Below are 55,452 nucleotides of genomic sequence, written 5' to 3'. Positions count from 1 at the left end.
CCGCTCGTCGACGGACGATATTCGAGTTTAGACTCGGTTTCTGCGCCCCGTAAACAGGGAGACGATAAACAAAATCAAGAAGATGAAGAACAATATTTTCGCGATTCCCGCGGCTGCGCTGACTATTCCTCCGAAACCGAAGATCGCCGCCACGATAGCAACTATAAAAAAGATCAAAGCCCAATGTAACATATGAATTCCTCCTTTTGTACGGATCGGTCTGTATAATTGGCAAGCGACCGTTTCCCGTGCTTGTCCTTAGTTACCCTGTGTTTGCGGGGATGAATCTCTCGTACCGCGTTGTTTCGGGAACCGCATGCCAGGGGTAATGTAAAGAAACAACGGTAAGGCAGAAACGGAGGGGCGCTGTTGGATAACAACGATATTATGACTTGGAGTATCGCGATCGCCGCGGTGGCGTTTGTCGTCTTGTGCGGTTTTCTCATCTCTCTATTAAGGACTGCGCAAAGTTCGCTCGTTACCGCGCAATCCGCCATGCAGGAAGTGAAGGAAACCGTCGAAGGTTTGCAAGGCGAGGTGAAGAAATTAGCGGAAAGCGTCAACGATGTTGCGGAAGATATTAGAGGGAAGCTTCAGTCTACGGATCCTTTGTTCGACGCCGTTCAGGATGTGGGAATGCTGCTAAGCGAAGTAACGGGAACGGCGCGAGAGGCAACGAAAGGTTTAGCGCATTCGATTCGCAAACAGGCGGCTTCCATTGAAGAAGGCGACGTTGTTACTCCGTCATGGCTACGGTGGGCAAAGTTAGGTTCGCGAATTGCATTGAGTATTCATAAAGGATGGAAACAGCAAAGGGAGCAATCCTATTCCCTCGGGAAGGAGGAAATCTAAATGTTGATTTCTTGGCTGATTTTGTTTTCTTCTATTACGAACGGGGGGGCTGCGCCTGCCGCGGCTGCTCCGGTAACTGCCGTATATCCGCAACCGGCGTCGCAGCAATTGATATTGGATGGAATCGAGTTGGGCGCCAAGGGCGCCGAAGTAAAAGAAGCATGGGGGAACCCTAGCAAGATCGTTTCCGACGAATGGAGCAGCGATTGCGAGATTTGGAGCTACAAAGGCGGGAAAAACGTCGGAATGTGCGACGATAACGTTTCCTACGTTCAAGTGATGGCCGACGCGAAGAAAGCCAATTTGAACGGAACCGATATCGCGATGGTAAACAAGGATTTACGCCAAGCGCTAGGCAAGCCCGAGTTTAAGGCCGAAGACGGCTGGGGGATCGTAAGAGGCTCGGATGCGATAAAAGTATTTGTCGACGAAAAAGGGAAACTCGTGTCGGTGGATCTTTTTCCCGAACCGTGTCCATTATAACCGCGTTAACAAACTCATGTTTCAATAGAGATAGACAGGTGTAATAGTGAGCATCCCCAAAGGATAGAGGAGGAGAAAACAATGAAAGCATACGCTAAGCTCGTAAACAATGGACTGGAAGCATTTGACGTCGTGAACGAACTTCATCGCCAAGGGTACATGGAGAAAGATATCTACGTATTGGCGCATGAAGCGGATCAAACGAACCGATTGGCGGATGCCACGGATTCGAATAAGGTCGGTTTAGCCGAAGAGGGCATGTTCGAGACGGTGGCGAATTTGTTCCGGAACCGCGGAGACGCGCTTCGCAATAAGATTGAATCGATGGGATTCGACTCCTACGAGGCAAGCGTGTACGAAGCGGAATTGGATAAGGGCAAAGTTCTGGTCATGGCCCGTCATTAAGCCGAACAATCAATCAAACATCATGCGGAATAAAAATATTTTATTAACCGGTAATTAGGTGTTTCAAAAAATGCAATAAAGGGTTATAACCAATTGAAGAGCAGTTTGAAATAGGAATGGAGGAATGAGGACGGAAAAACCGTCTCTCATTCCTTATTTCGCGTTTGCCGAGGAGACTATGTGATGACCGTATTGATCGTCGACGACAATGCCATGAACGTAATGGTAATACAGGAAATGCTGAAGAGGGCGGGATACGACGACTTTCGCGTCGCTTATTCCGCCGGAGAAATGTTCGAATTGCTGACCAACGTCAGCAATGGGAACGATGTAGAGACGCCGCGGGTCGATTTGATTTTGCTGGATTTAATGATGCCCGTTATGGATGGGATCGAAGCCTGCAGAATATTGCAGAGTAATCCTCTCTATAAAGACATTCCGGTCATTATCGTCACCGCTATCGGAGATTCAAGAAAGCTTGCGGAAGCTCTAGACGCGGGAGCAATCGATTTCGTCACGAAACCGATTAATAAAACCGAGCTGCTGGCGAGAATGCGTTCCGCGCTTAAGTTAAAGCGAGAGCTTGATTGGCATAAGGAACGGGATTCCAGAATGCGGCAGGAGCTATTGCTTGCCCGTCAGGTCCAAGAATCCGTGCTGCCGGATCAAGTGGATACTTCCGACGTACGGATCAAAGCTTATTTTCAAGCTTCGGAAGCTTTGGCGGGCGATCTGTACGCATGGCACAGAATTAGCGACAAACGTTGGGCAATCGCGGTGATCGATGCGATGGGGCATGGGATATCTTCCTCGCTCGTCAGCATGTTTATCGCGTCGATACTGAAAGAATCCATGCGGACGCATTATTCTCCGGAGAGGGTATTAACCGAGCTTAATCGGCGGTTAATGGGACTCCAGTGGGAAAACGAGCTCATTCATTATTTCTGCACCGGGATCTACGTAACGATTGATCTGGAACTAGGCGAACTCGAATATGCCAATGCAGGCCATCCGTCCGGTTTCGTTTACCGCGCGCACGATCGAAAGCCGGAGAAGTTATTCGTCAGCTCCGCTCCGATGGGTTTGTTCGAAAAGATAGATATCGTAACCCGCAAAGTCGCTCTATCGTCCGGGGATCGTCTCTATTTGTTTACGGACGGGATATTAGGTCCTTTTCACGGAGATGACGAGGCGCAGTTGGAACAATTGGCGACATTTCTCCATCAGAATGGCGAAAACGATTATAACTTGGAGCAGCTCATCTCCGCCAAGCCGTTTGACGGTCGATCGGATGATCGCTGTCTCGTTAAAGTAGAGGTAAGGACGGGGGGAGTGCGGCATGAAAATTAAGACGAAGCTAAGCATCGGATTCTCGCTGCTGCTGCTCCTCTTAGTCGGCGTCACCTCGTTCGGCTATATTCGGTTAAGCCAAATGAATCAATCCATTAACCATTTTTACGATTATCGTTTCGAGAAGGTTAAGATAGCGCTCGCCGTCCGAGGAGAAATCAATGCCACGGGTCGTATCATGAACGACATTACGATCGGCGATCAAGATACCGCGGAAGGTATCGATGCGATATCGGCCGGGCTAACGAAGGCGGGAGATCACTTTAAGACATTAACCGATCTTGAACTTTCGCCTGACGAACAAGACGTGATGGACGGAGTCATGATACTGGCCGAGGAGTATACCCTCTCGCTCGGGAAATTCATCGATCTCTTAAAATCGGGCAAAGTGAATGAAGCCAAGAAGCTCTATACCGATAGTCTTCGCGACGAGCAAAGACAGATCATCGATTCGATGGACGGTTTAGTGAAAACGCAGGAAAACGCCTTAGTAGAGGAAATGGCGGACTCCCGGGAGTTGTACGACCGTTCGGTGCAGATGGTTGCCATTCTCACGATCGTTGGCTTGATGTTAGGCTTGGCAATCGTGATGTGGGTATTCCCGAGCATAACGAAAGGATTAAATTTACTTGAACGAATGGCCGACCGTTTCGGTAAAGGACGCCTTCGCGGATTTGCCCGCTTCGAAATTAAGTCGCAAGACGAGCTCGGTCAATTGGCTCAAGTATTCAAGATCATCGCGCTCGACCTTCAAGTAAAGAACGAACGGGAAGCGATGTTATCCGCCATTCAGCAAAGACAAGCAAGAATGAACGCCCAAATTGCCAAAGTGACGGAATTCATGCAGGAGGGAACGAATGCAAGACTTGTCGCCCAGTCTTTCATCTCGGAGTTCGCCCCCGTGTTGGGCGCTTCTTACGGGCTCGTCTATTTAACGGATCCTACCAACGGTATCGATCAATTGGAGCTCTCGGGTTCTTATGCGATCTTAATCGAAGGGACGGAAGAGGGGATTGTCGCCGCACCGTTAACCATTCGACCGGGAGAAGGCTTAACGGGTCAATGTTATCGGGATGCCCAACCGATCGTGTTGGAGGGAGTTCCGGAAGGTTACGTTAAAGTCGGTTCCGGTCTCGGTTCTACGGATCCTAAAGCGATCGCCATCCAACCTATCCTATACGAGAATAACGTGATAGGGGTTATCGAGCTGGCGTCGATCACGGGATTTAATTCGGAGCAGAAGGAACTGTTGAACTCGCTCAGCGACAAGCTGGGAACGATTCTTAACAACATCCATTCCCGTTCCAGGGTGGAGGAGTTGCTAAGGGAATCCCAGGCGATGACGGAGGAACTGCAAGTTCAGTCCGAAGAGCTGGTTTGTCAGCAGGAGGAACTGAGAGAAACGAACGACAAGTTGGAGCAACAGCAAAAAGATTTGAAGAAATCGGAGCAACGCCTTCAACAACAGCAGGAACAATTGGAGGAAGCGAATAAGGAACTTACGGTGAAGAAGCTAGCCTTGGAGCAACAGATCGATCGTGTCGAAATGCAGAACCGGCAAATCGCCGAAGTCAATTCCGAGCTTGAACGCCAAGCGCTTCAACTGGCTTTGACCAGCAAATATAAATCCGAATTTCTCGCGAATATGTCCCACGAGTTAAGAACGCCGCTTAACAGCTTGTTGATCTTGTCGGAATTTCTCGTGGAGAACAATGAGAAGAATTTAACCGAGCAGCAGAGGGAATATATGAAGACGATTCATCTTTCGGGCAATGATTTGCTGAAAATGATCGACGAGATACTGGACCTGTCCAAGGTCGATGCCGGGAAAATGGAAGTCCATGCGGAGTGGACGGTGCTTGGCGATCTCTCGCTATTCCTGAACGATCTATTTACGCCGCTCGCTTCATCGAAGATGTTATCGCTGACGCTGGATAACGCCGACGATATTCCGGGCGCGATCTGGACGGACGGCCATCGTTTGAAGCAGATTTTACGTAACCTATTGTCCAATGCGATTAAATTTACGGACTCGGGATCCGTTTCGTTTACGATAAGGAGGCCGAATGATCGGGAATTGAAACCGGACAGGATGGAAGCGGAGACGCGGTACATCGCCTTATCCGTTACCGATACCGGGATCGGGATTCCTCGGGACAAGCACGAGCTCGTATTCGAAGCTTTCCGTCAAGCGGACGGCACGACAAGCCGGAAATACGGGGGGACCGGACTGGGACTCACGATCAGCAAGGAACTGGCCCACTTGCTCGGAGGATGGATTTACATGGAGAGCGAGCCGGGCAAAGGCAGTACTTTCACTCTCGTAATACCGGAACAGCATTCCTTCGAGGATTATTTCGACGAGCCGCATTCTTCCGAGTTGACAGCCGCAACCTCGGAACTGATCTTCGACGCGGAAACGGAGCTTAGACCGGAAGATGAGCGATCCGGCTTGTCCGAGGCAATCCAAGATTCGTTTATTGCCGAGGAGTCCGAGTCGCCTGAAGACAATCGGAATCGTATAAACAAACTTCCCGATCGGGAATCGACATTCAAGAACAAGAAAATCCTGCTAGTAGACGATGACGTCCGTAACGTGTTCACGCTGTCCAGCGTGCTGGAACATCGGAACATGCGGGTCGTTACTGCCGAGAATGGCCGCGAAGCCCTGAACGTTCTGGAACGGGATTCCGATATCGATCTCGTTCTGATGGATATTATGATGCCGGTCATGGACGGTTATGAAACGATGAGAAGGATACGGGCAAGCGAGGCTTGGAACAAGCTCCCGATCATCGCCTTGACGGCCAAAGCTATGAAGGATGACCGCAATAAGTGCATTGAAGCCGGCGCGTCCGACTATATCACAAAACCGGTTAATACGGATCAACTTCTATCCCTGATGAGAGTGTGGTTGCATCGATGAGCCAGCATCGTTCCTCTGATGGCGAACTGGAGAAAATCGAGACGGTTTTGTTGTTGGAAGGGATATATCGCAGATACGGTTACGATTTCCGAAACTATTCGTATGCGTCCATTCATCGCCGAATCTGGCATCGTATTCACTTGGAGGGTCTATCGAATGTTTCATCTCTTCAAGAGCAGGTCATGCACGACTCGGATGCTTTCTTTCGGCTGTTGGGCGATTTCTTCATTCCCGTAACGGAAATGTTTCGCGATCCGGAGACGTTCCTCGTTTTCAGAAGAGACGTCGTTCCCTTATTGCGGGATCTCCCCTATATCCGTATATGGCATGCCGGCTGCTCTACGGGCGAAGAGGTTCACTCCATGGCGATATTGCTTCACGAGGAAGGGTTGCTTGACAAGACCCGCATCTATGCGACGGATATTAACGAGGACGCTTTGCAAAGAGCGAAGGACGGCATGATTTCGATCGATAGAATGAAGCAATATACGAAAAATTATCAAGCGGCGGGCGGCACGCGGTCTTTCTCGGACTATTACGATTCCGATCATGGCGTCGTCATGCTCAAGCCGCATCTACGCCGTAATACCGTAATCGCGCGCCACAATCTGGTGACGGATAGCTCGTTTAACGAATTCCATGTCATCCTGTGCCGCAATGTGATGATCTATTTTAATAACAAGCTAAGAGATCAGGTTCACAAGTTAATCTACGAGAGCTTGGCGTTGGAGGGATTTCTGATCGTCGGAGGGAAAGAATCCTTATCCTTCACCCCCCTGGCTGACCGTTACGAAACTCGCAATAGCCCGAATCGGATATTTCGCAAAATCCGCTAAGAAGGGTTACGCGAATCGCTAGTTGCTCATGTGTTGCCGTTGTTCAAGCCAGGCCGAGGGGGCGCTCCAAGGTTCAAAGCGCCTGCTTCGGGGTATACCTAGTATGTAGGCGAATATTAGACTATCCCGGATAGGAGGGGTCTTGCATGACTGTAACTATCGGTATTTTCGAACAAGAAGAAAAGGTATTGGAAGCCATTCGGTTTCTTCGAAATGCGGGAGTAGACGCTAACGGAATCAGGGTCATCGTTAGTAATCGGGAAGGCGCACCGTTATTGGCTTCTAATGGAGAAGTCAATCTGGAGGAGCTGTACGAAATCCAAGAGACCCGCGGAGACGAAGAGGAAGTCGGACTCCCCTTGGCGGCCGCGCCGCTCGCCGGAGGATTTCCGGTAGGGATGGGTACTTCGTTAGGCGCGAATCCGGCAGGCGTAATCATTGCCGGGTACGATTCCGAGACGGGATCGGGAAGCGAGAAGACGCTTCGCGAGATCGGAATTCCGGACGATGCGGCGGAAAGCTGCAGAAGAGCGGTGGAATCGGGAAGTTACGTCCTTATGGCGGAAGCTTCTTCGGAAATAAGCCTATCGGCATTGCTAAGCGATGCGGGAGCTCATGAAACGATGAGTTGATCTTGTTTTCATTAAAACGGCTATCGTCATCCGAAAGGGCGACGATAGCCGTTTACTCTTTGCTTGCTAACCGAATTAGGAAACTGTAACCGAGCGATCAGGCCGAACGATGGATGCGACGGGATGATCCAAGCCAAGTAACCGGTCGCGAATGATTTCCGCTCCTAACATGCTGTAGATCGTACCGTTTCCTCCATAACCTAGGCAATAATACTGTCCGGGGCGTTCGGGATCCTCTCCGAGATAAGGCAGCCCGTCCGCGGATTCTCCGAAAGTCGCGCACCATTCATATCGGATTCGCGGAGTCCATTCGGGAAACAGCTTATGCAGTTCCGAGAGCAATCTCATCGAGCGGCTTCGGAGCTCTTGATCGGATAAGACGGGTTGGCGGATGTTCTCGTCCAAGCCGCCGACTACGATTCGATTATCGACCGTCGTCCTGACGTACAAGTATGGTCTGGCGGTTTCCCATAACAGGAAACGTTCGTGCCAGTCGGCTAAGGAATCGATCGGATCGGTGACGATAGCGTAAGAACGATTTATCAATGCTCTTATCCAATGTCCGCCGGCGGATTCCGGAACGTATCCAACCGCGTAAATGACATGCTCGGCCTCGATTTTCCCGCCGTTCGTGTTCACGACATACCCGCCTGTCGTTGGTTCTACGGAGAGCATGGCTGTATTCTCGTGAATGATCAAGCCTTTAAGACGAGCCTCTTCGGCTAAGGAGTGGACGAACAAATATGGGTTTACTTCGCCATCGCCGCGAGTCACGATCGCCGCCGCCTTGCGAAAGGGGAAATGATTCGCAATCCGGCTTTCCTCCCACCATTCGGCATCGAAGCCGTTCCGGTGAAGTATTTCATATTCTCTTCGCAGCATAGGGACATCCTCGGCCTCGGAGGCGTAGTATAGACTATTGCGGCGTTTAAAATCGACCTTCCTGCGCAATCCGTCCGCGATATCGCTGAGACGTTCCGTCGCTTTCTTGCATGCTTGATAGAATTTAACGGCGGTTTGTTCGCCTAACCGGTCGGCAAACTCGCTTAATAGGGTGTCGTTCGAATATTGGAGAAGTCCCGTATTCGCGGACGTGCTCCCGGAGGCAATCGTCTTCTGTTCGACGAGAACGGTATCGATGCCGCTCGTGGCCAGTACGTATCCGCAAATGACGCCGGACATCCCTCCGCCGATGATGACGACGCGGGTCCGAATGGATTTATCAAGGGCTGGAAAGCGATCGGGCTCCGTATAAGTACCGGGCCAAAATAAATTGCCAAAATGTAGGTTCATGGGTTGCCTCCAATGATGCAGCATAACAACAAAACTTCCAAAAGAAGAAACTGGAAGCTCGGCTGCTAATCAGTAATTAAACCAGGGGCTATTTTCCTAAACGATACCTTATAGGATACCGAAAAAAGAATTAGGTATTCGGGAAAGCAATCCAATCTAAAGGTATTTTCCGAAATCGCCTGTTTCAAAGAGTGGATAAGTGGGTTATTACAATAAGAGTCGGTATTTAGAAACGCAAGAAAAAGCGTACGATCCAATAGGAAGGTGGAGGTTGGTCATGGAAACGAATAAATTCACGCTCCGCACCGAGAATCGGGAAGGACAGACGATCTTGTTCTTAGGAGGGGAGTTCGATTTGGAAGTGGCTACGCAAGTCAGAGCAGCTATGGAGCCGCTAATCGAGCTTACCGATCGCAGGTTAACGTTGAACCTTCGGGATCTAAAATACATTGACAGTACCGGAATCGGAATTCTTATTTCCATCGTTAAAGCCAGACATACGCGGAATGCGTCTTTTGACGTAGAACATGTCCCGGTACATATTCGCAAATTGTTCGACATGACGGGCATATCCCCATTTCTGGCGCAAGCGGGCTCCTATTAACCGAGAGAGGAATGAGATTAGACTCCCATGACAAAAGAAAATAGTGTAACGATAACCGTTCCGGCGTCGCCGGAATACGTGGACTTGGTGCGGCTTACTTTATTCGGAATAGCTAGCAAGTTGAAATTTACGTTCGAGGATATCGAGGATATGAAGGTTGCGGTATCCGAGGCATGCAATAACGCTGTGCTTCATGCATACGGAGAAGATGACGGCAACATCGAGGTGCAGTTTATTTCGAATGCCGAAGAACTGTCCATCATCGTACGCGATTTCGGCCGTAGCTTTAAGGTTGTCGAGAATAAAGAGACGCCTGCGCTACACGGGAAATCCATTAACGAAATCCAGTCGGGCGGATTGGGTCTATACTTGATGCAAGCTCTTATGGATCGGGTAGACGTGCAGAACGATGGCGGTACGACGATCACATTAACGAAGAAACGGTTGAAATCCGAAGAGACGGCATGAGCCTATCCTCTTCCGCGCGTCAGCCCGACGACGCGATGACCCTATTGCTCGAATATCAGAAAACGTTATGCAACGATTTAGCGGATCGGCTCATTCGAATTTACGAGCCGTTGGTTAAGATGGCATCCAACAAAATGTCGCGCAACCGACCGGATTTGATAGACGATCTGTTCCAGGTCGGACAGATGTCTTTATTCCGGTTGCTTAAGCAGTTCGATCCGACGCTTGGAATGCCGTTCGAGCCATATGCCATGAAGAGCATTATCGGTCACATGAAAAATTACTTAAGGGACAAATCCTGGTACATTCAAGTGCCTAGACGGATTAAAGAAAAAGGACTCGTCGTGCAGCAGGCCATAGACGAGCTTACGGGTAAACTGGAGCGTTCCCCTAACGTGGAGGAAATCGCAGCGCATCTGGGGCTCGAAACGGAGGAAACGCTCGAAATATTAGCCGGCCGGGATCTATACCATTTCGTGTCCTTAGACACTCCGATATCGGACGACGATAGTACGGCGGTGCTAGGCGAATTGATCGGATCGCCGGTAGACGATTTCTCGGCATTGGATCTGAAGCTCGACCTGCAAGAGGCGATGGCGCAGTTAAAGCCGGAAGAACGGCAGGTACTGCTCATGGTATTCGAAAGCGGTCTCTCGCAACGATCGATCGCCGATGAACTAGGCGTATCGCAGATGAGCATATCGCGGATTCAGAAGCGGGCGATCGATAAGCTCAAACTATTGATTCATGACGCGGAAACGCAATAAAAAGAGTTCAAACTTAACGTTTCAATCTCTGCGGAACGGTGTAATAATCCTTACCGGAAAGAGTAACTATTCCGCAAAGGAGTGGGAAAGATGACGGTTAAATATCGGATTCCGTGCTCGGAAACGGACATTTACGTGCTGGATAAGGGAGATTCTTTTCATCTCACGATCGGTTCGCGAGTAAATCCGCTCAGCTATGGCAATAAGATCTCAGACTACGTTTCGTTAGGCAAGGCGATCGACGCGGCGGATAAGTTTTGCGCCATGTTTAAGCTCTCCAAGGAATACGGATATCATTTGGAAGGCTCCGCGTTCGAGAAAGACGGAATGCCACCTATTCCCGTACCGGAGTGGTTGGAGGGAGAGGTTAGCGTCGAAGCAATGCGAGAGCAGCTTGACAGGAATGCCCGGCAATATGAAGCTTAACCGAATCAAGCGATAGTTACTGCCGATGCCCGGATTAACGGGCATCGGTTAATTGCGTCATCAAGGTTGTTGCACGCTAAGGCGGCTATCGATCGCGTAGCTGTCTACAGAAGGATGTAACTTTATGCTAAGTCGATCCGTTAATAAGGGCTGTGGGCTGCGTGTGGGGGAGAATACGGGTTGAGGTCAGCGCTAGAAGGGGACAAGCTTTCTTCAATGTTATAATGGTTAATCGACAGCCTCGTAGGTCCCGTTAGCGATCAGCACCTTAAGAAACGGACTTGACTTGCGCGCTCCGCGATTAGCTTCAGGCGTTCGTTGTCGTGCAGAACCGACGGGGGGAGTAACCGAAACGAAAATCATCCCTCGCCTACGAATAGGAAAGGGATGAATTGAAATCCGCTTTATTAGTTATTGTGCAGGATCGTTCACAAGTCCTTCTTCGTTGAGCTGTTGCTCGTTTTTCATTCTTTCCATATCTTTGCCGAGCCGCTTCATATCCGCGAAGTCTTGAACCATCGATCCGTTGAGGGCGGTTTCGATCGACTTGGTCGGAATCGGCGCGGAAGGCTTACGATCTTCCGAACCGTCGAAGACGGCGGGATCGCCGCCGCCTTTAAGCGCGTTCTTGCTTTTGGATTCCTCGGAGTTCATGTTTCCCTCTCCCTTCGCGCGGAATGCTAGTTCATCTTCTGATCAGGCTGCTGTTCATCCTTGAACTCTTTCTTGCTTTCGTCCTTCCAGGATTGAACCTCATCTTTGGCCGTGGATATTGCGGAACGCGTTTTATCCATGATATCGGTTGCGTGCTGACCTACTTGCTTGGCAAGTTCTTGGGTTTTGTTACCTGCTTCGGACAACGCCTGCTTGGTGCGATCCTGTACGGAATTGTAGCGGTCGCGAATATCGACGCGTAATTCCCGTCCCGATTTCGGAGCGAGCAGAAGAGCGGCTGTAGCTCCGATAACCCCGCCGATTAATGCGCCTTTTAATGTTCCGCGTGTGTCTGCCATTTGTAATTCCTCCTCTTCATTCGATACGTTCATGTAGAGAATTTACCCGATTACGGCAAATTGAAACGCGCACTTCCCAGAGGGCTGCGCTTTCGACTACAATAGGAACAGGTAAAAAAGCGGACAACTTGGCGAAAGCGAGGACGGACATGGATTACAAAGAGACAACCAGAACCGGTCCGGTGCAATGGGGAGCGATTTCCTTTCGTAACCGGGAGGATCGGCGATGGAGACCGTTAGATATCGGATTGGTGCTTTTACTGACGATCATATCGGCAATTATGACATTTACGGATTTGGGTAATCGTTCCGCTCCGCAAACGTTCTGGAAGCCGGACAAGATAGGCGACCACTTTACGGTCGATTTCGGAGAGCTGCGGACGGTCGACCGGATTAATCTGTACGAGGGACCGGGCGCGAAAGGAAATACCAAAATCGAATCGTCGAAAGATGGTCAAACTTGGGAACCCTATTTGGAAGTCGAGCACAAAACGAATCGGGTTTTCACGTGGAAACTGGAAGAGAAAAAGGTCGAAGCGCGCTACATGCGTTATACGACGGAGAAGACCGGGTACCGTCTCTATGAAGCGGCTTTTTTCACCGATGGCGTTAAAGCTCCGATTCCGGTAGAGAATATCCAATCCGGCAGCGACAATTCCTTGACCTCCGAAGGCAGCGGCTTCGAGGTGTTCGACGAACAGGAGCTCGCTCCCTACCGGCCGGATTACCGCAACGGAATGTACTTCGACGAGATTTACCACGGTCGCACCGCGTATGAATTCGTCGAGCTAATGGAGCCTTACGAGAACACGCACCCTCCTCTAGGTAAAGTGATTCTAGCCATCGGCGTGAAAATGTTCGATATGACGCCTTACGGCTGGAGATTCATGGCCGGTGTCGTCGGGACGTTGATGGTGCCGATCTTCTACGCGGCGGCAAAGGGAATGTTCCAAAGAACTAGATATGCGTTTCTTGCGGCGCTGCTGCTTGTTCTGGAGGGCTTCCATCTCGTTCATTCGCGCTCTTCCAACGTCGATATCATCGGGGTCACGTTTACGATCGTGATGTTCTACGCGATGTACAGGTTCGGCGAAACCGCTTGGCGAAACGGAGGGTTCCGACGAAGCCTCGGGTATCTCGCGCTTAGCGGGCTGTTCTTCGGAGCGGCTGCAGCGGTGAAGTGGAACTACTTGTACGGCGGTGCCGGCTTGGCGATCTTGCTCGCGTTCGCGCTTATCCGCCGCTGGCGGGAAGGTCGGATGGAGGGCGACTTCGACTACGCAAGGCGGATAATACTGACCCTTATGGCTTGCGTGATTTTGTTCGTGGCCGTGCCGGTCGGGGTATATACGGCTTCCTACGAACCGTATATTAAAGCGACTAAAGCGGATGATAGCTACAAAGACCTGTGGCAATATCAGAAAAACATGTACCATTACCATAAAGGCGTCAAAGAAGAACATCCTTATGCATCCAAGTGGTACACTTGGCCGTTGATGATACGTCCGGTCTGGTATTACGGAGGCAAGGATCTGGAGAAAGGCGATGCGCAGAGCATCGCGGCGATCGGAAATCCTTTGATCTGGTGGGGCGGATTGTTGGCCATGCTGGCTTCATGGTGGATAGGATGGCGACGAAAGGATCGGATCGTGCTCACGCTTGCCGTAGCCTACTTATCGTTCTATGTTCCATGGATGGTCGCTCCGCGAAGTATCACGTTCCTATATCATTATTTTCCTATGGTTCCGCTGCTGATCTTATCGATCGTCTGGATGCTTCGCTGGTTCGAGGAGCGCAATTATTACAACGGTCGACGGATAACGATCGCTACCGTAGTCGTAGCCGCAGGATTACTAATATGGTTCTATCCGATCTACACGGGGATGACTATAAGCCGCGAGTGGATGAACATCGCGATTCGATGGTTGCCTAGCTGGGGGTTCTAGAAGGGGGGTTCGTCAGTCGTGCAGAAAGCATGTTTTCTTTCCGTTGTCGTTCCGATGTACAACGAGGAAGAGGTTATCGAAGTGACCTACCGACGATTGAAGGCGGTTCTGGACAAGCTCGGGGAATCGTACGAAATCGTCTTCGTCAATGACGGTAGCCGGGATAAAACCTCGGATATCGTTCGAGGGTTCTGCGCCGGGGATTCGAATGTGAAGATGGTGGACTTTTCGCGGAATTTCGGTCATCAGATCGCGGTAACCGCGGGAATGGACCATTCCAGCGGCAGAACGGTCGTATTGATCGACGCGGACTTGCAAGATCCGCCGGAGTTGATCGTCGATATGGTCGCCAAGTGGCGCGAAGGCTATGATGTCGTTTACGGCAAACGGATCGAGCGTAAAGGCGAGTCGTGGTTTAAGAAAATGACGGCGGCGATATTCTATCGGCTCCTTCGTTCGATGACGTCCGTGAACATTCCGGTGGATACGGGAGATTTCCGGCTGATGGACCGCAAAGTATGCGATGCGCTAACCTCCATGCGGGAACGCAGCCGCTTCATCAGAGGAATGGTCAGTTGGGCGGGCTTTAAGCAAACTTCCGTCGATTACGTGCGGGATGAACGGTTCGCGGGGGAAACCAAATACCCGCTTCGCAAAATGATTCGATTGTCGCTGGACGCGATGACTTCCTTTTCCACAAAACCGCTTAAGATAGCCAGCGTGCTGGGATTCGTATTGTCGGCGATCGGATTCGTATACTTGTTCATCGTATTGTATCAGCGGCTCTTCACGGATACGACCACGCAAGGTTGGACATCCATGATCGCGATTAGCCTGTTGTTTCACGGCATAACCTTATCGCTTCTTGGCGTGCTGGGAGAGTATATTGGGCGCACGTACGAGGAATCGAAAGGACGACCGTTATATCTCGTCTCGGACGTGGTCGGTTTCTCCGCGGATGCCGAGAGCTCGCGCGATCGGAATCGGGAAGTAGAGAAGGTCGGCATCGGTCGCTAAACGCTAACTCCCCGGCTTCCGTTCGGGGAGTTTTTAATGGGTTGATGATAAGCGATAAGGGTAGGGTATACTGAATCGGTAAAGTGACTCAGAGAAGTTGGGTGCGTTGCATAAACCAGAACGAATAAAAGAATGCGAGACGCACCGAATTCGTGCGTAACGCATAGACGTGAATGAATCCAGACGGAAACGTCTGGTTTTTTGCACGAATCAAGATGATATACCATTCCCCCGCCATACCAGAGGGAGGACGACGGAAGCCACTTATGCTTAGCGATAGTGAGAGCGAACGTATATTAACACAGAGGGAGTTATTAACATATGGATACAATGAATGCTCCGGGTGATGTCCCTTTGGTTGTTATGAACAGAGGTGAGTTGACGGAAAACGTCCATCGAGGACGAATTAGCATCGTTTCGGCCGTAAACGGGAAGTCGATCGATTGTTGGGGCGACGTTCAAGCTCTGACCTACATTAGATCGACCGCGAAGCCGATTCAGGCGTTAGCTTCGCTATTGGACGGGGCCGCGGAAGCTTACGGCTTCGAAGATCGCCATCTGGCGTTGATGACCGCTTCGCATAGGGGAAGCCGACAGCAGCTTGCCGTGTTAGAAGAAATCCTTGCCCTAACAGGGTTGGAAGAGGATTTACTTGCGATCCATCCGGGAATGCCGATCGGGCGCAAGGACAGGGACGAATGGGTTGCTTCCGGAGGAAAACCCCGTAAGCTGTTCCATACTTGCGCAGGTAAACACTTAGGCGTGCTCGCTTGGTCCAAACTCAAAGGCTGGCCGTTGGAGGGATATATCCATCCGGAGCATCCTGCGCAGATGGAGATTATCCGTCGATTGAAGCTGTGGGCGGGGGGTACGGGAGCAGGAGTAGGTGAGGGATCTGGAGCAGGAGCAGGTGAGGTGTTTGGAGTAGGTACAGGAGCAGATGAGGGAGCTGGAGTAGGGGCAGGTAATGGTGAAGGGGCATGTGCAGGAGCGGATAATGTTACGGTTGGCAAAGATGGTTGCGGGTTTCCCGTTGCGGCGATACCTCTTGAGCAACTTGGTTTCGCATACGGCAGGCTTGCGTGCCCGGAACTCGGACACGATTCGGAGACGGCTAAAGTCGTAAGCCGTATTACCGGCGCTATGAACGCTTATCCGGAGCTAGTGGAAGGACGTAATCGCTTGGCAAGCATTCTTCTGACGGACGCTAACGTCGTTGCCAAGAGCGGAGCGCACGGGGTGTTCACGTTCGGGCTCCGGAATGAACAACTAGGCGTTGCCATCGCGGTAAGCAATGGAACGGAGATCGCTTGGCCTCACATCGTCAAGGCCGTTCTTCAGCGGATCGGCGGAATATCGGAAGAAACGAAGCGCAAGCTGGAGCAGACGTTTCCGACGGAATTCCTTAACGATGTCGGCGAGGTCGCCGGTAAGTGGCAAGCTGTGTTTTAGAGCGATGTCGATATGCTTACTCGCCAATGCTCCCTCTCATTGTCGCAAAATGCGACTATGGCTAGGCGAAGCAGTCAAAGCGCTCTCTCATTGTCGCAAAATGCGACTATGGTGAGGCAAAGCAGTCAAACCGTCCTCTCATTGTCGCAAAATACGACTATGGCGAGGCCAACCGGACAAACCGTCCTCTCATTGTCGCAAAATGCGACTATGGCGAGGCCAACCGGACAAACCGCCCTCTCATTGTCGCAAAATGCGACTATGGCGAGGCCAACCGGACGAACCGTCCTCTCATTGTCGCAAAATACGACTAAGGCGAGGCCAACCAGACGAACCGCCCGTTACGCAATGCTTAACGATTATGTCTGTAGCGCCCTCCCGACCGAAACCCGGTATTCGGTCGGAGATTGGCCGTGCAAGCGGCGGAATTGCTTAGAGAAATAGAGCGCGTCTTGGAATCCGGCGGATGAAGCGATTTGCTCGACGGTGAGTTCCGGACGTTCCCGCAGCAGGCGTTTGCCGTGGTCGACCCGCAGCTTCGTTAAGAAAGTAACCGGCGAGATGCCGACGCGCTGCTTGAACAAGCGGGACAGATATGCGCGGTTATAACCTAGCGTCTCCGCCATTCCTTCGATCGTTACGGGCTCGGCATATTGAGTGGACAGGTAACCGACGACTTGCCGGACTAATTCCTCGCTGTGCGAATCCGGGCGCAGAGGCGTATTCATGCTCTCCGAGGTAGCTTCATGAAGGCTTGCGAACAGCAGATGAAGATGCCCGGAGGCGATGAGCGAGGCGGAACCGCCGCGTTCGCGGAACGCTTCGAAGATGGAGCGGCATCGTTCGGCAGGGAGTTTGCTTGAACCGGAATTCACGATCGGATGCTCGAGGTCGAGTCCCGCTTCGGCAACGAGAGATGCCGATTGCGTACCCGCAAAGGCGACCCATCGGTAACGCCAAGGATCCTGCTCGTCCGATACGTAATGGAACAGCTGTCCGGGATGGATGAGGAAGCTGTCCCCGACGGAGAGCTCCGCTTCGATCTTCCCGATTCGGAACTTCCCTTTGCCCGATACCACATGATGAAGCAAGTAATAGTCGACGACTTTAGGGCCAATGCGATGCAATGGCCTTGTTTGGCTTTCTCCCGCGAACAGGACGGTCAATTCGCGGGCCGTAAAGTTGACGGGATTGGATACGACCCGGTACGTGGCGATTTTGCTCATTAAGTAACGGCCCCCAAACGGAACAATCTGCAGTAATGATAACACGAATCAGCTCTATTTTCTCCTCGCGAAGTCACATTTCTCCATATAGAAAGCATATCATGCCATTTCGCGAATCTCGCGAATTTCGTTATAATAAGACCATAAGACGATATTCCAAGGAGAGTTGATATTCCCAATGGCACAGCTAACGGAGTTGAAACAGAAGTTCATCGAACAATTCGGCGCAAGCGAATCCAATATCTCGATCTTTCAAGCGCCTGGCCGGGTTAATCTGATCGGCGAACACACGGATTATAACGGCGGTTCGGTTTTTCCGGCTGCGCTGACGTTCGGAACGACGTTGCTTATTGCTCCGAGAGAAGATCGCACGCTCGGGTTCGCATCGACGAATTTCCCGTTAACGACGGAAATCCCGCTCGATAACGTAGCTTTTAATGAAGCGGACGACTGGGCGAATTACCCGAAGGGGATCGTCTGGGAGCTCAAGCAAAGGGGAATCGACCTGAGCCGCGGGTATAACCTCCTGTATCATGGAGAGATTCCGAACGGAGCGGGCTTATCTTCTTCGGCTTCCATCGAAGTCGTTACGGCTTTCGCCTTGCTTACAATGGAGGGGAAACCTACGGATACGGTCCAGATCGCGCTCTGGTCTCAGCACGCGGAAAATGAGTTTGTGGGCGTCAAATGCGGCATCATGGATCAATTCGCCGTAGCTAACGGCCGCAAAGACCATGCGATTATACTAGATTGCGATACTTTGAAATATGAACTCGTTCCTTTCGAATCAGGAGATTACAAGCTGGTCATCGGCAATACGAACAAACGCCGCGGACTCGTGGACTCCAAATATAATGAACGCCGTTCCCAATGCGAACAGGCCGTTCAAGATCTGAAACAGTCTTTTCCCGAACTTACTTTGCTTGGCCAATTGACTTTGGAGGAGTATCGGACGAACGAGCATCTGATCCAGGACGAGACCGTTCGCCGCCGCGCCCGCCATGTCGTCGAGGAAATTAACCGCGTCGCGAGCTCGATGGAAGTTCTGAAGAACAACGACTTGGCCGCGTTCGGACAATTGATGAACGGCTCGCACGATTCCTTGCGCGATCTCTACGAAGTAACCGGTATCGAGCTCGATACGATGGTAGACGCTGCTCGTTCCGTTCCGGGCGTTCTGGGATCCCGGATGACGGGTGCCGGATTCGGGGGCTGCACGGTATCGTTGGTACACCAAGATTCCGTTGAACGGTTCATAGCCGAAGTCGGGAGCAAGTACGAAGCGGCAACGGGGCTGCAACCGGCATTCTATGTATGCGACATCGGCGACGGAGTTCGCCAAATCGAAGGGGAGGCGTAAATTATGGCAGTTCTCGTTACGGGCGGAGCCGGATATATCGGTTCTCACGCGGTTGCGGCTTTGTTGGAGAGAGGCGAGCAAGTCGTTATCGTCGATAATTTGTACCAAGGGCATAGAGACGCCGTTCTTGGCGGAAAGCTGTACGAAGGAGATTTGCGCGACGCGGATTTTCTGGCGACCGTATTTCGGGAGAACGATATCGACGGCGTGATCCATTTCGCGGCCAACTCCTTGGTCGGCGAAAGCATGAAGGATCCGGGCAAATACTATCATAATAACGTCTACGGAACATTATGCCTGCTAGAACAGATGCAGAAGGCCGGCGTTTCGCGTATCGTTTTTTCTTCTACGGCCGCCACGTACGGAGAGCCGGAAAAAGTACCGATCGACGAATACGACCGTACCGTACCTACGAACGCATACGGGGAAACGAAACTCGCCATGGAGAAAATGATTCGCTGGTTCGATGTTGCCCACGGAATCAAGTTCGTGTCTTTGCGTTATTTCAACGCGGCCGGAGCTCACGTTTCCGGTCGGATCGGCGAGGACCATAACCCGGAATCCCACTTGGTTCCGCTAGTTCTGCAAGTTGCCCTTGGACAACGCGAGCATATTTCGGTGTTTGGCGACGACTACCCAACGGAAGACGGCACGTGCATACGCGATTACATTCATGTCAGCGACTTGGCGGATGCCCATATTTTAGCTCTGGAGCGGCTTCGCAAAGGAGAGGAAAGCGCCATCTATAACCTGGGCAGCGGCAATGGATATTCGGTTAAACAAGTGATCGACGTATCCAGACAGGTTACCGGTCATGCGATTCCGGCTAAGATCGAGCCTCGGCGCGCGGGAGACCCCGCCGTACTTATCGCCTCGTCGGAACGTGCCCGCCGTGAGCTGGGTTGGACGCCAAGCCGCTATAAACTGGAAGATATCGTATCCAGCTCGTGGGAATGGCACCGCGCGCATCCTAACGGTTACGAGAAGTAAGGGGAGGTAAAGGCATGAAAGAGGATTCCGCATCGATCCCGGCGGCAACATCCGAACATTCGCTAGCGGAAGCGATCGAGAAATTGGTTGCTTTCGCGCTTCATAACGGACTTATAGAACGACTGGATTACGATGCGGCGCGTAACGCGCTGCTGGATCTGATTGTCGTTAAGGAGCCGGCGGAAAACGTACGGGTTGAAGCGGATAAGCTTCCGGATAGCCCGGTTCCGCTGCTGGAACCTTTATTGGATGCGGCGGTCGCGAAGGGGCTTTTACCGGATGACACGTTAACGTTCAGGGATCTGTTCGACGCCCGGATCATGGGGTTATTAATGCCGCGACCGTCCGAGACGAATCGGCAGTTCCAGAGTATTAGCGCTGCGGAGGGTGTTGTCAGGGCTACGGATTGGTTCTATAAACTGAATATCGATTCCAATTATATTCGCATGGATCGCATTCGGAAGAACGGTTATTGGAAACATCGTACCCCCGACGGAGAGCTAGAGATTACGGTTAACTTATCCAAGCCGGAGAAGGATCCGAAGGAGATCGCCCTGCTTAAGACGTTACCGCAGTCCAACTATCCGAAATGTTTGCTATGCAAAGAGAACGTCGGTTATGCCGGTCGTCCGGATCATCCCGCTCGTCAGAATTTACGGGTTCTGCCGGTTTCGCTTCAGGGGGAGTCCTGGTTTTTCCAGTACTCGCCGTACGTTTACTATAACGAGCACAGCATCATTTTTTGCGGAGAGCATGTTCCGATGAAAATTTCTCCGGTTACGTTCGAACGGCTGCTCGATTTCGTCGAGCAATTCCCGCACTATTTTATCGGCTCCAACGCCGATCTTCCTATCGTGGGCGGGTCGATATTGAACCACGATCATTTCCAAGGGGGACGCCATGTATTCCCGATGGAGACGGCTCCCGTGCTGGAATGGCTGAGCAGTTCATCCGAGCCCGAAGTCACTTTGGGCGTAGTTCAATGGCCGATGTCCGTACTTCGTTTACGTTCGAGCAATCGTCGGGCCATCCTTAATGTTGCCGCAGACATACTGGCTAAGTGGAGAGGTTACAGCGATCCTTCGGCTGACATTCTCGCACATACCGATCGAGATTCGGGGCGAACGGAACATAACACGGTAACGCCGATTGCCAGGGTTAAGGATAACGGGGAATACGAGCTGGATTTGGTTCTCCGGAACAATCGGACTAGCGCGGAGCACCCGGACGGCATATTTCATCCTCATCGGGAGCTCCATCACATCAAGAAGGAAAATATCGGGTTGATCGAAGTGATGGGGTTAGCGGTATTGCCGGGAAGGCTCGAGCTTGAACTCGGACAGATCGCGGACATACTGACGGGTCGAACTCCTTACGAGGAGTCGGCGATCGCCGCGCCGGAGCATCCGCTGAATAAACACGCGGACTGGATCTGGACGTTGGTCGATCTGTACGGTACGGATGGCTCCGACGCCGCCGTTCAACTGCTGCTTCAAGCGGACGTAGGGGATAAGTTCTACGCCGTCCTGCAAGACGCCGGAGTATACAAAGGGACCGAAAGCGGAAGAGCGGCGTTCTATCGTTTTCTCGGAGCATCGGCGATTATCGCATCGCGTTAGAACATACGTACTACGCTTATTATCGGAGAGGGGAACAACAGCCGGATGTCACTATCGAACGTTTCGATCCAAGAAGTTCAGCATGACAAGTGGGGGCGCTGCGTGTCGTTGAGCAATGGAAGAGCGGAACTGCTCGCCACCTTGGATTTCGGCCCGCGCATCATCCACCTTTCCTCGCAAGGGGGAGTTAATCTTTTCTTCGAAGACGACAACCAAGAAATTCAACAGGGCGGCGATGCATTCGTACCGGTTGGCGGCGGGAGCTGGAACATCTACGGAGGGCACCGTTTATGGACGAGCCCTGAACGGATTCCGCGCGCGACGTATCCCGATAACGACCCCGTCGATTGGGAGAAGTCCGGAGAGGGTGCGATCGTGCTGCGTCCGAAGGAAGAGCGTTGGAATCAGGTTCGGAAGGAAATCGAGCTTCGCTTGGATATTTCCTCTCCGGCCATCCGGGTCGTTCATCGCGTAACGAACACGGGCGCTTGGCCGATCTCATTCGCTCCATGGGCATTGTCCGTTATGGGGGCAGGCGGACGCGCAGTAGTCCCGATGACCGGAGCGGACAACGGACTTCTGCCGAATCGTAGATTTATTATGTGGCCTTATAATCGATTGAACGATTCCCGAATATCCTTCACGGAATCGGAATTGATCGTCGATCAAGGGGAAGGCCCGACGCCTTATAAGTTCGGTAGCGATAATGAAGCGGGATGGGCAGCTTACAGCAACCACGGGGATACGTTTATCAAAAGCTATAAGCCGGTCGCAGGCGGAAACTACCCGGATTTCGGAGTATCGTTCGAATTGTATACGAACAGCCTGATGTTGGAGCTGGAGACGTTAGGCGAATTGCAAGAGGTCGACTCCGGTGCGACCGTTGAGCATACGGAGACGTGGCAAGTCGTCCAGGGGCTGGACTTGCGGGCGATAGGCTTGGAAGATGCCGTCTCCAAGTTACAACCTTACGTCACACGGTAGTTGCCGTTATGTTAGACTTGGATTCGTGAAACGTAAAACCCGCCCGCGGATCGACGCGAGGCGGGTTTTGGCTCTTATAGCTGCTTTCAGGAGGTAAGCAACGAAGAGGATGCCAAGTCGCTATTCGTCTCCGATAACAATTCGATCAGATGGCGGATGGCGGGATTCAGCCATTTTTTCTTATGATGAATGACTTGCGTATAGAAAATAATGTCGGGATGAGAGAAGGGCAAAGCAACCAATCTTTGTTCGATTAATTCGCGGACTACCGATATTTCGGGCACTAGAGCAATTCCGAGTCCATAACTTACGCACTGCTTGATGGCTTCAAGGCTGCCGAACTCATGGTGAATATGATAGGTGACGCCATTCTGGCCGAGCAACCGTTCGAAGGCGGCTCGGTAAGAACAACCTTGCTCCGTAACGATGAGAAATTGACCGTCCAACTCGGCGACGCTGACCTGATCTGACGCGCAAAGGGGATGCCCCGGATTGGCGACGAGCACGAGAGGTTCTCTGCGAATAATGATCGATTCGATATCGTCGTCAATGAACGGTCGGTGAAGAAGAATGCCCAAGTCTATTTCTCCCGATCTGATGGATTGCAGGATGTTCGATTCGAGGGCGGGATGGACTTGTAAATTGATTTCCGGGAAGCTTTGCAGAAAACGGTGAAACAATGGAGGGAGGTAGAAGGCCATAAGCGATTCGATCGTACCGATTTCCAGGTTTCCCTTGGCTTGCCGGGCGATAAGCCGCTTGGAATCGTCGTACATTTTCACGATATGCTGGAAAGTTTCGCGCAACTGCTCTCCTGCCGAGGTTAGCTTCATCGTGCGCCCGTATCGCTCGAATAGCACGACTCCGTACTCGTTTTCTAACTTCTGGATTTGCGCGGTTACGCTGGATTGAACGTATCCGAGGTTTTCCGCCGCTTTCGTGAAGCTTTGGCAACGCGCGACTTCCAAGAAAGATCTCATGTATAATAAATCCACGCGATAACATCGCCCCTTTCACGACACGATAAACCTCTTAAGTTCGTCTGATCAGGTTAACGATGATAAGACGAACTAGCCGCATGATCCTTGCGGTCACGCGCGGTCGAATGGCTACGACTTCCAAACCATCCAAACCGTGTTTCTGCTGCATTGCGAGCAACCGTTGATTGCTTTCCCATATTTTATAGTTAACATACTCTTGGATCAACATCTTTTTCGCCCCCCGCTCTATATTTGTTAAACATCATATCAGCGCCGCGGGGGAACGAGTTAGCGAACCTTTTTCATGACATGCATCATTTTTTTCGATGGAAACGCAATCAATTTCTAGACAATCCATCGAAGCGGGGAAATCGGAAAAAACAAAGAGGCCCCCCCTAGCTTATCGCTTGTTGGGCAGCCTCTTATCCACTTATTCTCATCGCCGATGCTTATACCCGCAATCTGCCAAGCTCGGATACGAGCGCTTCGACTTCGCTTATGCTGAATCGTTCTTTGGAGTTTACCATATCGTAAATATCTTTAAGATCCTCGTACTTATCGACGGTAAAACTCGAGGCTTGCATAGCCGCGCCCGTTGCCATTCGCAGCTTTGTTTTAATCGCCTCGATCATATATTCGACGTTTTGTTGCGTCGGTTGATTTAAGTCCATGGATAACTTCCTCTCATGCATGATTAGTTATGCTGTGAATTGTACAGTAAATTGTATTGTTCATTGTACCATACTATAACGGACAGCCGCTAAAAACGTTTGATATGCGATAAAGTGGCATTCGGAAGGACGGAATGGTAACCTGAAAGAAATGAACCGATCGAAGCGGGAAAGAGGATGACAGGATGTTAGATCGCGTTGCGCCATCCGCCGAGCGAGTCGATGCGGCAGGGCTGTTCGCCTTCTTGGGACGAATCGCCGCCATACATAGGAAGGAAGAAGTGACATTCCTGTGCATCGGTACCGATCGCTCGACGGGGGATAGTCTAGGGCCGTGGGTCGGAACGTTGTTAGAGGAACAGGGCTTTACCAGGGTCATAGGAACGTTGAAGGAGCCGTGCGACGCGAATAGCCTTCCTCGGATAGTGTCTAACTTGGAAGGAAAGGGTACAATTATTGCGATAGACGCTTGTTTGGGCCGTTCCGAAAATATAGGCGCGTATCTGGTCAGGCAAGGACCGTTAATCCCGGCGCAATCGGTTAATAGAGGATTCGGCGCCGTAGGGGAGTTCAGCATTGCGGGAGTCGTGAACGCGACCAGCTTAAAGCCTTACTGGACTTTGCAATCCACTTCGCTTTATCGCGTCATGGGGATGGCTAACGAAATCTCGGCAGCGATCGGTCGGATGTGGCGAACATGAACCTAATATGAAGGGGTGTACGATATGAATAAAATTAAACTTTCCACGGGTACGACCTTAGCTTACGTTGAAGCGGGAAATGGCCGACCCATCGTCGTTCTGCATGGTTTTTGCGGAAGCCATAGCTATTGGGACGAAGTGTTGCCTTTACTGGCGGTCCACGGTAGGGTTATCGCTCCGGATCTTCGCGGACACGGCGAGTCGACGGCCGGAGAGGGCGTATATGCCATGGAGAAATTAGCGGAAGACTTGGCGGCGCTCATGGACGAGCTCGAATTACCGCAAATCGATCTCATCGGACATTCGTTAGGCGGTTACATAGCGTTAGCGTTCGCGGAGAAGTATCCGGAGCGATTGCGTACGATCGGATTAGCGCACTCGACGGCATACCCCGATACCGAACAGGCGAAGGAGAATCGGCTTAAAGCGGCATCCGCGATCAGGCAGGACGGAATCGTTCCTTTCGTGGACGGTCTCGTTCCGAAGTTGTTTACGGCCGAACATCGGTCAAACCTGTCCGAACAACTCGGGAAAGCGAAAGCCATCGGTTACGGAACGTCCGTCGATGGAGCCGCCGGCTGCGCTTTAGGCATGAGAGACCGGCGAGATCGGGTTGATGTGCTGGAACGGTTGGAGGTTCCTATCCTGTTGCTCGCGGGCGAGCTTGACGAAGTGATTCCGCCGGACAAAAGATTTCCGGTGTCGAAAGACAATGTGACGAAGATTACGCTTGAGGGCGTTGCTCATATGGGAATGATGGAGAATCCGCAGGCATTCGCGGCAAATGTCGGCGAATTTCTGGAACGGAATAGGGGGATCTGAAGTGTTTGAACGCGATTATTTAATTCGATTGCTCACCCAAGCGGGACTTGTACTCGGAAAGGCTATGGGGCTGAAAGAGCAGAAGAAGCAGAAGGAAGCGCTCGATTTGATCGACGAGTTTCTCGGCAAAGAACTGCGGCTTCGGTCCCGTCTTGCCATCGGCTTATCGGATCAAGATCTATTATCGATGCTATCGGTAACGGGAAATCCGAACGCCGAATCGGTAGCCGTCGTTGCGGCGTTCCTGCAGCAAGAGGCGGATCTGCTCGAAGATCTTGGGCAAACGGACGATAGTCTTCCAAGATACGAGAAAGCGCTGCGCTTGAACCTGTATCTGATCCGGAACGATATGGAAATCGAAGTCGCGGAGTGGAACGTTCGCGATCGCATAGCGCAATTGCTGGCGGCGCTTTCCCCTTACGAACTCGATACGACGACGAAATCGTCTTTATGGCCGTGGCACGAATCGAACGGCGAGTTCACGGATGCCGAAGATTTGTTATATGAGCTTAGGGAAGAGGGGGAAGTCACGGCGGAAGAAGGCGCCGCTTTCTACGAAAGACTTTCCTCCCGCGACGATTCCGTGCTCGAGGCGGGCGGAATGCCAAGAAGCGAGATGGAAGAAGGGCGCAGGCAATGGGATGCCCTAACGAAGGAGAATGTTTAAATGAACGGTAAGGCTCAACCAAGGGAATGGCTCTCTTTTTTAGATGAAATCGTGAGCGAAAGCTCTCTCATACAAGCCTCATTCAGTTCGCCGAGGCGCAAGGACGAGGAGATTCCGAAGAAGCTGACGGTTCGTCCGGTCAAGCTGAAGACGGGACTGTTCTATCAATTCGAACGTCATCTGCACAACAAAGCGTTTCACGACAACGTAGCCGCCGATCGGGTGCGGGAGCAACTTCAAACGACGATGGAGCAGTATAAGCAAGCCCTATTCAAAACTTCGTCGGCCGATGTTCAGATTCTAGCGAATAAGAAAGGCGAGCTGTCCCTCATTACTCATTCGAGAACGACCAAGAGAGAGGCAGCGCCGCAAGAGCATAACCGAACGAAGTCCTATGTCTTGCAGGACGGGGAACGGATCCCGTTCTTGATCTCCCTTGGCGTTATGACGTCGGAAGGGCGGGTCGTGAAGGCGAAGTACGATAAGTTTAGGCAAATCAATCGTTTTCTCGAGATGGTGTCCGACGTCATAGCCGACTTGCCTCGCGGCAAACCGTTGACGATCGTGGACTTCGGGTGCGGCAAATCTTATCTGACCTTCGCGTTATACCATCTGCTGGCGATTAAAGAGGAACTTCCGGTTCGCATTATCGGTTTGGATCTCAAGAAGGATGTCATCGAGACTTGTTCCAAACTGGCGGAAGAGTTGAAATGGGACAACTTGACCTTCATGGTCGGCGATATCTCGGACTATGAAGGGCACTCATCCGTCGATATGGTCGTAACGCTCCATGCTTGCGATACGGCTACGGACGCCGCATTGCTTAAAGCCATTGGATGGGGAGCGAGCGTGATTCTCTCCGTACCTTGCTGTCAGCACGAGTTGTTTCGTCAAATCTCGCAACCCGTCTTGAAGCCGCTGTTAAAGCACGGCCTTCTTAAGGAGCGCTTCTCCGCGCTCGTGACGGATGCCGTTCGGGCCAATTTGCTTGAAATCGCGGGCTACAGGACGCAGTTGCTGGAATTCATCGATTTGGAGCACACGCCGAAAAACATTCTCATCCGTGCGGTAAAAGTCGGAAAAACGGATGTCGCGGAGCTCGAAAGGGAGTATGCACAATTTAGGGATTTTATGGGCATTAAACCTTTTATGGAAAAACAATGAAGTGAATACGTCTAAGGTCACAAAAATAAGGTAAAAAAGTCCCTTAATTATCGTAAATTTTGATTAAAGATGTAAGTTTTCAAGGCCAAGCGGTTGTCGATAAAAGCTGGGATATGGTAAAATCAAACAAGCTTATCCATTTTTAAAATATAGCACTTTCTGAAAAGGTGAATGCCTTGGGCTTACAATGGACTGATTTTATCCTTTTTGTGATGCTATTTATTTTGTTTATCGGCGTAATCGCTTTTAATAGAATTACCCAGACGCACAAAGTATATTTGGCCTTTCACTTTGTTATGATGTTATGGCCTCTAGGCCAATTCGCGGTAAAGCTGACGGATTATCCGGACGTCCAGCTCTTCTTCATTAACATGTCCTTCGTAGCGATGGGAATGCTCGGGCCGGGTTGGCTGCTATTCGTCTTTTTTCTTACCGGACGAGCCGCCCAGTTGAAGGTTAGCAGAATACTCTACTATATATTGCCGGCGGCTATCTGCGTGGTCGGCGCTCTTTGGAATCCCAACTATCAATTCATGTCTCCCGTATCGGGAAGTTATTTGGATCGGATGTACGGGCCGCTGTTCTGGTTGCTCGTGCTGATTCAATTCGCTTACTTCTTCACCGCGTTGATGAGCATGTTCCATACGCTTAAGACGGTTAGTTCCATCAATCAGCGGAGACAGCTTGCAACCGCTTTAATCGGCATGTTCGTCTTAACGGGCTTCGGGCTTCTGGACGTGCTCGTTAACGTGTTATTGGCGCAGTGGATGCCGGTCATTCCGGGATTGCTGGCGTTAGGTATCCTATTGTCCGACTTGTGCTTCGTTATCGCGATCTACCGTTTTGGAATGTTCGACATTCTAAGCATGGCTCAGAGGGATATCTTCGAACATATGACGACGGGTATCATCGTCGTGGACGAGAACGGCAAAGTGCTCGAAGTGAACAAAGGGGCGTCTCCGTTCGTCCAATCGGTCAAAGGCGAAACGTTCGAAATGGAGAAGTTTCTAGCTCCGTTGCAAGCGCAGGGGGAAGCGTACGAGTTCTTATATCGTTACCTTCATCATCCTTACGAGAAAATGCAAATGGAGTTTTCCTTGCAAGAAAGCGCGGGACGGCATGTATCCATTCAGATTTCTCCCGTGTTGGATGATCGAAGAACGTTGCTCGGCCGCATCATTACGTTCCATGACGTCACGGAGCTGCGGAAGCTTGTCGTCGAGATGAATCGGAAGAACGAGGCGCTGCACGAGCGGAATCTGGAACTGATCACGATTCAGGAAGAATTGTTCCGGGTCAACCAGAAGCTCGAACAAATGGCGGTCACGGACGGGTTGACCGGATGCTTTAACCGCAGGTACTTGATGCAGCAGTTGGAGCATGAAGTATTGCTCAATATGAGATACCAGATTCCGTTTGCTATTTTCCTATTCGATATCGATCATTTCAAGCAGATAAACGATAAATACGGACATTTGGTCGGTGACGAAGTCATTCGTAGCACGGCCGATATCGTTCGCACGAAACTGCGCAGAACGGATATTCTGGCTCGGTATGGCGGAGAAGAGTTTACGATTTATTTGCCGCATACGAATCGCGAACAATCGGAGCTGTTGGCGGAGAGAATCATGCTCGCGGTCGGGGACAATTGGGTCGATGCCGGCACGGAGAAGGTACACGTAACGATTAGCATGGGCGTTCTCTCGGAATCGAGCGAGGACCTCCGGTTCGACGATCCGAAGGAATATTTGCGCGAGGTATTTTCCAGCGCGGATTCCGCGTTGTACAAAGCGAAGAACGAAGGAAGAAACCGTGTCGTCATGGCGCGATAACCGCAATATTTTACGCGAATTTTCATAGAAATCTATGTCGCGACTAAAGGTAATATGGTACAATCGTTCCAAGATTAATCATTGGGTCGGATACCGAAAGACGATAAAGGCAAACTTGCTGAAAAGCAAGGACGCAAAGCCACAGGGTCTAATGTTCTCGCGAACGATGACAGCCTGGCTGCCGAAGGGTCCTTAGTGGATGAATAAGGCGAATCAGGCTGCTTCCAATCGGAGGCGGCCTTTTTTTATAAGTTAGTTGTCATAGAAAGGTGGTTTGGCGGGGATGACTCAAACGGGAGACAACAAGTATTCGATGTCCGAGTTAGACAAGGAATTGCTTCCGTTAAACGTGCTGCTGCATTGCCGAACCGTCGTCGAAGGGAAGAACTTTGTTACGACTGGCATTATGACCCATCTTGAGGGAGAACTCTTCGAAGTCGAGCTCCCGGAATACGATCAGTTCGAGCTAGGGGAGAATGTAAAACTAACGGTGTATTCCCCGGCGGGTATCCAATCGATGCCTTCGATCGTATTCGCCAAGTATGAAGGCGCGATTGCTCTGCTTCAGCCGCCGGACGTACAGAAGCGGTTTAAGGAGAGGCGAGAGCATCCAAGGGTAGAGATCAGCGGTAATGCTCAAATCATGCACGTGGTGAGCGATTCGGGAGAAGAAATGCCCTTGAACAACGAAGCCGAACTGACGATACACGACATAAGTATCTCGGGGATCAGCTTTTCCGGATTGGACTCCCCTCATTTTGCCGCGAAATCGCGTTTGAAGGCCAAGATCGAGATCGGCTTCGGATTTAATTGCGAGTTGGAGATCGTTCGTCGGGAACGGCATGATAACCGGATGCACTGCGGGGCTAAGATGCACGTACTCGAGCCGGAGATGCTTCGTCCGCTCAGGGCGTTGATTCTACGGCAACAGGTGCAGAAGAACGCCCAATCGCGTAAAGATCACAGCAGGAAACGTAACTTTAACGGTTGAGATTGGAATAAAACGAAACGATTCAGGCCCATCGAGAGGCCTGTTTTTGTTTTATCCCGTTCGCGTGACGAAGAACGCCGCGAAACTTTCGCGGATTCGTCATAAAATGGACGAAGGGGTAGGAGGGTGTCCGTGATGGCAAGCTCCTCTGTCACATACATTGAATCAAACGTGGCAAAGGAGTGATTTTATGGCTGTCCAACGTCTCAAACCCTTGCGAATTGATTCGAAAAAATCTCGAATCGTGAAACGGGCAAAAGCTCCTTTTCGTGCAAGAAACTTGGGTACTCGACCAACCTTTCATCGTCTGACCGTCGTTTGGGTGCAAAATAACGGAGTACCCTTCGATACGACCGGCTTTTTCGCGCGTCTGTCTCGCGGCAACGTTCTCGTATCCACGGCGCACTTCGATCGGTTCGGCGTCGTTCGCTTCAATAACATCGGTACGCTTACGAACGTAGCGTTCACGCTCAGAGTATTTAACAGAAACGGAGTCTTGTTCCGTACGCGCACGATCCCGGCCGGCGTGCAAACTTTCGCTATTATCGGATAATAATAGAGCGGTTGATTAAACGGAATAAGGGTTGGGCAGAAGGAATACGCTGCCCAACCCTTATTCGCGAGTAGTTTAGCCGCCGAACGCATCGCGGAACGCTTGCATCAGCTTCGCGCGATCGACGTTCCAGAGCTCGGCGATCTCGCCGCTGACTTCTTCGTCCCACCAATCCGCAAGCGCTTTGCGGTTGCTTCGGTTCTCCGTAATCCACATCAAATTCCCAATGACCCGCTTCACGTAAAGCTCTTCTGCCTGCTTAACAAGAAGGGCGGGGACGTGTTGCTTCAAACGTTTCACCGTACGATAGAGCTCTTTTCCGCATGCCCTGCGAATGGTTCGCGGACTTGGAAGAGGCGAGGAATGCTTCTCCTGGAACATCTTCATCCGGCTTCACCCAACCTCTTTTTCCATACCCTATGCATGGAATGAAGGGAAGGTCACTCGTTAGTGCACGACGATGTAACCGACCATGGGGCCGCCCGATTTCGAATCGGCATGGGTTTGACAGACAATCGAGTAAGTACCGGCTTCTTTAGGCGTAAAGCGGACGATCGTCGTTTTGCCTTTGTTGATTTCTCCGGAAACGTTTAAGCCCTCGATGACGAACGGATGGGACTGGCCGTTGATACCGGAAATGCGCAATTCGACGGGCTCGCCTTTCTGGACGACGACGGTACCGGGATAGAACAGATACGTTTCGAGCTTCTTGCCGCTATCCAGCGTAGCCGTAAACTCGCCCGTAACCAGCTGAATGACATTGGCGTTCGCGTTTGCGTTCGCGCTATCTCCCATCGGAGCCAAAGCAGGCTTGGATTGCTGCCAACCGATGTATGCGCCGGCCAAGATGACGACAGCCGCGATCACCGTGTACAACTGAATTTTCTTGCGGTTTAATATAACGATTTTGCTCATTCCGCTCTCTCCTCTTCAACTTTGTCCACCTATCGCAGTCTATGCATGGGCCCGTCCGGTCATGACAAGCCTGCAACGATTTTGTCAGAGGTTCGTATAACTGGAAGGAGACCGTTGCCGTATGCTAGAATAGAGACGGTAATTAAGGGAAAGAAAGCAGGTTTTGTGCCATGATGGATACGTTGCATGATTGGTTGGCCCAGTTATTGATTTGGATCGAGAGTTTAGGTTATTGGGGCATTATTATCGGACTTGCGATTGAAGTCATTCCTAGCGAAATCGTATTAGGCTACGCGGGATATCTTGTGTTTCAAGACGTGATCTCCTTTCCGGTTGCCGTCATTTGCGGAGTTATCGGAGCAATTTTGCAACAATGGCTGCTTTACGCGATCGGCCGTTACGGAGGCAGACCGTTCGTCGACAAGTTCGGCAAATATTTACACCTGAAGTCCAAGCATATCGATATCGCGGAAAAATGGTTTGAGAAGTACGGCCCGATGATCGTATTCACGGGGCGGTTCGTGCCCGTCATGCGTCAAGTAGTGTCCATCCCGGCTGGGATGGCGAGGATGAATCTGTGGCAATTTACTTGGCTTACGACGTTGGCATCCATTCCTTGGTCCATCTTGTTCGTATGGTTAGGCTCGTCTCTGGGCGAGAATTGGGAGAAAATCGACGAAAAAGCGGCTCCTTATGTTCAACCTGTTATTCTGATCGCGCTTGCACTGTTAGTCGTGTTTTTCGTGTATCAATATTTGCGTAGAAGAGGCAAAACGATTTAAAATAAATCATACTTTCAAACCTGAGAGGGGATTATTCCGCATGAGTCAATTGATCGCGAGCAAATTACATAAAGGGCTTACGCCAAGTCAATTCGTAGAAGCGATGAGCAAGAATCAAGACACATTCCAATCCTGGTTTAATCAGTTTCAATGGAACGATGCCGAGTTGGAAGAGTTCTACGAATCCTTGAACAATCGCGACGATCTGCGTTGCCTGATTATTGCCGCCGATTGGTGCGGAGATGTCGTCCGCAACGTGCCCGTCGTGTTCCAAGCGATGGAGAAAGCCGGAATTCCGACGGAAGTATTGATCATGGAAGAGCACCTGGACCTGATGGATCAGCATCTGACAATGGGCGGACGCGCGATACCTGTCGTGCTGTTCACGGATACGGGCGGACATCTTCTAGGGAAGTGGGGCGCTCGTCCGAAATACGTACAGGAAGTCATGAACGAATTCAAAGCGGCTAATCCCGATCGGGAAGCTGCGGACTATCAAGAAAAAATCGCGGTAGCAAGACAGGAAATGGGACGTCGCTACGGAGAGGATACCGGCTATCAGACGATTATTTTGCAGGAAATTCGCGAAATATTGTCCGGGGTTTGAGGTCGATAACCGATGCTGACATTTCAACGTTACTCGTTAGGAGCCTTGCAGACGAATGCTTACGTCGTCGTTAACTCGGAGCGCACGCGTGCCGTGGTCATTGATCCGGGAACGGCGGACGGGGCTTTGATCCGCAAGCTCGACGGATTGAAGGTAGAAGCGATTTTACTGACGCATGCCCATTTCGACCATATCGGCGGCGTGGACGCATTGCGCAAAAGATATAGCTGCCCTGTCTATATTCATTCGGCCGAGAAAGACTGGCTGACCGACGCGGGGAAAAACGGCTCGACGCGTTGGGCGGAAGTTACTCCGCCGATCATGACCGAATTGCCGGAACAACTGCTGACCGACGGACTGAAGCTTGAGTTGATCGGAGAAACCTTTCACGTGAAGCATACGCCTGGGCATTCCCCGGGCAGCGTGAGCTTCCTGGTCGGCGATCTTGTTTTCGCCGGAGACGCGTTATTTCACCGCTCGATCGGACGCACGGATTTGCCGGGAGGCAACCAAGAGCAGTTGTATCGTTCGATACGGGAGAAGCTTTACGTATTGCCCGAGGATACGCTAGTTCTGCCCGGACATGGGCAGGAAACGACCATCGGCGACGAGCGGCGCGAGAATCCTTTCGTTAGATAATAGGCAACAGTTGTCGTTAATTGCAAAAAAAAGGCTTTACAGGTGTTCGGGCTTTTGATATAGTGAGCCTTGTCAAGCCCCTATAGGCTACTTGTTCGCTGCGAAGAACGCAGGCGATGAAGGAAAATTCCTTCTACGCTTGCGTTCTTTTTTTATTTTTCGGAGAAGAGGGTGATCGGATGAACAGGCGTAGACAGCTTGCGATTAGTTTATCGGCGGCGGTCTTGTCGGGACTGCTTGTATATGGCGTGTACCTGGTTCAACTCAAGCAGATTCAATTGGAAGAGACTGCGGAGGTCGTCGTTCCGAAGCGATTCATCGCGACGGGGACGAAGCTGGAACCGGAGCATTTAACGATCGTTTCGTTGCCGCGTTCGGCCGTATCCTCGGAGATGATTACCGACGCGTCGGAAGCGGTCGGAATGGAAACTTCCATGCCTCTAGGCGGCAACGAGCCTTTGCTGCGTTGGAAGGTAGACAAGTATCGCTTGCTGCCGAGCGCCGGGCAATCTACCTTCCAGATCCCGAGGGAATACGTCAAATCGGTTTCCAACGGAATACGCGCCGGGGATGAGGTCGTCGTTTATTTGTCGGACGAGACGACGGCATCGCGCAAGCTATATCCGGACGCGATCCGAGTTGCCGGAGTGAAGACCGCGGCGAATCTAGAGATCGACAATCCGAAAAACCCCAATTTACTTTCCATGGCCAACGATGACAAGGAAGGAATGTACACCTCGAGGCGGGACGCCAACGGGACGATCGATGCAATCAACTTGAACTTGACCGAAGAGCAATGGTTAGCGATGGATACGGCTTGCAAAGGCGGAACCGCTAAGCTGATCATCGCTTTCCAGGCTTCGTCAATAAAGGAGGATGAACAGTAATGTCGGGACGATTGGCGGCTTTTGCAGGCTCGACGCCGAATATCGGCACATCTCTGACGGCATTCGGAACGGCTTACCGCATCGCGGCGCTAACCGGGCGCAAGGTAGGGTACTTATGTCTGAATTTGAAAAGCGCCAAAACCCACTTGTATCTCGGAGTAGACAAGCCGGACGTTACGTTAGACGGGGTAAGGCCCGAATTAAGAGCGGGTACTCTTACCGGAGACAAGCTCAGGCAATATGCCTTCCGTTCACCCAAACTCGGGGGATTGCACGTCTTGTTCGGCAATATGGTGAGGGAGCAGGCGGAGTATTACGAACCCGCTGATATGCAGCGATTGCTTGCGGCCTCCAGGGAAGCATTCGATCTGACGATCGCGGACGTGAGCGCTTATTGGGACAATGCCGCGACCGTATGCGCGATGAGAGAAGCGGATGACCGATTTCTGGTCACGACGGACAGCCTAAGCCATTTTCAAGAAGATATTCATCGTTGGACCGGTCAGGTAGGCTCGCAATTCGGGATGATGCCGGATCAATTCCAGCTCGTATTGCTGCACAATAACCATCGGAAGACGGGGGGATTTGGGATGAAGGAAATTCGCAAAGAAACCGGGTGTACCGAATTTACGGAGTTGAAGCTGCTGGAAAGCGTTCATTTGCAATTGGATAGCGGCAGATTGGACGAATGGCTGGCGGCGGAAGAAAGGAATGCGGCTGCTTTCGACGCGGTAGCGAATCCGCTTCTCAACCGGTTGAACTGGGCGCAGAGACTGCAGAAGACGGATCGTCCTTGGCTGCGAAGGCTGATGGTTCACAGACGGAGGGGCAAGTGAGCGCCGATAACGCCGCGAAGCGGTTTTCCTCTACCGCGTATGCGGCTAATCTGCAAACCGTATCCAACAAATCGGTCGTAGCTAACGGGGATAAGCCGGACGGTTTGTCTAGCCTTAGAGCTTATACGGAGGAAGTGCGCCATATGCTCGCGACTCCGAGAGGTTGGAGCGAGGAGGAGCGTCGGCGATATGCCGAGAAGTTGAACCGGGCGGTAATCGGGTTTCCTCAGGAACGCACCGAGATGCTTGCGATTATTTCCGATTGGATTATCCGCAAGCGGCTGCAGCACGTAGCCTTCGGCAGCTTGCCCTATGCGACCTTGGCGGAAGCGCTATTCGCGGAAGTCATCGGGATGAACGTGCTGGAGCTTGTGTTGCGAAACCGGGAGGGGCTGGAGGAAGTGCAAGTCGTCGGTACCCGGATCTTCGAAGTGCGGGACGGCAAAGCAACGGCTTCTCCCTATCGCTTTCAGGAACTGAGCCATGTGGAGAGAATTCAGCAGAACCTGGTGCTGTTCAATAACGATAGGATCAACCCCCGCAAGCGTTGGGCGGAAGTGCTTCTGTTAGATGGCTCTCGCGTTACTTTGACGGGATTCGGGTTTACCGCGCAGCCAACGTTGACCATCCGGTTGTATACGGTGAAACGGTTTAATCTGGAGACGTTATGCAAACCGGAGTATCGAACGATGGATGAACGCGTCCGCGAGCTGTTGCTCGTTATCGTGCGTAGCCGATTGAATATGGTCGTGATCGGGGCGACGAATACGGGTAAGACCCACCTGATTAAGGCGTTGATCTCCGAAATGCCCGATGAAGAAAGAATCGTGACGATCGAGAGTCGGTACGAGCTGATGTTGGCAAGAGACTTCCCGGATAAGAACGTCGTGGAATACGAGTCCGACGAGGACGATCCTCTCCATGGTCCGCGTCAAGCGTTTAAGCTGGCCTTACGACAATCCCCGCAACGAATATGCCATGCGGAGATCAGGGACGAGGACGCCAATATCTACGTGCGTGCTTGTACGCGCGGACATGAAGGGAGCATCACGTCTGTTCATGCCAACGGTTTGGAAGACGTGCCGGATACGATTACCGACATGTGCATGCTTGACGGCAGAGGGATGAATCCCGTCTCGATGATTAGGCGCATTACGGAGCATGTGACGCATATCGGATTCGAGATGCGCATGATCGACGGGGTACGAAAGCTGGTGCGGGTAGGGGAATTCGAATGGCTTGACGGGGCGGTCCGAATCAGGGATCTGGTCCGATACGAAGAAACTACCGGACAATGGACATTTCCGGAGTCGTTCTCGACGAAGGCTCTACAGAAGATATCCAGGATGGAGCCGGTAGGTTTGCGAGCGATAGAGAAACTATCATCCGGGGGAACGGCCTTATGTTGAAGATAGCGATCATTTCACTCATCGGGGTGCTGTTTCTCCTGCTGTACGTGAGTTTCCGATTCGGAATTTTGGCTTGGTGGGATGGTCAATCCCGCAAAAAAAGATTAAAAGCGAGTCATTCCAATCGATGGAGCGCGGATCTGTCGCACCAATGGACGAGGCTGAGCAAACCGCACCGGCATATCTCGGATCTGATGTTGGCGTTGGGATGGCGGATGAAGCCGCAAGGCTTCGTTATCTGCTCGCTGGCGATGGGGTCACTTGGAATTGCTGCGGGTATTCTCGTTTTTCAATCGTTCCGATCGGTCGTGATTCTTATCTGCGTCTTAGGATGTCTGCCTTATCTGTTGCTTAGGATGTCCTTAATCAATAGACAAATGGCGACCAGACTGGAGTTTCTTCCCGCCGTGGAAATGTTCTACCAGAGCTATCTCATTACCGGATGCAGACATATTCGGATTGCTTTGCAGAAAACGGTAGAAGAGCGTCGCCTCCCCGGAGAAGTTCAAGCGGTATTCGAACAGCTATATCGGAATTTATCGGTGAAAGGAGATGACGAGGGAAGCTTACGCCGGTTTTCATTGTCTTTCGGCAGCATGTGGTCCGATTATTTCGGCAGCATTCTTAAGGTGGCGCTGGAGGAAGGGAACAACGTTTCGGATAATCTGAAGGAGTTGATATCCGATATGCGCAAAGCCCAATTAGCCAATCAGGTGGAACGCCATCGACTGTTGGAGATTCGGTTGGCTAACTTTGCTCCTATTATGTTCCTGGCACTGTTCGTAGGAGTTAACTTTCGTTTGAACCCGGAAGGAAGTTACCAGTATTACATCTTGGATTCGGGAGGTAGGGGGATGCTGCTGAATGCCGTTGTTCTGCTGTTCGGGTCGCTGATGATGGGACTCTATCTATCTCGCAGAGAAATATAGGAGAGGGGGGCGACTATGACGGATTACATGCAATCGCTCATTATCGGGATAGGCGGCTTTGTCCAATTCGTACTCATTTTCGCCGGCATTTTCTTGATCTTGAGACTCTCGTTCGCTCCCCGTAATCGCTGGCGAATTCATATGCGAGGTTGGCATACCCGGGACACTCCGAGGTGGTGGTTGAAAATATGGGGAGCTGATAAGGATAGCGTAGCCTTGCAAGAAAGGCGGATGCTGCTTGCGGGATGCGGCATTCGTTATCCTCCCGAAGCATACCTGGCCTACCGCCGCTGCTTGTTGTTCACGCTTCCGCTTTTCGGAGGAATCGTGTACGTCATGCAAGAGAAGGGCGTAATATCCGTCGTATTAAGCTGGAATATCTTTTTTGCGCTCTTGCTTGTCGTCGGATTGATCGTTTCCGATCGGATGTGGCTTCAATCCCTACGCCGCTACAGAATAGACCGGATTAGGCGGGAGATCGTCGCGGTGAGCAGCCAGTTGCTTTACTATACGGGGTCGAGGCTTCATCTTCATGGGAAACTGATGAAATGCCTCGTTCTGACCCGGCATATCCGGGGCGAAATGGGGCTGTTGCTGAACGAATGGTACCATGATGCGGATTCGGCGTTGAAACGGTTCAAGGAAAGGCTGGGAACCGATGAAGCCTATGGGTTTGCCGAAAGCATGAGATCTCTTAGGCTTAACGAAAGCGAAGAAATCTACGATATGCTGCGGGAAATCGTTCGCGATTATAAAGCGCAAATCGAGCTCGCGAAGGACAGCCGGAAAGAGACGACTTCCTACCTTTTGTTCGTGTTGGCCGGGATTCCGATTTTGTATACGTTTCAAATTTTTCTGTATCCATGGGTTCAAGAAGCGGCTAAGCTCTTCGACGCCCTAAATCCTTAGTTACCTATAGAAGGGAGGTGTTTGGATGAGAAACATTCTAATTACGGTAATGATGCTGATCGTCGTTGCGCTGATGTTCAATTCAATCGTGGCCCAGGATAATACGGGAACGCGAGCGCGTATCGAGACGCACGGCACCACGGCTAATACGACGCTCGGAAACATGGAGCCATAAGAGAAGGGGAGGAGGATTAGGATGCGACAATTATTAATGACGATGTTGCTTATCGTTACGGTAGCGTTACTCTATTCCTCGATCGCGCAAGGAGACGGAGGGACTAGGGAGCAGATAGAGACTTCCGGAGGACGGATGGCGGATCATATTTCGCGGATTAGCCCGTGAAGCAACTGCTCGTGTTCGTAATGTTCGCTTCATTGTTTTGCTGGCTGATGTTCTCTCCGATCTACAAACACGTGCTAGTCATTCGGCAAGCGCTGCTTCAACAAGAAGCGGACTATATGCTGGAAATCGGCGCAAGCGGAAGATACGGTTATATTGACGGCAGAATGGTTGAGGAGTCGCGGAATCGGTTATCGGAATATGGGTTTTCCGCGGCCTCGCTTCAATATGAAGTGATCTCCACCACGGGAGCACCGGCGGATAACGCGGCCTCTCCTTTACTAAGGGGGACGGGAATTCGGCTGCGGATCACTTATCCGTACGATAATTTGCTCAATATCGATCGTCTGATCGGTTTAGCCCCGCCTTCCGCGGACGCCCGGATCGCCGGCGGAGGAATGAAGATGAGCGAGTATGTCCCTAGCCAATAGTAAGGAGTAGACACCGACATATGGCTAAGTTATTGTTCAGCGTGCTTATGATCGTCGTTTGGTGGATGCTGCATGCGTTGCAGATGGATGAAGAGATCGCGATGGGCACGGTACATGACGCCAAGCGGGCAGTCGACCGAGCCGCGCATGCCGCCGCACAGCAAATGGACCGGGACAAGCTGGAGATGGGCGTGATTTCGATTCAGGCCGAGCTTGCCGAAGAAGCGACCCTAACTTATTTGCGCGAGAATCTATCACTGGATGCCGAGCTTCAACCGTTGCCTGGCAGTTTCCTCAGAGAGGCGGTGGAGGTGCTTGTGTTCGAGATCATAAACGAGGATGCCGGTTTTCCTTATACGTACCGCAATTCCCTATTCGATTATGAAGTGACGCTGGATCGTCCTGGGATCGTATTGATCGTACACGTGAAATATCCACGTCTGTTCGGCGTGCTTGCTCCCGTGGAATGGGATTTGAAAGGTTCGGCGGAACTGGTGTTTTGAGGGTTAGTTCTAAATTCTCGGCGTTGTTGGGGTTCTTGTTGAACCGTTGGGTGAAATGCGGTCTGTTGACGTCCTGTCGCAACTTTGTTCTAATTATAGTCAATTGGAACAATTCGAAGGGGCGTCATTGGAATGCATGTTAACCCGCCGCAAGACGAGTGGTTGTTACGGAAGCTCAGGCTGCAACAAAAATTAACCGAAAACGGTCTGGAAGGCTGTTTGGTCACGCAGAACGTTGGGATCTACTATTATACCGGTTCGATGCAAACCGGTTATCTGTATATGCCTGTGAAGGGCGAGCCTACTTATTATGTCCGAAGAAGCTTGGAAAGAGCGCTTAACGAATCGCATGTTCGAACCGTCGAGCTTGGCTCGTTTCGTTCTTTCGGCAAGCAGCTAGAAGCAGATTACCCTGCTTTAGGGGCAACATCGGACGAGCTACCACTTGTAGGAGCGGATCTGGACGTGATGCCTGCCCAATTGTATCTTCGGCTTGCCGATACGATTCCGCAGGTACGATTGACCGATGCTTCCGCAATTCTGAGGAACGATCGGAGCGTTAAATCATCTTACGAGATCGGTCGGATTACTCACGCGGCCGAGGTCGTTGCGTCCGCTCTTGAGGCGGGCTTAGCAAGTTTAAGCGAAGGGATGACGGAGCTCGATCTCATGGCCGTTATCGAATATTCTATCCGAAGAAACGGGCATATCGGATTGATGAGGATGAGAAACTACAATCAAGAGATTATGACCGGTATCGTCGCGGCGGGAGAAGCTGCGGCGGAACCTTCGTATTTCGACGGTCCCGCAGGGGGAAGGGGACTATCTCCGGCTGCGCCGAAGAGCGTCAGTCTTCGCCCGATCGGCCGCAATGAACCGATACTGATCGATATCGGTTGTTGCGTCGATGGTTACGTGATCGACCAGACGCGAACGGTTGTTATTGGCGAGCTTGATCCTGATCTGCTCGCCGCATACGATACCGCCGCCGAGATCATGAGGGTCAGCGAACGGTCGCTCCGGCCGGGCGCGATCCCGGAAGATATTTATTCCCAAGCCGTAGAGATGGCGAAAGCCGCAGGATTGTCGCAGCATTTTATGGGGTATGGCCGTGATCAAGTTAAATTCCTCGGGCATGGGATCGGACTCGAGATCGACGAGTGGCCGGTGCTTGCGCGAGGTTTCCGGACCCCGCTGGAACCGGGAATGACGATCGCGGTCGAACCTAAGTTCACGTTTCCGGGTCGAGGCGTCGTCGGCGTGGAGAATACGTACCTCATTACGGACACCGGATGCAAGGAGCTAACGGTGTCTCCGGACAAAATTTATGTTTTGCCTTGAGCGCAATAACGATAACCGGAATAGGGTTATCGTTATTTTTTTGTCGGCTTGAACGATTCGCGTTTGGGAAACGTATTAATTGCATTCTTAGAGAGCCAACACGAATTCCTTAAGGAGGTGGAAGTCAAACCGCATGCCGCAATCTATCCCTAGCCATTCACGCACCGGACGAATCCGGCCTGACGAGCTGGCTTCGTTGCTCCGAGAACACTACGGGATCGTGTTCCATTATTTGCTCAAAGCGACGATGAATCGTTCGATAGCGGAGGATATTACCCAAGAGACGATGATTCGTGCGATCGAGAAGATCGATAGATACGATGGCAGCTCCAAGTTCTCGTCGTGGCTTATTACGATCGGCACGCGATTGTATCTCGATTATCTTCGTAAACGCAAAAGAGAACGGGAAAGCTTAATGCAACATTCCAATATTTCCGCTTTGCAATGGGAGACGGAATCTCGAGGCGCGGAATGGACCGAGTTGCTATCAAGCTTGGAGAATCTTGCGAATGAAGACCGAATCCCGCTTGTCCTCAAGCACTATTACGGATATACCTACGAAGAAATCGGACAGATGATGTCCCTCCCGCCGGGTACGGTCAAATCGAGAATTCATTACGTCATTCGAAAAGTCAGAGAGGAGCGAGACAAGGATGAAGCCTACTGATCAGAATCAAGACAATGAACTCATTTCGGAATTGCAACGGGATTGGGAAAAGCTAGACCGAACGTATCCCGCGACTCCGGAATCGTTGGACGTATGGGAATCGTTAGTCCGGAGACAACGCCGGGTAAGCAAGCGTCGCCTATGGCGAGATTTACTTTTTTTCTGGTTGGTAGCCGTGCCGTTCGTTTCGGGCTTTATTTTCCTCGGCTCGGGAATGTCGGTATGGTTCTGGTTGCTGCAAGGAGTATCCGTAATCGTAGGTATCCCTCTGGCGATTAACGAATTCAAATCTTCATGGCGCAAGGGGGCATCGACGTATGAATGAAGCATCCGCGCAAGTAAGTTGGTGGCTGTGGACTTGCATCGGTCTTCTACTGCTGTCGCAAAGCACGGTGCTGTTCTTGCATGCCCGAAGCCGGGGGGGAAGAGCGTGGTTCTGGGGACTATGGGGATTAACGCAATTTCCTTGTCCTACGCTCGTATATTTGCTGTTGCAATGGCGGAGAAACCGTAAACGCGGACTGATAGCCGCAGAAAGTGCCGAACGAGAAGATGGAGGGATGAACGATGGATAAATCCGATTTGATTATGCTGTTGCTTCCCGTGTTCCTCATTCAGCTTATTTTGATGGCGACGGCGTTGACCTATTTATATCGGGCGAGTTCCGTTCGGGGAAAGAAATGGGTATGGGTTCTCGTAATCATCTTCGTTAACATCATAGGACCGATATTGTTTTTCGCGTTTGGGAGGAAGGAGAACTGAGCATGTATCTACTAAAAGCAGAAGGCTTATCCCGCAGATACGGAAATACCGAAGCGCTTCGTCAAGCCGACTTCGTCATCGGAGATAATCGTTGCATAGCCTTGCTAGGACCTAACGGGGCCGGGAAAACGACGACGTTATCCATTATGGCGGGATTATTGGATCCGACATCCGGCACGCTCTCAATGAATAAGGAACTTAACGAGGACAGGCGCCGTTGGATGGGTTTTCTCCCGCAACAGCCGGCTTTTTTCGGTTGGATGACCGGACTCGAGACGATGGTTACCGCTGGCCGGTTATGCGGTTTATCTTCCAAGGAAGCAACGGAGCGCGGCAAACAATTGCTGGAAACCGCGGGTTTGAAAGAAGCGGCCCATCGTCGGGTTTCCGGATACTCCGGGGGAATGAAGCAGCGGCTGGGTTTGGCCCAAGCTGTCGTTCATCGTCCCCGCTTGCTGCTGTTGGATGAGCCCGTATCCGCATTGGATCCGATCGGAAGACGCGACGTGCTGACGATGTTGCACTATTGGAAGCGGGAGATGACGATCGTACTCTCCACCCACGTGCTTCACGATGCGGAGCAAGTATGCGATGAGCTGATCTTAATGAATAGAGGCAGCGTCATGTTGCAGGGGGAGATGGAACATTTGCGCTTATCCGCAGGCAATCCCTACTTGAATATCGTCGTCGAGGAAGGAAGAGGAGCGAACGACTGGATCGGGAGATTAGAACGAATTCCGGGCGTGTTGAAAGTTGAAGCGGAAGGCGGGAAATGCCAATGTCGCATCCACACCAACGAAATGGATTCCGTAAGAGATCGGGTGCTTCGAAGCGCTCTTGATGAAGGAGTGAAGCTGCTAACCTTCGAGGTCAGCCGCAAATCGCTCGAGCAATGGTTCGTCGAGGCGGTGCAGATATGAGCGGTTTCGGGATATTGCTTCATAAAGAATGGCGAGAAGCCGTCAGATCGGCTAAATTAATTTGGTTGCCGGCGGTATTTCTATTGCTCGGTATCATCCAACCGCTTACGGCAAAGTTCATGCCCGATATCCTTGCCTCGGCCGGTAATCTGCCCGAAGGCACGGTTATTCAGATTCCGGTTCCTACTCCCGGCGAGGTAATGGCGCAAACGTTAAGCCAGTTCGGTACAATGGGGTTGCTGGCCGTATGTCTGGCGTTCATGGGAACGATAGCCGGAGAGAAGCGTAACGGCACGGCCGATTGGATACTCGTCAAGCCGGTTTCCCCGCTTGCCTACGTGACATCCAAATGGGTCATGTTATGCCTGATTATCGCGTTTTCGTTTGGTTTAGGGTTTGGCGGAGCATGGTATTACACGAATCTATTAATCGGCATACCGATTTCGGGCGACGTCCTTTTTTCCGCGTTTTTATATTATATCTGGCTTGTGTTCATCGGTACGATCACGATCGCGAGCAGCGCCTTGCTCCGTTCTCCCGCCGCGGCCGCATTCGTTGCCTTCGCAGGCGCGATCGCACTGCAACTTGTGCGCGGTCTATTCGAAAATGAGCTCTCCTGGCTGCCATCCGGTCTCGACGCCGCGGCGATGTCCAGATTGACGACCGGAATTTCGCCCAGTTGGTTGGGCGCCGCGATCGTTACGGGGATCTGTATTCCGGCGTTGCTATGGGTTGCGGCCAAAGGGGCGGGAATAAGGAAGAAAGGATAAATCACTCTCTTAGTCAGCCTAAATACGACTCCATTTGCATAAGGTAATGCTTTTCTAGTAGGATAGTAGTATTACCGGAAGCATAGGAAGGGGAGAATCGGTATGCTGAAGCTGGGGGAGAAAATCGTCATCGTGGATGACCGGTTTGAGCAAAATTTGCCTTTGGGCGAATATGGGTACGTCATCGCCTATGACCGAAATAACGATAGCGCGTTCGATTATATTATTCGTGTACCGAAAGCAAATAGACAGTTTTACGTGCCAGGCGAAGATATCGAGCTGGAAGAGACATTACTAGAGCTTGAGGTCGACCGCATCGAGAGGGAGGCGCTTATCGATTTCGCCTTAGTCACCCGCAATGAGGAGCTGTTTAAGCGAATCATGAACGGCGGCAAGGAAGAGGAGCAACCCGTCGAAGAGGCCAGCAAGGAAGTGCTTAGCCGCGAGGAGTTTATCCGGCAAGTCAATCTGAAGGCTTGGATCTAATAGAAACGCACCCGAGGTTCTCGTTCTAACGAGAGATTCTCGGGTGCTTTTTCGTTAGTTCATATGGTCATATGGTCATTTGGTCATGATAAGATTGGCCGTTGCATCGCCGGGAACGGGAGAAGCGCGTCCGAAGAGATATCCTTGAAATAATGGCACGCCGGCTCCTCGTAAATAATTCCATTCTTCTGCGCGTTCGACGCCTTCGGCGAGCACGACGCCGTTGAAGCGGGATACCCGTTCCAATAAACCTTCGATATATCGCTGTTTATCGGTATCCCCGTCGCATCGGCTGACCCATTTGCGATCCATTTTCACGTAGTCGGGCTGCAATCGTTCTACCGCATCCAATGTCGCGAAACCCTGGCCAACGTCGTCTAACGCGAGTCTTACTCCTCTATTCCGATAAATGTCGAATACTTGCTGCAGACGAGGATCGTCGAGCGGTTCCGTCTCCATGACCTCGAATACATAGTCGCTCGGGTCGGTTTCCGCATCCTCCATCGCTTGAAACGTGCAATTCAGGCACTGTTCCGGATCGTGCAGGGAAGATGGGAGGAAATTAACGAAACGTTTAATCCCTCTTGGAAGGTGCGATGCGCCCAATTGTATGGCCGAATGTCTGGCCGCTCGATCCAGGAAGGAGTGCTGACCGATTTTACTTGCTTCCCGGAATAGTTCTGCCGGACGAAAGGGCATCTGTTCCGGCAAGGGCCGCATCAAGAACTCATATCCGACTATACGACCGCTTGGCTGTACGATCGGCTGTAAATACGTGGTGAACAAGCGATGCAGAATATATTCGGACACGCTTCGCCCGCTAACCTCGCCGAATAGACCGGAAAGCGCGATCCAACCGTCCTCTGGGGAGTGCATGACATTGCCTTTATCTTTATGCTCAATTGCCGGTTTTTCGTCATGCTCCCCGTAAGAAATCCGACATTGAATAGCTCGGGCATCTTCGGTGGGGACGTTTCTCTGCAGCTTGCTTAGCAGTTGAAGAAGTTGGCGATGATTGTCGTAACGCATAGCAAGCTTATTTTCTTCAAGCTGAGCGCATTCGGCGATCGCGTCGTTTATGATGTTTCGGAAACCAAGATCGTCCGCTGCGAATTCTACGAGTCCGGCATCTCTCAAGGGCGTGGACAATATCTTTCGATTGTAATGGGGCATCATAGTCCTCCTTTGCCGCGGAAACGTTTGTATTATTTTACCCGTTTTACGGAGTCGTAAAGCATTTTCCCGTCATTGAGTTCCCTTAGTTTGTCCGATATAATGAAAAGAATGAGCGGATATGCGGAAATAAGGAGGGTTATACAAGCATGAGCATCACGATCAAAGAAGTCGAACATGTTGCCAATTTGGCGCGTCTGGAGCTGTCCGATGCGGAGAAGGAACAATTCGCGGGACAATTGAACGCCATATTGAAATACGCGGAGAAGCTGAACCAATTAAATACGGACGGCATCGAGCCGACCAGTCACGTACTGCCTCTCGCTAATGTGATGAGGGAAGATGTCGTTAAACCTTCTTGGCCGATCGAGAAAGTACTTCTCAACGCGCCGGAGGAAGAGGATGGGCAATTCAAAGTGCCTGCGGTTCTGGAATAAAGATTAGGAGGAGCTTAGCATGTCGGTTTTCGACTTGAGATTGGCGGAACTACATAATCGTCTTCAAAATAAACAATTATCCGTTGCCGAACTGGTGGAGCATTCCATTAAACGGATTTCCGATACGGACGACAAGATTGGCGCTTTCCTTGCTTTAAATGAAGAGGGCGCGCGTAAAGAGGCTCAGTCACTCGATGCTCAACTCGCGGCTGGCGGAGAACGCGGACTATTATTCGGCGTGCCTGCCGGAATCAAGGATAACATCGTAACGGAAGGGTTGCGTACGACTTGCGGCAGTAAGTTCCTAGGCAACCACGATCCGATCTACGATGCCGCGGTTGTCACCAAACTGCGCGCCGCGCAATCCGTAACGATCGGCAAGCTGAATATGGACGAGTTCGCGATGGGCGGTTCCAATGAGAACTCCGCTTACCATCCTGTTCGCAATCCATGGGATTTGGAACGCGTCCCCGGCGGTTCCAGCGGCGGTTCCGCGGCGGCCGTCGCTGCCGGACAAGTGTATTTCACGTTAGGTTCCGACACGGGCGGCTCGATTCGCCAGCCTGCGGCTTATTGCGGCGTAGTCGGGTTTAAACCGACTTATGGCCTCGTTTCGCGGTTCGGACTAGTCGCGTTCGCTTCGTCGCTCGATCAGATCGGCCCGATTACGAAGAACGTAGAGGATTCCGCTTACGTACTTCAAGCGATCGCGGGTCATGACGGACGCGATACCACTTCGGCTAACGTGGAAATCCCCGATTATTTGTCGGCATTGACCGGGGATGTTAAAGGCTTGCGAATCGGCGTACCTAAAGAATATCTAGGTCAAGGCATCGATCCGCAAGTGAAGGAACGCGTGCTGGAGGCATTGAAGGTGTTCGAAGCGATGGGCGCCGTTTGGGAGGAAGTTTCCCTGCCGCATACCGAATACGCCGTCGCCACCTATTATTTGCTGGCTTCTTCCGAAGCGTCCTCCAATCTGGCCCGTTTCGACGGCGTCCGGTACGGAGTTCGGGCCGACAATCCGGCTAATCTCATCGATCTGTACCGTCGCTCCCGCAGCGAAGGCTTCGGACCGGAAGTGAAACGTAGGATCATGTTAGGTACTTATGCGTTAAGCTCGGGTTATTATGACGCTTATTATAAGAAGGCTCAGCAAGTTCGTACGTTGATCAAGCAAGATTTCGATCAAGCGTTCGAGAAATTCGACTTGATTATCGGACCGACGGCTCCTACTCCGGCTTTCAAGCTGGGCGAACAAGTCGGGGATCCGCTTACGATGTATTTGAACGATATTTGCACGATTCCCGTCAGCTTGGCGGGTGTACCGGCGATCAGCATTCCTTGCGGAACGGCGGACGGATTGCCGGTCGGTTTACAGATCATCGGCAAGCCGTTCGACGAATCGACGGTACTGAAAGCCGCGCACGCATTCGAAAGCCAAACCGGGTTTCATGACCTGCGTCCGGCACTGTCTTAGGAGGAGCACAACATGTCCAAATATGAAACGGTCGTCGGTCTAGAAGTTCACGTCGAACTGCATACGAATTCGAAAATTTTCTGCGGTTGCTCGACTTCTTTCGGCGCTCCGCCTAATACTCACACTTGCCCGGTATGCTTAGGCCATCCGGGAGTACTGCCTGTTCTTAACCGTCAAGCGGTAGAATACGCGATGAAAGCCGCAATGGCGATCAACTGCGAAATCGCGGAATGGTGTAAGTTCGACCGTAAAAACTATTTTTATCCCGATTCGCCCAAGGCGTATCAAATTTCGCAATTCGATCAACCGATCGGCCAGAATGGCTGGATCGACATCGAGGTGAACGGCAAGACGAAACGGATCGGCATCACTCGCCTTCATCTGGAAGAGGACGCCGGCAAACTTACGCATATGGACGGAGGCTTCGGCTCCTTGGTCGATTTGAACCGAGTAGGCACTCCGCTCGTGGAGATCGTCTCCGAGCCCGACATCCGTTCTCCGGAAGAAGCGAAAGCTTATTTGGAGAAGTTAAGGGCGATCATGCAATATTGCGACGTTTCCGACGTGAAAATGGAGGAAGGAAGCCTTCGTTGCGATGCGAATATTAGTATCCGTCCGTATGGGCAAGAGAAATTCGGAACCCGTGCCGAATTGAAGAACATGAACTCCTTCCGCGGCGTTCAGCGCGGTTTGGAGTACGAGGAACTTCGTCAGGCGGACGTGCTCGATAGTGGCGGCACCGTCGTGCAAGAGACGCGCCGTTGGGACGAAGCGCAAGGTAAAACGATCAGCATGCGAGGTAAAGAAGAAGCGCACGACTATCGTTATTTTCCGGATCCGGATCTTGTTCGGCTGCATATCGACGCGGAGTGGAAAGCTCGCGTGCAAGCTTCGATTCCGGAGCTTCCGGACGCAAGGCAAGCGCGATATATGCAGGAGTACGGCCTATCGTCGTACGATGCCGGCGTTCTGACCGCTTCGATGAAACTTGCGGATTTCTTCGAGGAAAGCCTTAAGCACACTAGCGATGCAAAGGCATCCGCCAACTGGATCATGGGAGACTTGCTCGGCTATTTGAATGCCAACAACTTGGAACTCGGCGAAGTCAAGATTACCGGACAAGGCTTAGGCGAAATGATTCAATTAATCGAAAAAGGTACGATCAGCACGAAAATTGCCAAAACCGTGTTCAAAGGCATGATCGAAACCGGGAAATCGCCGCAACAAATCGTCGAAGAGCAAGGTCTCGTGCAGATTAGCGACGAAGGTGCGATTTTGTCGATCGTTGACGCCGTTATCGCGGCTAACCCGCAATCCGTCGAAGATTTCCGCAACGGCAAGGAGAAGGCCATAGGTTTCCTTGTCGGCCAAATCATGAAGGAAACGAAGGGGAAAGCGAATCCGGGTCTCGTAAACAAGATGTTGATCGAACGATTGAACGCATAAATAACAGAGTAAACGACAAATTCGCTTAGTTGCGGATTTGTCGTTTTGTTACTTATCGAGTCAAAGGAGAGGCTGTTATGTCCATTAACGCAGTGAATATCAAGCGACGAGATATCGCGGAAGAGGTATGGGCTTTACAACATTCGGCCTATCGGATCGAGGCGCAATTGATAGGAGTTTCGGATCTGCCGCCGCTTCAGGATACGGTTCAAACGTTGCAGGCTTGCGAAGAAACTTTTCTTGGCTATATGGATGCCGAAGGGGAACTGCTTGGCGCCGTCTCGTTCGAGCGAGATCGATTAGGCAAATATTCGATTTGCAGGCTCATGGTACATCCGGAACATATGCGTCGAGGTATAGGGGGCGCGTTATTGGAGCATTTATTAAGGGAGCTGCCGCATTCCGCGACCTGTTCCGTAACGGCGGAAATTCGGAATCTCCCGGCCATTGCGTTATATGAACGTTTCGGTTTTGCTCGCCACGATACCTTCAAACCCATCCCGGGCATTGAAATGGTTCGGCTGGTTCGTAAACCCCGAGGGAATTAAATAGATTTGTCAACTCCGACTTCAGCCTAGGTTTACCCCCCGTCCGCAAACCATTGTAAGGTCAAATTCCAGCATGTTACAATAACGAAAATGAATCGATGATATTATCGGCGTAGGCGGAATATTGGAGATGGAGGTATTGGAATGAAGGAGTCGGAGGATTGGAGTCAAAATATGAACGAGGTACCGCTGCCTCCAAGTCCTGACGCTGAACGCGTTCAGCAACAGGAGCAATGGGCGGGTTACGGCCCTAATGGTTATCCGGTAAGCAGTCAGCAGCGGAAAGGTAAAAAAAGCAAGTGGGTCGCCGGATTGTTAGCGTTTCTAGTTCCGGGAATCGGGCATATGTATTTAGGGTTGATGGTAAAAGGCATCGTTCTTATGTTGCTTGTCGCGCTCGATATTACGGCCATCGTGTTCGCCTCTATGGAGATAGACAACGTATTATCTATCGTGTTGCTTAGCTTACTGATGCCAATCATTTACTTCTATAATCTGTTCGATGCGATCCAAAGCACGGATGCCGTGAACGAACGCAATGATTCTATGGGAACCCTCGGCGGCTTTGGCGGCGGTTGGGCAGGGAGCGGATTCGTTCCGTCGGCTCCTCAGATGTCATCGTCTTCTCCTCAACCGCCTACCGAAGGCCGCGGCTTGCCTCCCATCGGAGTCGTATTGCTAGCCGGAGCGGGAGTCGTTTTCCTGCTTATGTCGGGAACGGATTGGACGCACAGGTTATTTAATTCCGCCGGCTCCATGTTTGGCGCGGTTGTACTAATAGCGGCCGGAGTGGCGCTGTGGTTCTGGGAATCCCGCGGTCATCAACGTAAAGGCAATTAGCTCCGTTTTCCGGTGCGGATCGGTAGGGATGGATATTCCATTGACAATCGTCGGATACGAAACGTAGAATATAGGTAATCAATTTATTCTACGCGCTGACGTTATACGAAAGGCTGTGAGAGCATGGACTCCAAGGTCGAGCATGCCGTGGACCAGCTCAAATCCGGCGGTGTCCGGATGACTCCGCAACGGTACGCCATACTGCATTATCTCATGGATTCGTTCACGCATCCGACGGCTGACGATATCTTTCGGGCGCTCTCTCCTCAGTATCCGAGCTTGAGCGTTGCAACGGTTTATAACAATCTGAAAGTATTCGTAGAGGCCGGACTTGTTCGCGAACTGACTTACGGAGATGATTCCAGTCGTTTCGATGCGGATATGTCGGACCATTATCACGTGACTTGTACGAAATGCGGTACGATAGTCGATTTCGATCACCCTCCGGTTAAGGAAGTGGAACGGGCGGCGGAGGCTTCGACGGGATTTAGCATTTTTGGTCATCGTCTGGAAATATACGGGCTTTGTCCGACATGCAAAGGCATGCATTCTTAACTTATGATTCATCATAGAGCACGCTGGGGAGAAACGCCTTAGCGTGCTTTTTAAGTGATTCAGAATTTATATGTTTCATGACATTCAATACTGAATCACCTCCGACATAAACGTTCCTCTGCCATCCCAAAGGACGGCGGAAGCCGTTTATGCTTGTTCGCCGGGGATCCGGCAATTGAAACCTAGCAACCTTTCGATCCGGAGGATCGTTCTTCTGTAAGAGGACAAGCGATGCACCAAGATCGGCAGAAACGGAGAGTGAAAGGATTTGAATACCGAATTAACGACCGGACCGCGACGTTCGCGCAAAAAATCCGGAGGATGGATGTTCTTCTTGCTGCTCTTCGTAGTAGCGGCTGTTGCCGTCATGTGGTGGAAATCATCTCATTCGGCGAATACCTCTTATATTAAGCCCGAATATACTTCGAACCCTTTTCCCGTAATGGTCGATGGAAAATGGACGAATGCTTATGCGCAAGGAAAGAAAGAGGGGTTGTTAATTCCTCTATCGACCGCCCAACTGTTAGTAGGGGACGGAGTGCATTACGAGGAAAAGACGGAAACGATCGTGCTGACGACGGAGACGAAAGTGTTGCATTTCAAGACGGGCGAATTAGACGCGACGTTAAATCGCAAACCGTTTTCGATGCGTTTCGCCGCGAAAAAAGTGGACGGTATTCTGTATTTACCGATTGCTCCGCTTACGGAATTATTCGGCGTGAAGACGGAGATCGGGGAATCTACCGGTATCGTATCCCTGTTCAGATCCGGTGAAGCCATTCAGCATGCCGGAGTACCGGAGAAGACCGACAAAGGAATCAAGCTTCGGGAAGGCCCGGATAAATCCTATGCGATCGTAGAAGATTTGCTTGCGGGAGCGAATTTACGGATATGGGGCGAAGAGGATGGCTGGTACAAAGTTCAGTCGCAATCCGGCCATATTGGATATGTGACCAAAGGCGGAGTTAGTTTGCTTGCCGTGGAGACCATTCCATCGGATGTCGCTTCCGAAGAGCCTTTCGTAGCTTGGAAAGGGGTAGGCCAACGTATTAATCTGACGTGGGAGGCGGTATACTCCGCGAATCCGGATACGGACAAAATCGGAGAACTTCCCGGAGTTAACGTAGTCAGCCCGTCATGGTTCGAGTTAATGGACGGCAAGGGGAATATTCGCAGCAACGCGGATGCCGGCTATTCCGCTTGGGCCAAGGCAAAAGGCATTCAAGTGTGGGGGCTCTTCAGCAACGGATTCGAACCGGATCGTACGCATGAGGCGCTTGCTTCTTATGAAACGCGGTTTGCGATGATTCAGCAGATGTTGGCTTATGCGAAGACGTTTAAGTTACAAGGGATCAACATCGATTTCGAGAACGTTTATACGAAAGACAAGGATAACTTAGTGCAGTTTATGAGAGAGATGACCCCGCTCATGCACGAACAAAATCTAGTCGTATCTATAGACGTGACCCCGAAATCCAATAGCGAGATGTGGTCGGTCTTCTTGGATCGCGAACGGTTAGGCTCCATCGTAGACTTTATGATGATCATGGCTTATGACGAACACTGGGCGTCGAGCCCGGTAGCGGGATCGGTATCCTCGCTTCCTTGGGTCGAGAGCGCGATTAAACGTATTTTGGAAGAGGACGGAGTGCCGTCGGGCAAGCTGATTTTAGGCGTTCCTTTTTATACGAGAATTTGGACGGAAGATCCTGACGGTAAAGACGGCGACAAGGTTTCGTCTAAAACGATGAGCATGAATGCCGTCCAGGAGCTGATTAAAGAGAAGGGGCTTAAGCCTGCGTATTCCGAAGAAACGGGTCAAAGCTACGTTGAATTCAAAGAAGGAAAACTCACTAAGAAGATCTGGATTGAGAATGCCGCTTCCATACAAGCTCGCGCCGAGCTAGCTAAAAAATACGAGCTAGCTGGAATTGCTTCATGGAGACGAGGCTTCGAGTCTAAAGATGTTTGGGCGGCGCTGGATAAGACGCTGCAGAGTCGTCCATAACCACGTTAATCAATGAAAACCTCCGAGCTGGCTTGCTTCAGTGCTCGGAGGTTTGTTGTATAAACGTACCCCCACCGTCCTGAGGGATGGCGGGGGTACGTTTAAGCTTATGTTCTTTTGCGTTAGTGTGTTAGGTTTGAGTGGGCAATGGGGCATCCGAAGCGTTGCCGGATTTGGTTAAGTGCTCGGCTCCTTCGGTTGCTTTCTCCGCATCGACCGTTAGTATCGTATGGCAATACATGCATCGATCCGTCGCACCTAACATTTTCGTGCGTTTACCGCATTCCGGGCAGTCGATGACGGGCGCGCTAGTGGATAACATTCCGACCCAGAAATAGATTCCCATGCTTATGAAGCAACTGATTATCCCGAGAACCATGAATATCGCGGCAATGATTTTTCCGACTTCTCCGAACAAGAGAATTCCGCTTGTTCCGAAGACCATAACTCCCATGCCGACGAATACGAGCAACAGTGCCCAAGTACGCAATGTTGATATTTTGCTGGCTTTCCATTTCATGTTGTAGTCTCCCGTCTTAATTAAACGTTATAGGTAGGTTTCTTTTCACGCCTTTAGCTCCGATCCTGAACGTTAGCAGGAAACAGGGCTTATGTTGTAGAACTAGACCATACTCGTAAAATTAATTATAGCTCACATTTTGTGCGCAGACCACCATATGAGGTTCAAACGAGGTCTGTAACGCCGATAAGGATGTGAATGAGGTGTCTACAATGGACAATAGGGCCTTCTATTTAGAAAGGTTGGGCCAAGAAGAAGGATTGGTCAGTCTTCTGCTCGTGGCGAATCCATTTTCGTATCAACCGCTTATCGACGGTATGGATCGATTGGCTTTAATCGTAACGACCGTATCTAATCACGACAAGGAAACTGAACATTGGATTTGGAGAGACGCGCGTATCCAAGTAAGAAGGGTAACACCGGATAAGCTGGAGCGCTGGATCGTCAACAGTCCGAATCGTAACGTTATCTACTGGCTCGTTCAGGGCGAGATCTTGATCGATCGCGATAACTATCTGACTAACTTGCGCGAACGATTGATGGAATGGTCTCCGCTAATTCGCGAGCAGAAGCTGCTGAGCGAGTTTTCGCAATTCGTTCGTTCCTATTTGCAAGCGAAACAAGATCTAAGAGATGGCCAAGTGTTAGATGCCTATTCTAATGTGTTAGCTTCGCTGCACTATTGGGCGCACATTGCGTTAGTAGAAGAGGGGATGCATCCGGAACTGACAGTGTGGGAGCAAATGCGCAGAGTTAATCCTGGGATCTATAAGCTATTCGAAGAATTAACGACAAGCGGAGAGACGCTGGAACAAAGAGTGCAACTCGTGCTGCTGGCTTGCGAATTTTCCATGCTTAACAAAATGGCGTCTTCCTGTTCGTTGCTCATCCGTCTTATCGAAAGTCGAAGCGAGTCGTGGGCACCGTCCGAACTGCTGCAGCATCCCGATCTTGCGGGGTTGTCGTTGGAGCTATCCGTTCTACTGCAGAAGCTTGTGAGTCGCGGTTGTATTCGGGAAGTTGCGAAGCCATCACGGTACGGTTTAAACGGATTATTGGAGCTAAGATATACGGCTTCTTTAAGTAAATAAGATCAATTCAAAAAATGTCGAAAAAACGGTTGACTGGGCACATCTTTCTGTGATAAATTATATCTCGCCGCTGAAAATGCTATAGGATGCGGACACAGCGAAAACAAACGATGCAAAAAGAAATTAAAAAAAGTGCTTGCATTGATAGTACGAACTGTGGTATATTATAAAAGTCGCCGTTAGCGCGGTGG

The 55,452-nt window shown here is 51.2% G+C and carries 65 protein-coding genes and 1 riboswitch; of the genes, 53 read left to right on the top strand and 12 right to left on the bottom strand.

The window, feature by feature from the left end; translation table 11 throughout:
- Positions 1–27: 27 nt before the first annotated feature.
- A complete protein-coding gene (locus HH215_RS15065; protein ID WP_169280650.1) occupies positions 28–192 on the bottom strand; it encodes a DUF1328 domain-containing protein in 165 nt (54 codons plus the stop codon).
- A 177-nt stretch (positions 193–369) separates the two neighbouring features.
- Here HH215_RS15065 and HH215_RS15060 point away from each other — a divergent pair, with 177 nt between their 5' ends.
- The 7 genes from HH215_RS15060 to HH215_RS15030 all read left to right on the top strand — a co-directional run bounded on the left by HH215_RS15060 (position 370) and on the right by HH215_RS15030 (position 7,484).
- Complete coding sequence (locus HH215_RS15060; RefSeq protein ID WP_169280649.1) at positions 370–852, top strand: DUF948 domain-containing protein; 483 nt, start codon at positions 370–372, stop codon at positions 850–852.
- Entirely contained in the window at positions 853–1,335 is a 483-nt protein-coding gene (locus HH215_RS15055; protein WP_169280648.1) for a hypothetical protein, read from the top strand.
- Between the two features lie 81 nt (positions 1,336–1,416).
- Complete coding sequence (locus HH215_RS15050) at positions 1,417–1,740, top strand: YflT domain-containing protein (protein WP_169280647.1); 324 nt, start codon at positions 1,417–1,419, stop codon at positions 1,738–1,740.
- 183 nt (positions 1,741–1,923) lie between these two features.
- Entirely contained in the window at positions 1,924–3,090 is a 1,167-nt protein-coding gene (locus HH215_RS15045; RefSeq protein ID WP_169280646.1) for a fused response regulator/phosphatase, read from the top strand.
- Positions 3,080–6,016 carry a response regulator gene (locus tag HH215_RS15040; protein WP_169280645.1) on the top strand — a complete coding sequence of 979 codons (2,937 nt, stop codon included), beginning with the start codon at positions 3,080–3,082 and terminating at the stop codon, positions 6,014–6,016. The genes HH215_RS15045 and HH215_RS15040 overlap by 11 nt, the downstream gene beginning before the upstream one ends.
- Complete coding sequence (locus HH215_RS15035; RefSeq protein WP_169280644.1) at positions 6,013–6,852, top strand: CheR family methyltransferase; 840 nt, start codon at positions 6,013–6,015, stop codon at positions 6,850–6,852. Before HH215_RS15040 ends, HH215_RS15035 begins: the two co-directional genes overlap by 4 nt.
- A gap of 146 nt (positions 6,853–6,998) precedes the next feature.
- The gene (locus HH215_RS15030) at positions 6,999–7,484 is read left to right on the top strand and encodes a general stress protein (RefSeq protein WP_169280643.1); all 486 of its coding nucleotides are present in this window, start codon (positions 6,999–7,001) and stop codon (positions 7,482–7,484) included.
- A 75-nt stretch (positions 7,485–7,559) separates the two neighbouring features.
- Here HH215_RS15030 and HH215_RS15025 read toward each other — a convergent pair whose 3' ends face one another.
- Positions 7,560–8,777: an NAD(P)/FAD-dependent oxidoreductase gene (locus HH215_RS15025; protein WP_169280642.1), complete on the bottom strand. Its 1,218-nt coding sequence runs from the start codon at positions 8,775–8,777 to the stop codon at positions 7,560–7,562.
- Positions 8,778–9,054: 277 nt separating this feature from the next.
- On the opposite strand from HH215_RS15025, the gene HH215_RS15020 reads away from it, so the two are divergent.
- The 4 genes from HH215_RS15020 to HH215_RS15005 all read left to right on the top strand — a co-directional run bounded on the left by HH215_RS15020 (position 9,055) and on the right by HH215_RS15005 (position 11,042).
- Positions 9,055–9,381 (top strand): STAS domain-containing protein, encoded by a 327-nt coding sequence (locus HH215_RS15020; protein WP_169280641.1) that lies wholly within the window; start codon positions 9,055–9,057, stop codon positions 9,379–9,381.
- A 27-nt stretch (positions 9,382–9,408) separates the two neighbouring features.
- Positions 9,409–9,849 (top strand): anti-sigma B factor RsbW, encoded by a 441-nt coding sequence (rsbW, locus tag HH215_RS15015; RefSeq protein ID WP_169280640.1) that lies wholly within the window; start codon positions 9,409–9,411, stop codon positions 9,847–9,849.
- Entirely contained in the window at positions 9,846–10,616 is a 771-nt protein-coding gene (locus HH215_RS15010) for a sigma-70 family RNA polymerase sigma factor (RefSeq protein ID WP_169280639.1), read from the top strand. The genes rsbW and HH215_RS15010 overlap by 4 nt, the downstream gene beginning before the upstream one ends.
- A gap of 90 nt (positions 10,617–10,706) precedes the next feature.
- A complete protein-coding gene (locus HH215_RS15005) occupies positions 10,707–11,042 on the top strand; it encodes a hypothetical protein (RefSeq protein WP_169280638.1) in 336 nt (111 codons plus the stop codon).
- A gap of 411 nt (positions 11,043–11,453) precedes the next feature.
- Here HH215_RS15005 and HH215_RS15000 read toward each other — a convergent pair whose 3' ends face one another.
- Positions 11,454–11,696: a hypothetical protein gene (locus tag HH215_RS15000; protein ID WP_169280637.1), complete on the bottom strand. Its 243-nt coding sequence runs from the start codon at positions 11,694–11,696 to the stop codon at positions 11,454–11,456.
- A gap of 26 nt (positions 11,697–11,722) precedes the next feature.
- A complete protein-coding gene (locus HH215_RS14995) occupies positions 11,723–12,055 on the bottom strand; it encodes a YtxH domain-containing protein (RefSeq protein ID WP_169280636.1) in 333 nt (110 codons plus the stop codon).
- Positions 12,056–12,204: 149 nt separating this feature from the next.
- Here HH215_RS14995 and HH215_RS14990 point away from each other — a divergent pair, with 149 nt between their 5' ends.
- The 3 genes from HH215_RS14990 to HH215_RS14980 all read left to right on the top strand — a co-directional run bounded on the left by HH215_RS14990 (position 12,205) and on the right by HH215_RS14980 (position 16,470).
- Entirely contained in the window at positions 12,205–14,001 is a 1,797-nt protein-coding gene (locus HH215_RS14990; RefSeq protein ID WP_169280635.1) for a glycosyltransferase family 39 protein, read from the top strand.
- Positions 14,002–14,019: 18 nt separating this feature from the next.
- Positions 14,020–15,018, top strand: a complete 999-nt coding sequence (locus HH215_RS14985) for a glycosyltransferase family 2 protein (RefSeq protein WP_169280634.1) — start codon at positions 14,020–14,022, stop codon at positions 15,016–15,018.
- Positions 15,019–15,339: 321 nt separating this feature from the next.
- A complete protein-coding gene (locus tag HH215_RS14980) occupies positions 15,340–16,470 on the top strand; it encodes an asparaginase (RefSeq protein WP_169280633.1) in 1,131 nt (376 codons plus the stop codon).
- Positions 16,471–16,829: 359 nt separating this feature from the next.
- Here the strand turns inward: HH215_RS14980 and HH215_RS14975 are convergent, their stop codons facing one another.
- Complete coding sequence (locus HH215_RS14975; protein WP_169280632.1) at positions 16,830–17,696, bottom strand: AraC family transcriptional regulator; 867 nt, start codon at positions 17,694–17,696, stop codon at positions 16,830–16,832.
- Between the two features lie 178 nt (positions 17,697–17,874).
- On the opposite strand from HH215_RS14975, the gene HH215_RS14970 reads away from it, so the two are divergent.
- From HH215_RS14970 to HH215_RS14955, 4 genes are read left to right on the top strand one after another with little or no spacing between them, the layout of a single operon-like run.
- Positions 17,875–19,056 carry a galactokinase gene (locus tag HH215_RS14970; RefSeq protein ID WP_169280631.1) on the top strand — a complete coding sequence of 394 codons (1,182 nt, stop codon included), beginning with the start codon at positions 17,875–17,877 and terminating at the stop codon, positions 19,054–19,056.
- Between the two features lie 3 nt (positions 19,057–19,059).
- The gene (gene galE, locus HH215_RS14965) at positions 19,060–20,046 is read left to right on the top strand and encodes a UDP-glucose 4-epimerase GalE (RefSeq protein WP_169280630.1); all 987 of its coding nucleotides are present in this window, start codon (positions 19,060–19,062) and stop codon (positions 20,044–20,046) included.
- Positions 20,047–20,060: 14 nt separating this feature from the next.
- On the top strand, positions 20,061–21,665 hold the full coding sequence (locus HH215_RS14960; RefSeq protein ID WP_169280629.1) for a UDP-glucose--hexose-1-phosphate uridylyltransferase: 1,605 nt from the start codon (positions 20,061–20,063) through the stop codon (positions 21,663–21,665).
- Between the two features lie 45 nt (positions 21,666–21,710).
- A complete protein-coding gene (locus tag HH215_RS14955; RefSeq protein ID WP_169280628.1) occupies positions 21,711–22,649 on the top strand; it encodes a hypothetical protein in 939 nt (312 codons plus the stop codon).
- Positions 22,650–22,735: 86 nt separating this feature from the next.
- Here the strand turns inward: HH215_RS14955 and HH215_RS14950 are convergent, their stop codons facing one another.
- The 3 genes from HH215_RS14950 to HH215_RS14940 all read right to left on the bottom strand — a co-directional run bounded on the left by HH215_RS14950 (position 22,736) and on the right by HH215_RS14940 (position 24,300).
- On the bottom strand, positions 22,736–23,644 hold the full coding sequence (locus HH215_RS14950; RefSeq protein ID WP_169280627.1) for a LysR family transcriptional regulator: 909 nt from the start codon (positions 23,642–23,644) through the stop codon (positions 22,736–22,738).
- A 37-nt stretch (positions 23,645–23,681) separates the two neighbouring features.
- Entirely contained in the window at positions 23,682–23,858 is a 177-nt protein-coding gene (locus HH215_RS14945) for a hypothetical protein (RefSeq protein WP_169280626.1), read from the bottom strand.
- 220 nt (positions 23,859–24,078) lie between these two features.
- Complete coding sequence (locus tag HH215_RS14940) at positions 24,079–24,300, bottom strand: DUF1128 domain-containing protein (RefSeq protein ID WP_169280625.1); 222 nt, start codon at positions 24,298–24,300, stop codon at positions 24,079–24,081.
- 185 nt (positions 24,301–24,485) lie between these two features.
- Here HH215_RS14940 and yyaC point away from each other — a divergent pair, with 185 nt between their 5' ends.
- The 7 genes from yyaC (at position 24,486) to HH215_RS14905 (ending at position 31,030) form a co-directional block, all read left to right on the top strand.
- A complete protein-coding gene (yyaC, locus tag HH215_RS14935) occupies positions 24,486–25,001 on the top strand; it encodes a spore protease YyaC (RefSeq protein WP_169280624.1) in 516 nt (171 codons plus the stop codon).
- A gap of 24 nt (positions 25,002–25,025) precedes the next feature.
- A complete protein-coding gene (locus HH215_RS14930) occupies positions 25,026–25,823 on the top strand; it encodes an alpha/beta fold hydrolase (protein WP_169280623.1) in 798 nt (265 codons plus the stop codon).
- Between the two features lies 1 nt (position 25,824).
- On the top strand, positions 25,825–26,490 hold the full coding sequence (locus HH215_RS14925) for a DUF6483 family protein (protein WP_169280622.1): 666 nt from the start codon (positions 25,825–25,827) through the stop codon (positions 26,488–26,490).
- A complete protein-coding gene (locus tag HH215_RS14920; protein ID WP_169280621.1) occupies positions 26,491–27,654 on the top strand; it encodes a class I SAM-dependent methyltransferase in 1,164 nt (387 codons plus the stop codon). It abuts the gene before it with no gap.
- Positions 27,655–27,830: 176 nt separating this feature from the next.
- A complete protein-coding gene (locus tag HH215_RS14915) occupies positions 27,831–29,486 on the top strand; it encodes a histidine kinase N-terminal 7TM domain-containing diguanylate cyclase (RefSeq protein WP_254450494.1) in 1,656 nt (551 codons plus the stop codon).
- A 98-nt stretch (positions 29,487–29,584) separates the two neighbouring features.
- Positions 29,585–29,672: riboswitch (cyclic di-GMP riboswitch) on the top strand.
- 97 nt (positions 29,673–29,769) lie between these two features.
- Entirely contained in the window at positions 29,770–30,477 is a 708-nt protein-coding gene (locus tag HH215_RS14910) for a PilZ domain-containing protein (protein WP_169280620.1), read from the top strand.
- Positions 30,478–30,667: 190 nt separating this feature from the next.
- Entirely contained in the window at positions 30,668–31,030 is a 363-nt protein-coding gene (locus HH215_RS14905; RefSeq protein ID WP_169280619.1) for a hypothetical protein, read from the top strand.
- Between the two features lie 75 nt (positions 31,031–31,105).
- On the opposite strand, the gene HH215_RS14900 is transcribed toward HH215_RS14905, so the two are convergent.
- Both HH215_RS14900 and HH215_RS14895 read right to left on the bottom strand, forming a co-directional pair.
- Positions 31,106–31,417 carry a dehydrogenase gene (locus tag HH215_RS14900; protein WP_169280618.1) on the bottom strand — a complete coding sequence of 104 codons (312 nt, stop codon included), beginning with the start codon at positions 31,415–31,417 and terminating at the stop codon, positions 31,106–31,108.
- A gap of 60 nt (positions 31,418–31,477) precedes the next feature.
- Positions 31,478–31,945 carry a cupredoxin domain-containing protein gene (locus tag HH215_RS14895; RefSeq protein ID WP_169280617.1) on the bottom strand — a complete coding sequence of 156 codons (468 nt, stop codon included), beginning with the start codon at positions 31,943–31,945 and terminating at the stop codon, positions 31,478–31,480.
- A gap of 170 nt (positions 31,946–32,115) precedes the next feature.
- Between HH215_RS14895 and uptA the strand changes: the two genes are divergently transcribed.
- The 20 genes from uptA (at position 32,116) to HH215_RS14795 (ending at position 45,163) form a co-directional block, all read left to right on the top strand.
- The gene (uptA, locus tag HH215_RS14890; protein WP_169280616.1) at positions 32,116–32,727 is read left to right on the top strand and encodes an undecaprenyl phosphate transporter UptA; all 612 of its coding nucleotides are present in this window, start codon (positions 32,116–32,118) and stop codon (positions 32,725–32,727) included.
- Between the two features lie 40 nt (positions 32,728–32,767).
- Positions 32,768–33,334: a thioredoxin family protein gene (locus tag HH215_RS14885; RefSeq protein ID WP_169280615.1), complete on the top strand. Its 567-nt coding sequence runs from the start codon at positions 32,768–32,770 to the stop codon at positions 33,332–33,334.
- Between the two features lie 12 nt (positions 33,335–33,346).
- Positions 33,347–33,973 (top strand): MBL fold metallo-hydrolase, encoded by a 627-nt coding sequence (locus HH215_RS14880; RefSeq protein ID WP_169280614.1) that lies wholly within the window; start codon positions 33,347–33,349, stop codon positions 33,971–33,973.
- Between the two features lie 179 nt (positions 33,974–34,152).
- Positions 34,153–34,860, top strand: a complete 708-nt coding sequence (locus tag HH215_RS14875; protein WP_169280613.1) for an SAF domain-containing protein — start codon at positions 34,153–34,155, stop codon at positions 34,858–34,860.
- Positions 34,860–35,696 carry a CpaE/TadZ family protein gene (locus HH215_RS14870; protein WP_169280612.1) on the top strand — a complete coding sequence of 279 codons (837 nt, stop codon included), beginning with the start codon at positions 34,860–34,862 and terminating at the stop codon, positions 35,694–35,696. Before HH215_RS14875 ends, HH215_RS14870 begins: the two co-directional genes overlap by 1 nt.
- Positions 35,693–37,105, top strand: coding sequence for an ATPase, T2SS/T4P/T4SS family (locus HH215_RS14865; protein WP_169280611.1), 1,413 nt, complete (start codon positions 35,693–35,695; stop codon positions 37,103–37,105). Before HH215_RS14870 ends, HH215_RS14865 begins: the two co-directional genes overlap by 4 nt.
- Entirely contained in the window at positions 37,099–38,034 is a 936-nt protein-coding gene (locus HH215_RS14860; protein WP_169280610.1) for a hypothetical protein, read from the top strand. The genes HH215_RS14865 and HH215_RS14860 overlap by 7 nt, the downstream gene beginning before the upstream one ends.
- Before the next feature lie 15 nt (positions 38,035–38,049).
- Positions 38,050–38,943, top strand: a complete 894-nt coding sequence (locus tag HH215_RS14855) for a hypothetical protein (RefSeq protein WP_169280609.1) — start codon at positions 38,050–38,052, stop codon at positions 38,941–38,943.
- Positions 38,944–38,968: 25 nt separating this feature from the next.
- Entirely contained in the window at positions 38,969–39,118 is a 150-nt protein-coding gene (locus tag HH215_RS14850; RefSeq protein ID WP_169280608.1) for a hypothetical protein, read from the top strand.
- A gap of 21 nt (positions 39,119–39,139) precedes the next feature.
- Positions 39,140–39,286 (top strand): hypothetical protein, encoded by a 147-nt coding sequence (locus HH215_RS14845; RefSeq protein WP_169280607.1) that lies wholly within the window; start codon positions 39,140–39,142, stop codon positions 39,284–39,286.
- Positions 39,283–39,714 carry a hypothetical protein gene (locus tag HH215_RS14840; protein ID WP_169280606.1) on the top strand — a complete coding sequence of 144 codons (432 nt, stop codon included), beginning with the start codon at positions 39,283–39,285 and terminating at the stop codon, positions 39,712–39,714. Before HH215_RS14845 ends, HH215_RS14840 begins: the two co-directional genes overlap by 4 nt.
- Before the next feature lie 20 nt (positions 39,715–39,734).
- Positions 39,735–40,217: a hypothetical protein gene (locus tag HH215_RS14835; RefSeq protein WP_169280605.1), complete on the top strand. Its 483-nt coding sequence runs from the start codon at positions 39,735–39,737 to the stop codon at positions 40,215–40,217.
- A gap of 132 nt (positions 40,218–40,349) precedes the next feature.
- Complete coding sequence (locus HH215_RS14830) at positions 40,350–41,558, top strand: M24 family metallopeptidase (protein WP_169280604.1); 1,209 nt, start codon at positions 40,350–40,352, stop codon at positions 41,556–41,558.
- 133 nt (positions 41,559–41,691) lie between these two features.
- Entirely contained in the window at positions 41,692–42,225 is a 534-nt protein-coding gene (sigY, locus tag HH215_RS14825; RefSeq protein ID WP_169280603.1) for an RNA polymerase sigma factor SigY, read from the top strand.
- The gene (locus HH215_RS14820; RefSeq protein ID WP_169280602.1) at positions 42,212–42,550 is read left to right on the top strand and encodes a YxlC family protein; all 339 of its coding nucleotides are present in this window, start codon (positions 42,212–42,214) and stop codon (positions 42,548–42,550) included. Before sigY ends, HH215_RS14820 begins: the two co-directional genes overlap by 14 nt.
- Positions 42,543–42,800, top strand: a complete 258-nt coding sequence (locus HH215_RS14815; protein ID WP_169280601.1) for a sigmaY antisigma factor component — start codon at positions 42,543–42,545, stop codon at positions 42,798–42,800. Before HH215_RS14820 ends, HH215_RS14815 begins: the two co-directional genes overlap by 8 nt.
- Positions 42,793–42,987, top strand: coding sequence for a PLD nuclease N-terminal domain-containing protein (locus HH215_RS14810; protein WP_169280600.1), 195 nt, complete (start codon positions 42,793–42,795; stop codon positions 42,985–42,987). The genes HH215_RS14815 and HH215_RS14810 overlap by 8 nt, the downstream gene beginning before the upstream one ends.
- A 2-nt stretch (positions 42,988–42,989) precedes the next feature.
- Positions 42,990–43,907 (top strand): ABC transporter ATP-binding protein, encoded by a 918-nt coding sequence (locus HH215_RS14805; RefSeq protein ID WP_169280599.1) that lies wholly within the window; start codon positions 42,990–42,992, stop codon positions 43,905–43,907.
- Positions 43,904–44,677: an ABC transporter permease gene (locus HH215_RS14800; protein ID WP_169280598.1), complete on the top strand. Its 774-nt coding sequence runs from the start codon at positions 43,904–43,906 to the stop codon at positions 44,675–44,677. Before HH215_RS14805 ends, HH215_RS14800 begins: the two co-directional genes overlap by 4 nt.
- A gap of 102 nt (positions 44,678–44,779) precedes the next feature.
- Positions 44,780–45,163 carry an ATPase gene (locus tag HH215_RS14795; RefSeq protein ID WP_169280597.1) on the top strand — a complete coding sequence of 128 codons (384 nt, stop codon included), beginning with the start codon at positions 44,780–44,782 and terminating at the stop codon, positions 45,161–45,163.
- A gap of 75 nt (positions 45,164–45,238) precedes the next feature.
- On the opposite strand, the gene HH215_RS14790 is transcribed toward HH215_RS14795, so the two are convergent.
- Complete coding sequence (locus HH215_RS14790; protein WP_169280596.1) at positions 45,239–46,339, bottom strand: EAL domain-containing protein; 1,101 nt, start codon at positions 46,337–46,339, stop codon at positions 45,239–45,241.
- 146 nt (positions 46,340–46,485) lie between these two features.
- Between HH215_RS14790 and gatC the strand changes: the two genes are divergently transcribed.
- The 7 genes from gatC to HH215_RS14755 all read left to right on the top strand — a co-directional run bounded on the left by gatC (position 46,486) and on the right by HH215_RS14755 (position 53,650).
- On the top strand, positions 46,486–46,773 hold the full coding sequence (gene gatC, locus HH215_RS14785) for an Asp-tRNA(Asn)/Glu-tRNA(Gln) amidotransferase subunit GatC (RefSeq protein ID WP_169280595.1): 288 nt from the start codon (positions 46,486–46,488) through the stop codon (positions 46,771–46,773).
- Positions 46,774–46,792: 19 nt separating this feature from the next.
- Positions 46,793–48,253, top strand: coding sequence for an Asp-tRNA(Asn)/Glu-tRNA(Gln) amidotransferase subunit GatA (gatA, locus tag HH215_RS14780; protein WP_169280594.1), 1,461 nt, complete (start codon positions 46,793–46,795; stop codon positions 48,251–48,253).
- A gap of 12 nt (positions 48,254–48,265) precedes the next feature.
- Positions 48,266–49,699 carry an Asp-tRNA(Asn)/Glu-tRNA(Gln) amidotransferase subunit GatB gene (gene gatB, locus HH215_RS14775; protein WP_169280593.1) on the top strand — a complete coding sequence of 478 codons (1,434 nt, stop codon included), beginning with the start codon at positions 48,266–48,268 and terminating at the stop codon, positions 49,697–49,699.
- Positions 49,700–49,776: 77 nt separating this feature from the next.
- Positions 49,777–50,247 carry a GNAT family N-acetyltransferase gene (locus tag HH215_RS14770; RefSeq protein WP_169280592.1) on the top strand — a complete coding sequence of 157 codons (471 nt, stop codon included), beginning with the start codon at positions 49,777–49,779 and terminating at the stop codon, positions 50,245–50,247.
- Between the two features lie 144 nt (positions 50,248–50,391).
- Complete coding sequence (locus HH215_RS14765; protein ID WP_169280591.1) at positions 50,392–51,087, top strand: TM2 domain-containing protein; 696 nt, start codon at positions 50,392–50,394, stop codon at positions 51,085–51,087.
- Between the two features lie 123 nt (positions 51,088–51,210).
- Positions 51,211–51,642, top strand: coding sequence for a Fur family transcriptional regulator (locus HH215_RS14760; protein ID WP_169280590.1), 432 nt, complete (start codon positions 51,211–51,213; stop codon positions 51,640–51,642).
- 268 nt (positions 51,643–51,910) lie between these two features.
- On the top strand, positions 51,911–53,650 hold the full coding sequence (locus HH215_RS14755) for a glycosyl hydrolase family 18 protein (protein ID WP_254450493.1): 1,740 nt from the start codon (positions 51,911–51,913) through the stop codon (positions 53,648–53,650).
- 130 nt (positions 53,651–53,780) lie between these two features.
- Here HH215_RS14755 and HH215_RS14750 read toward each other — a convergent pair whose 3' ends face one another.
- Complete coding sequence (locus tag HH215_RS14750; protein ID WP_169280589.1) at positions 53,781–54,170, bottom strand: DUF2614 family zinc ribbon-containing protein; 390 nt, start codon at positions 54,168–54,170, stop codon at positions 53,781–53,783.
- A 212-nt stretch (positions 54,171–54,382) separates the two neighbouring features.
- Here HH215_RS14750 and HH215_RS14745 point away from each other — a divergent pair, with 212 nt between their 5' ends.
- The gene (locus HH215_RS14745) at positions 54,383–55,261 is read left to right on the top strand and encodes a nucleotidyltransferase-like protein (protein WP_169280588.1); all 879 of its coding nucleotides are present in this window, start codon (positions 54,383–54,385) and stop codon (positions 55,259–55,261) included.
- Positions 55,262–55,452 lie beyond the last annotated feature (191 nt).

The sequence above is a fragment of the Cohnella herbarum genome (genome assembly GCF_012849095.1).
Lineage (GTDB): Bacteria > Bacillota > Bacilli > Paenibacillales > Paenibacillaceae > Cohnella > Cohnella herbarum.
The sequence above is the reverse complement of the archived record's forward strand: the minus strand, read 5'-3'. Positions and strand labels throughout refer to the sequence as shown.

Excerpts from the sequence above, each read along its gene's own strand:
- HH215_RS15065 (WP_169280650.1), bottom strand. The coding sequence starts at position 192 with ATGTTACATTGGGCTTTGATCTTTTTTATAGTTGCTATCGTGGCGGCG.
- HH215_RS15055 (WP_169280648.1), top strand. The coding sequence starts at position 853 with ATGTTGATTTCTTGGCTGATTTTGTTTTCTTCTATTACGAACGGGGGG.
- HH215_RS15050 (WP_169280647.1), top strand. The coding sequence starts at position 1,417 with ATGAAAGCATACGCTAAGCTCGTAAACAATGGACTGGAAGCATTTGAC.
- HH215_RS15045 (WP_169280646.1), top strand. The coding sequence starts at position 1,924 with ATGACCGTATTGATCGTCGACGACAATGCCATGAACGTAATGGTAATA.
- HH215_RS15040 (WP_169280645.1), top strand. The coding sequence starts at position 3,080 with ATGAAAATTAAGACGAAGCTAAGCATCGGATTCTCGCTGCTGCTGCTC.
- HH215_RS15035 (WP_169280644.1), top strand. The coding sequence starts at position 6,013 with ATGAGCCAGCATCGTTCCTCTGATGGCGAACTGGAGAAAATCGAGACG.
- HH215_RS15030 (WP_169280643.1), top strand. The coding sequence starts at position 6,999 with ATGACTGTAACTATCGGTATTTTCGAACAAGAAGAAAAGGTATTGGAA.
- HH215_RS15025 (WP_169280642.1), bottom strand. The coding sequence starts at position 8,777 with ATGAACCTACATTTTGGCAATTTATTTTGGCCCGGTACTTATACGGAG.
- HH215_RS15020 (WP_169280641.1), top strand. The coding sequence starts at position 9,055 with ATGGAAACGAATAAATTCACGCTCCGCACCGAGAATCGGGAAGGACAG.
- rsbW (WP_169280640.1), top strand. The coding sequence starts at position 9,409 with ATGACAAAAGAAAATAGTGTAACGATAACCGTTCCGGCGTCGCCGGAA.
- HH215_RS15010 (WP_169280639.1), top strand. The coding sequence starts at position 9,846 with ATGAGCCTATCCTCTTCCGCGCGTCAGCCCGACGACGCGATGACCCTA.
- HH215_RS15005 (WP_169280638.1), top strand. The coding sequence starts at position 10,707 with ATGACGGTTAAATATCGGATTCCGTGCTCGGAAACGGACATTTACGTG.
- HH215_RS15000 (WP_169280637.1), bottom strand. The coding sequence starts at position 11,696 with ATGAACTCCGAGGAATCCAAAAGCAAGAACGCGCTTAAAGGCGGCGGC.
- HH215_RS14995 (WP_169280636.1), bottom strand. The coding sequence starts at position 12,055 with ATGGCAGACACACGCGGAACATTAAAAGGCGCATTAATCGGCGGGGTT.
- HH215_RS14990 (WP_169280635.1), top strand. The coding sequence starts at position 12,205 with ATGGATTACAAAGAGACAACCAGAACCGGTCCGGTGCAATGGGGAGCG.
- HH215_RS14980 (WP_169280633.1), top strand. The coding sequence starts at position 15,340 with ATGGATACAATGAATGCTCCGGGTGATGTCCCTTTGGTTGTTATGAAC.
- HH215_RS14975 (WP_169280632.1), bottom strand. The coding sequence starts at position 17,696 with ATGAGCAAAATCGCCACGTACCGGGTCGTATCCAATCCCGTCAACTTT.
- HH215_RS14970 (WP_169280631.1), top strand. The coding sequence starts at position 17,875 with ATGGCACAGCTAACGGAGTTGAAACAGAAGTTCATCGAACAATTCGGC.
- galE (WP_169280630.1), top strand. The coding sequence starts at position 19,060 with ATGGCAGTTCTCGTTACGGGCGGAGCCGGATATATCGGTTCTCACGCG.
- HH215_RS14960 (WP_169280629.1), top strand. The coding sequence starts at position 20,061 with ATGAAAGAGGATTCCGCATCGATCCCGGCGGCAACATCCGAACATTCG.
- HH215_RS14955 (WP_169280628.1), top strand. The coding sequence starts at position 21,711 with ATGTCACTATCGAACGTTTCGATCCAAGAAGTTCAGCATGACAAGTGG.
- HH215_RS14945 (WP_169280626.1), bottom strand. The coding sequence starts at position 23,858 with ATGTTGATCCAAGAGTATGTTAACTATAAAATATGGGAAAGCAATCAA.
- HH215_RS14940 (WP_169280625.1), bottom strand. The coding sequence starts at position 24,300 with ATGGACTTAAATCAACCGACGCAACAAAACGTCGAATATATGATCGAG.
- yyaC (WP_169280624.1), top strand. The coding sequence starts at position 24,486 with ATGTTAGATCGCGTTGCGCCATCCGCCGAGCGAGTCGATGCGGCAGGG.
- HH215_RS14930 (WP_169280623.1), top strand. The coding sequence starts at position 25,026 with ATGAATAAAATTAAACTTTCCACGGGTACGACCTTAGCTTACGTTGAA.
- HH215_RS14920 (WP_169280621.1), top strand. The coding sequence starts at position 26,491 with ATGAACGGTAAGGCTCAACCAAGGGAATGGCTCTCTTTTTTAGATGAA.
- HH215_RS14910 (WP_169280620.1), top strand. The coding sequence starts at position 29,770 with ATGACTCAAACGGGAGACAACAAGTATTCGATGTCCGAGTTAGACAAG.
- HH215_RS14905 (WP_169280619.1), top strand. The coding sequence starts at position 30,668 with ATGGCTGTCCAACGTCTCAAACCCTTGCGAATTGATTCGAAAAAATCT.
- HH215_RS14900 (WP_169280618.1), bottom strand. The coding sequence starts at position 31,417 with ATGAAGATGTTCCAGGAGAAGCATTCCTCGCCTCTTCCAAGTCCGCGA.
- HH215_RS14895 (WP_169280617.1), bottom strand. The coding sequence starts at position 31,945 with ATGAGCAAAATCGTTATATTAAACCGCAAGAAAATTCAGTTGTACACG.
- uptA (WP_169280616.1), top strand. The coding sequence starts at position 32,116 with ATGATGGATACGTTGCATGATTGGTTGGCCCAGTTATTGATTTGGATC.
- HH215_RS14885 (WP_169280615.1), top strand. The coding sequence starts at position 32,768 with ATGAGTCAATTGATCGCGAGCAAATTACATAAAGGGCTTACGCCAAGT.
- HH215_RS14880 (WP_169280614.1), top strand. The coding sequence starts at position 33,347 with ATGCTGACATTTCAACGTTACTCGTTAGGAGCCTTGCAGACGAATGCT.
- HH215_RS14875 (WP_169280613.1), top strand. The coding sequence starts at position 34,153 with ATGAACAGGCGTAGACAGCTTGCGATTAGTTTATCGGCGGCGGTCTTG.
- HH215_RS14870 (WP_169280612.1), top strand. The coding sequence starts at position 34,860 with ATGTCGGGACGATTGGCGGCTTTTGCAGGCTCGACGCCGAATATCGGC.
- HH215_RS14860 (WP_169280610.1), top strand. The coding sequence starts at position 37,099 with ATGTTGAAGATAGCGATCATTTCACTCATCGGGGTGCTGTTTCTCCTG.
- HH215_RS14855 (WP_169280609.1), top strand. The coding sequence starts at position 38,050 with ATGACGGATTACATGCAATCGCTCATTATCGGGATAGGCGGCTTTGTC.
- HH215_RS14850 (WP_169280608.1), top strand. The coding sequence starts at position 38,969 with ATGAGAAACATTCTAATTACGGTAATGATGCTGATCGTCGTTGCGCTG.
- HH215_RS14845 (WP_169280607.1), top strand. The coding sequence starts at position 39,140 with ATGCGACAATTATTAATGACGATGTTGCTTATCGTTACGGTAGCGTTA.
- HH215_RS14835 (WP_169280605.1), top strand. The coding sequence starts at position 39,735 with ATGGCTAAGTTATTGTTCAGCGTGCTTATGATCGTCGTTTGGTGGATG.
- HH215_RS14830 (WP_169280604.1), top strand. The coding sequence starts at position 40,350 with ATGCATGTTAACCCGCCGCAAGACGAGTGGTTGTTACGGAAGCTCAGG.
- sigY (WP_169280603.1), top strand. The coding sequence starts at position 41,692 with ATGCCGCAATCTATCCCTAGCCATTCACGCACCGGACGAATCCGGCCT.
- HH215_RS14820 (WP_169280602.1), top strand. The coding sequence starts at position 42,212 with ATGAAGCCTACTGATCAGAATCAAGACAATGAACTCATTTCGGAATTG.
- HH215_RS14815 (WP_169280601.1), top strand. The coding sequence starts at position 42,543 with ATGAATGAAGCATCCGCGCAAGTAAGTTGGTGGCTGTGGACTTGCATC.
- HH215_RS14810 (WP_169280600.1), top strand. The coding sequence starts at position 42,793 with ATGGATAAATCCGATTTGATTATGCTGTTGCTTCCCGTGTTCCTCATT.
- HH215_RS14805 (WP_169280599.1), top strand. The coding sequence starts at position 42,990 with ATGTATCTACTAAAAGCAGAAGGCTTATCCCGCAGATACGGAAATACC.
- HH215_RS14800 (WP_169280598.1), top strand. The coding sequence starts at position 43,904 with ATGAGCGGTTTCGGGATATTGCTTCATAAAGAATGGCGAGAAGCCGTC.
- HH215_RS14795 (WP_169280597.1), top strand. The coding sequence starts at position 44,780 with ATGCTGAAGCTGGGGGAGAAAATCGTCATCGTGGATGACCGGTTTGAG.
- HH215_RS14790 (WP_169280596.1), bottom strand. The coding sequence starts at position 46,339 with ATGATGCCCCATTACAATCGAAAGATATTGTCCACGCCCTTGAGAGAT.
- gatC (WP_169280595.1), top strand. The coding sequence starts at position 46,486 with ATGAGCATCACGATCAAAGAAGTCGAACATGTTGCCAATTTGGCGCGT.
- gatA (WP_169280594.1), top strand. The coding sequence starts at position 46,793 with ATGTCGGTTTTCGACTTGAGATTGGCGGAACTACATAATCGTCTTCAA.
- gatB (WP_169280593.1), top strand. The coding sequence starts at position 48,266 with ATGTCCAAATATGAAACGGTCGTCGGTCTAGAAGTTCACGTCGAACTG.
- HH215_RS14770 (WP_169280592.1), top strand. The coding sequence starts at position 49,777 with ATGTCCATTAACGCAGTGAATATCAAGCGACGAGATATCGCGGAAGAG.
- HH215_RS14765 (WP_169280591.1), top strand. The coding sequence starts at position 50,392 with ATGAAGGAGTCGGAGGATTGGAGTCAAAATATGAACGAGGTACCGCTG.
- HH215_RS14760 (WP_169280590.1), top strand. The coding sequence starts at position 51,211 with ATGGACTCCAAGGTCGAGCATGCCGTGGACCAGCTCAAATCCGGCGGT.
- HH215_RS14750 (WP_169280589.1), bottom strand. The coding sequence starts at position 54,170 with ATGAAATGGAAAGCCAGCAAAATATCAACATTGCGTACTTGGGCACTG.
- HH215_RS14745 (WP_169280588.1), top strand. The coding sequence starts at position 54,383 with ATGGACAATAGGGCCTTCTATTTAGAAAGGTTGGGCCAAGAAGAAGGA.